The 56,242-nt window shown below is 68.0% G+C and carries 57 protein-coding genes and 2 pseudogenes; 38 read left to right on the top strand and 21 right to left on the bottom strand.

Features of this window, described 5'->3' with window-relative positions; translation table 11 throughout:
• Positions 1 to 294 precede the first annotated feature (294 nt).
• A complete protein-coding gene (locus ACM9NP_RS13860; RefSeq protein WP_415647086.1) occupies positions 295 to 1,215 on the top strand; it encodes a proline dehydrogenase family protein in 921 nt (306 codons plus the stop codon).
• A 163-nt stretch (positions 1,216 to 1,378) separates the two neighbouring features.
• On the opposite strand, the gene ACM9NP_RS13855 is transcribed toward ACM9NP_RS13860, so the two are convergent.
• Positions 1,379 to 1,591, bottom strand: coding sequence for a DUF397 domain-containing protein (locus tag ACM9NP_RS13855; protein ID WP_415647085.1), 213 nt, complete (start codon positions 1,589 to 1,591; stop codon positions 1,379 to 1,381).
• 27 nt (positions 1,592 to 1,618) lie between these two features.
• On the bottom strand, positions 1,619 to 2,491 hold the full coding sequence (locus ACM9NP_RS13850; RefSeq protein WP_415647084.1) for a helix-turn-helix domain-containing protein: 873 nt from the start codon (positions 2,489 to 2,491) through the stop codon (positions 1,619 to 1,621).
• A gap of 468 nt (positions 2,492 to 2,959) precedes the next feature.
• Between ACM9NP_RS13850 and ACM9NP_RS13845 the strand changes: the two genes are divergently transcribed.
• The 13 genes and pseudogenes from ACM9NP_RS13845 (at position 2,960) to ACM9NP_RS13785 (ending at position 13,684) form a co-directional block, all read left to right on the top strand.
• Positions 2,960 to 4,429: a hypothetical protein gene (locus ACM9NP_RS13845; protein ID WP_415647083.1), complete on the top strand. Its 1,470-nt coding sequence runs from the start codon at positions 2,960 to 2,962 to the stop codon at positions 4,427 to 4,429.
• A gap of 442 nt (positions 4,430 to 4,871) precedes the next feature.
• Positions 4,872 to 5,084 carry a helix-turn-helix domain-containing protein gene (locus tag ACM9NP_RS13840; protein ID WP_415647082.1) on the top strand — a complete coding sequence of 71 codons (213 nt, stop codon included), beginning with the start codon at positions 4,872 to 4,874 and terminating at the stop codon, positions 5,082 to 5,084.
• A gap of 461 nt (positions 5,085 to 5,545) precedes the next feature.
• Positions 5,546 to 5,647 (top strand): 30S ribosomal protein bS22, encoded by a 102-nt coding sequence (locus tag ACM9NP_RS13835; protein WP_013020966.1) that lies wholly within the window; start codon positions 5,546 to 5,548, stop codon positions 5,645 to 5,647.
• 32 nt (positions 5,648 to 5,679) lie between these two features.
• Positions 5,680 to 6,675, top strand: coding sequence for an NAD-dependent epimerase/dehydratase family protein (locus tag ACM9NP_RS13830; protein WP_415647081.1), 996 nt, complete (start codon positions 5,680 to 5,682; stop codon positions 6,673 to 6,675).
• On the top strand, positions 6,665 to 7,540 hold the full coding sequence (locus ACM9NP_RS13825) for a lysophospholipid acyltransferase family protein (RefSeq protein WP_415647080.1): 876 nt from the start codon (positions 6,665 to 6,667) through the stop codon (positions 7,538 to 7,540). Before ACM9NP_RS13830 ends, ACM9NP_RS13825 begins: the two co-directional genes overlap by 11 nt.
• An 84-nt stretch (positions 7,541 to 7,624) precedes the next feature.
• A complete protein-coding gene (locus ACM9NP_RS13820) occupies positions 7,625 to 7,948 on the top strand; it encodes a DUF2516 family protein (RefSeq protein WP_415647079.1) in 324 nt (107 codons plus the stop codon).
• Entirely contained in the window at positions 7,945 to 8,706 is a 762-nt protein-coding gene (locus ACM9NP_RS13815) for an alpha/beta fold hydrolase (RefSeq protein WP_415647078.1), read from the top strand. Before ACM9NP_RS13820 ends, ACM9NP_RS13815 begins: the two co-directional genes overlap by 4 nt.
• A gap of 10 nt (positions 8,707 to 8,716) precedes the next feature.
• Positions 8,717 to 9,499, top strand: coding sequence for an EI24 domain-containing protein (locus ACM9NP_RS13810; protein ID WP_415647077.1), 783 nt, complete (start codon positions 8,717 to 8,719; stop codon positions 9,497 to 9,499).
• A gap of 251 nt (positions 9,500 to 9,750) precedes the next feature.
• Positions 9,751 to 10,935, top strand: coding sequence for an allantoate amidohydrolase (locus ACM9NP_RS13805; RefSeq protein WP_415647108.1), 1,185 nt, complete (start codon positions 9,751 to 9,753; stop codon positions 10,933 to 10,935).
• A pseudogene (locus ACM9NP_RS13800) lies at positions 10,932 to 12,012 on the top strand (formimidoylglutamate deiminase); the annotation flags it as partial. The gene ACM9NP_RS13805 and the pseudogene ACM9NP_RS13800, both read left to right, overlap by 4 nt.
• 71 nt (positions 12,013 to 12,083) lie before the next feature.
• Positions 12,084 to 12,281, top strand: a pseudogene (locus tag ACM9NP_RS13795) (formimidoylglutamate deiminase); the annotation flags it as partial.
• A gap of 497 nt (positions 12,282 to 12,778) precedes the next feature.
• Positions 12,779 to 13,153: a hypothetical protein gene (locus ACM9NP_RS13790; RefSeq protein ID WP_415647076.1), complete on the top strand. Its 375-nt coding sequence runs from the start codon at positions 12,779 to 12,781 to the stop codon at positions 13,151 to 13,153.
• Positions 13,154 to 13,528: 375 nt separating this feature from the next.
• Positions 13,529 to 13,684, top strand: a complete 156-nt coding sequence (locus tag ACM9NP_RS13785) for a hypothetical protein (RefSeq protein WP_415647075.1) — start codon at positions 13,529 to 13,531, stop codon at positions 13,682 to 13,684.
• Positions 13,685 to 14,213: 529 nt separating this feature from the next.
• On the opposite strand, the gene ACM9NP_RS13780 is transcribed toward ACM9NP_RS13785, so the two are convergent.
• Positions 14,214 to 14,894, bottom strand: a complete 681-nt coding sequence (locus ACM9NP_RS13780; RefSeq protein WP_415647074.1) for an exonuclease domain-containing protein — start codon at positions 14,892 to 14,894, stop codon at positions 14,214 to 14,216.
• Between the two features lie 517 nt (positions 14,895 to 15,411).
• Here ACM9NP_RS13780 and ACM9NP_RS13775 point away from each other — a divergent pair.
• Both ACM9NP_RS13775 and ACM9NP_RS13770 read left to right on the top strand, forming a co-directional pair.
• Positions 15,412 to 16,449 (top strand): UDP-N-acetylmuramate dehydrogenase, encoded by a 1,038-nt coding sequence (locus ACM9NP_RS13775; RefSeq protein WP_415647073.1) that lies wholly within the window; start codon positions 15,412 to 15,414, stop codon positions 16,447 to 16,449.
• A 64-nt stretch (positions 16,450 to 16,513) separates the two neighbouring features.
• The gene (locus tag ACM9NP_RS13770) at positions 16,514 to 17,374 is read left to right on the top strand and encodes an Fpg/Nei family DNA glycosylase (RefSeq protein WP_415647072.1); all 861 of its coding nucleotides are present in this window, start codon (positions 16,514 to 16,516) and stop codon (positions 17,372 to 17,374) included.
• A 217-nt stretch (positions 17,375 to 17,591) separates the two neighbouring features.
• Here the strand turns inward: ACM9NP_RS13770 and ACM9NP_RS13765 are convergent, their stop codons facing one another.
• The 4 genes from ACM9NP_RS13765 to ACM9NP_RS13750 form a co-directional block, all read right to left on the bottom strand.
• A complete protein-coding gene (locus ACM9NP_RS13765; protein ID WP_415647071.1) occupies positions 17,592 to 18,233 on the bottom strand; it encodes a response regulator in 642 nt (213 codons plus the stop codon).
• A 208-nt stretch (positions 18,234 to 18,441) separates the two neighbouring features.
• Positions 18,442 to 19,722, bottom strand: coding sequence for a sensor histidine kinase (locus tag ACM9NP_RS13760; protein WP_415647070.1), 1,281 nt, complete (start codon positions 19,720 to 19,722; stop codon positions 18,442 to 18,444).
• A 177-nt stretch (positions 19,723 to 19,899) separates the two neighbouring features.
• Positions 19,900 to 20,763, bottom strand: coding sequence for a DUF4097 family beta strand repeat-containing protein (locus ACM9NP_RS13755; protein ID WP_415647069.1), 864 nt, complete (start codon positions 20,761 to 20,763; stop codon positions 19,900 to 19,902).
• Positions 20,764 to 20,943: 180 nt separating this feature from the next.
• Positions 20,944 to 22,563 carry an acyl-CoA dehydrogenase family protein gene (locus tag ACM9NP_RS13750; protein WP_415647068.1) on the bottom strand — a complete coding sequence of 540 codons (1,620 nt, stop codon included), beginning with the start codon at positions 22,561 to 22,563 and terminating at the stop codon, positions 20,944 to 20,946.
• A 478-nt stretch (positions 22,564 to 23,041) separates the two neighbouring features.
• Between ACM9NP_RS13750 and ACM9NP_RS13745 the strand changes: the two genes are divergently transcribed.
• The 7 genes from ACM9NP_RS13745 to ACM9NP_RS13715 all read left to right on the top strand — a co-directional run bounded on the left by ACM9NP_RS13745 (position 23,042) and on the right by ACM9NP_RS13715 (position 29,319).
• Complete coding sequence (locus ACM9NP_RS13745; protein WP_415647067.1) at positions 23,042 to 23,557, top strand: hypothetical protein; 516 nt, start codon at positions 23,042 to 23,044, stop codon at positions 23,555 to 23,557.
• 274 nt (positions 23,558 to 23,831) lie between these two features.
• Entirely contained in the window at positions 23,832 to 24,137 is a 306-nt protein-coding gene (locus ACM9NP_RS13740) for a hypothetical protein (protein WP_415647066.1), read from the top strand.
• A gap of 135 nt (positions 24,138 to 24,272) precedes the next feature.
• The gene (locus tag ACM9NP_RS13735) at positions 24,273 to 25,295 is read left to right on the top strand and encodes an efflux RND transporter periplasmic adaptor subunit (RefSeq protein ID WP_415647065.1); all 1,023 of its coding nucleotides are present in this window, start codon (positions 24,273 to 24,275) and stop codon (positions 25,293 to 25,295) included.
• Positions 25,292 to 25,984 carry an ABC transporter ATP-binding protein gene (locus ACM9NP_RS13730; protein WP_415647064.1) on the top strand — a complete coding sequence of 231 codons (693 nt, stop codon included), beginning with the start codon at positions 25,292 to 25,294 and terminating at the stop codon, positions 25,982 to 25,984. The genes ACM9NP_RS13735 and ACM9NP_RS13730 overlap by 4 nt, the downstream gene beginning before the upstream one ends.
• Entirely contained in the window at positions 25,981 to 27,189 is a 1,209-nt protein-coding gene (locus ACM9NP_RS13725) for an ABC transporter permease (RefSeq protein ID WP_415647063.1), read from the top strand. Before ACM9NP_RS13730 ends, ACM9NP_RS13725 begins: the two co-directional genes overlap by 4 nt.
• Before the next feature lie 200 nt (positions 27,190 to 27,389).
• The gene (locus ACM9NP_RS13720; RefSeq protein ID WP_415647062.1) at positions 27,390 to 27,923 is read left to right on the top strand and encodes a winged helix-turn-helix domain-containing protein; all 534 of its coding nucleotides are present in this window, start codon (positions 27,390 to 27,392) and stop codon (positions 27,921 to 27,923) included.
• Between the two features lie 103 nt (positions 27,924 to 28,026).
• A complete protein-coding gene (locus tag ACM9NP_RS13715) occupies positions 28,027 to 29,319 on the top strand; it encodes an FAD/NAD(P)-binding protein (protein WP_415647061.1) in 1,293 nt (430 codons plus the stop codon).
• 69 nt (positions 29,320 to 29,388) lie between these two features.
• Here ACM9NP_RS13715 and deoD read toward each other — a convergent pair whose 3' ends face one another.
• From deoD to ACM9NP_RS13690, 5 genes are all read right to left on the bottom strand, one after another.
• The gene (deoD, locus tag ACM9NP_RS13710) at positions 29,389 to 30,096 is read right to left on the bottom strand and encodes a purine-nucleoside phosphorylase (RefSeq protein ID WP_415647060.1); all 708 of its coding nucleotides are present in this window, start codon (positions 30,094 to 30,096) and stop codon (positions 29,389 to 29,391) included.
• A 189-nt stretch (positions 30,097 to 30,285) separates the two neighbouring features.
• Positions 30,286 to 30,936 (bottom strand): anthranilate synthase component II, encoded by a 651-nt coding sequence (locus tag ACM9NP_RS13705; RefSeq protein ID WP_415647059.1) that lies wholly within the window; start codon positions 30,934 to 30,936, stop codon positions 30,286 to 30,288.
• Position 30,937: 1 nt separating this feature from the next.
• Positions 30,938 to 31,216 carry a hypothetical protein gene (locus tag ACM9NP_RS13700; protein ID WP_415647058.1) on the bottom strand — a complete coding sequence of 93 codons (279 nt, stop codon included), beginning with the start codon at positions 31,214 to 31,216 and terminating at the stop codon, positions 30,938 to 30,940.
• A complete protein-coding gene (locus ACM9NP_RS13695) occupies positions 31,217 to 32,149 on the bottom strand; it encodes a class E sortase (protein ID WP_415647057.1) in 933 nt (310 codons plus the stop codon). It lies immediately after the preceding gene.
• Positions 32,146 to 32,991 carry a DUF881 domain-containing protein gene (locus ACM9NP_RS13690; RefSeq protein WP_415647056.1) on the bottom strand — a complete coding sequence of 282 codons (846 nt, stop codon included), beginning with the start codon at positions 32,989 to 32,991 and terminating at the stop codon, positions 32,146 to 32,148. The genes ACM9NP_RS13695 and ACM9NP_RS13690 overlap by 4 nt, the downstream gene beginning before the upstream one ends.
• Positions 32,992 to 33,200: 209 nt before the next feature.
• Here ACM9NP_RS13690 and ACM9NP_RS13685 point away from each other — a divergent pair, with 209 nt between their 5' ends.
• Positions 33,201 to 33,464 carry a cell division protein CrgA gene (locus tag ACM9NP_RS13685; protein WP_415647055.1) on the top strand — a complete coding sequence of 88 codons (264 nt, stop codon included), beginning with the start codon at positions 33,201 to 33,203 and terminating at the stop codon, positions 33,462 to 33,464.
• A 70-nt stretch (positions 33,465 to 33,534) separates the two neighbouring features.
• On the opposite strand, the gene ACM9NP_RS13680 is transcribed toward ACM9NP_RS13685, so the two are convergent.
• Positions 33,535 to 34,707: an acetyl-CoA C-acyltransferase gene (locus tag ACM9NP_RS13680; RefSeq protein ID WP_415647054.1), complete on the bottom strand. Its 1,173-nt coding sequence runs from the start codon at positions 34,705 to 34,707 to the stop codon at positions 33,535 to 33,537.
• 182 nt (positions 34,708 to 34,889) lie between these two features.
• On the opposite strand from ACM9NP_RS13680, the gene ACM9NP_RS13675 reads away from it, so the two are divergent.
• Positions 34,890 to 35,321, top strand: coding sequence for a PH domain-containing protein (locus tag ACM9NP_RS13675; protein WP_415647053.1), 432 nt, complete (start codon positions 34,890 to 34,892; stop codon positions 35,319 to 35,321).
• A 138-nt stretch (positions 35,322 to 35,459) separates the two neighbouring features.
• Here the strand turns inward: ACM9NP_RS13675 and ACM9NP_RS13670 are convergent, their stop codons facing one another.
• Positions 35,460 to 35,858, bottom strand: a complete 399-nt coding sequence (locus ACM9NP_RS13670) for a hypothetical protein (RefSeq protein WP_415647052.1) — start codon at positions 35,856 to 35,858, stop codon at positions 35,460 to 35,462.
• 190 nt (positions 35,859 to 36,048) lie between these two features.
• Between ACM9NP_RS13670 and ACM9NP_RS13665 the strand changes: the two genes are divergently transcribed.
• The 8 genes from ACM9NP_RS13665 (at position 36,049) to ACM9NP_RS13630 (ending at position 43,239) form a co-directional block, all read left to right on the top strand.
• Entirely contained in the window at positions 36,049 to 36,399 is a 351-nt protein-coding gene (locus ACM9NP_RS13665; RefSeq protein WP_415647051.1) for a hypothetical protein, read from the top strand.
• Between the two features lie 148 nt (positions 36,400 to 36,547).
• Positions 36,548 to 37,579 (top strand): NAD(P)-dependent alcohol dehydrogenase, encoded by a 1,032-nt coding sequence (locus tag ACM9NP_RS13660; protein WP_415647050.1) that lies wholly within the window; start codon positions 36,548 to 36,550, stop codon positions 37,577 to 37,579.
• A 245-nt stretch (positions 37,580 to 37,824) separates the two neighbouring features.
• A complete protein-coding gene (locus ACM9NP_RS13655) occupies positions 37,825 to 39,165 on the top strand; it encodes an FAD-binding protein (protein WP_415647049.1) in 1,341 nt (446 codons plus the stop codon).
• On the top strand, positions 39,152 to 40,384 hold the full coding sequence (locus ACM9NP_RS13650; RefSeq protein WP_415647048.1) for a class I SAM-dependent methyltransferase: 1,233 nt from the start codon (positions 39,152 to 39,154) through the stop codon (positions 40,382 to 40,384). Before ACM9NP_RS13655 ends, ACM9NP_RS13650 begins: the two co-directional genes overlap by 14 nt.
• 118 nt (positions 40,385 to 40,502) lie before the next feature.
• On the top strand, positions 40,503 to 40,946 hold the full coding sequence (locus ACM9NP_RS13645) for an SRPBCC family protein (protein ID WP_415647047.1): 444 nt from the start codon (positions 40,503 to 40,505) through the stop codon (positions 40,944 to 40,946).
• Positions 40,947 to 41,106: 160 nt separating this feature from the next.
• Positions 41,107 to 41,547: a nitroreductase family deazaflavin-dependent oxidoreductase gene (locus ACM9NP_RS13640; protein ID WP_415647046.1), complete on the top strand. Its 441-nt coding sequence runs from the start codon at positions 41,107 to 41,109 to the stop codon at positions 41,545 to 41,547.
• A gap of 112 nt (positions 41,548 to 41,659) precedes the next feature.
• Entirely contained in the window at positions 41,660 to 42,346 is a 687-nt protein-coding gene (gene trmB / locus ACM9NP_RS13635; protein WP_415647045.1) for a tRNA (guanosine(46)-N7)-methyltransferase TrmB, read from the top strand.
• A gap of 533 nt (positions 42,347 to 42,879) precedes the next feature.
• On the top strand, positions 42,880 to 43,239 hold the full coding sequence (locus tag ACM9NP_RS13630; RefSeq protein WP_415647107.1) for an SHOCT domain-containing protein: 360 nt from the start codon (positions 42,880 to 42,882) through the stop codon (positions 43,237 to 43,239).
• Positions 43,240 to 43,404: 165 nt separating this feature from the next.
• Here the strand turns inward: ACM9NP_RS13630 and ACM9NP_RS13625 are convergent, their stop codons facing one another.
• From ACM9NP_RS13625 to ACM9NP_RS13615, 3 genes are all read right to left on the bottom strand, one after another.
• Positions 43,405 to 44,511, bottom strand: coding sequence for a TolB family protein (locus ACM9NP_RS13625; RefSeq protein ID WP_415647044.1), 1,107 nt, complete (start codon positions 44,509 to 44,511; stop codon positions 43,405 to 43,407).
• Complete coding sequence (locus ACM9NP_RS13620; protein ID WP_415647043.1) at positions 44,508 to 45,029, bottom strand: SigE family RNA polymerase sigma factor; 522 nt, start codon at positions 45,027 to 45,029, stop codon at positions 44,508 to 44,510. The genes ACM9NP_RS13625 and ACM9NP_RS13620 overlap by 4 nt, the downstream gene beginning before the upstream one ends.
• Positions 45,030 to 45,138: 109 nt before the next feature.
• A complete protein-coding gene (locus ACM9NP_RS13615) occupies positions 45,139 to 45,966 on the bottom strand; it encodes a polysaccharide deacetylase family protein (protein WP_415647042.1) in 828 nt (275 codons plus the stop codon).
• A 197-nt stretch (positions 45,967 to 46,163) separates the two neighbouring features.
• Between ACM9NP_RS13615 and ACM9NP_RS13610 the strand changes: the two genes are divergently transcribed.
• Complete coding sequence (locus ACM9NP_RS13610; RefSeq protein ID WP_415647041.1) at positions 46,164 to 46,904, top strand: lysophospholipid acyltransferase family protein; 741 nt, start codon at positions 46,164 to 46,166, stop codon at positions 46,902 to 46,904.
• 12 nt (positions 46,905 to 46,916) lie between these two features.
• On the opposite strand, the gene ACM9NP_RS13605 is transcribed toward ACM9NP_RS13610, so the two are convergent.
• The gene (locus tag ACM9NP_RS13605) at positions 46,917 to 47,423 is read right to left on the bottom strand and encodes a hypothetical protein (protein ID WP_415647040.1); all 507 of its coding nucleotides are present in this window, start codon (positions 47,421 to 47,423) and stop codon (positions 46,917 to 46,919) included.
• A 219-nt stretch (positions 47,424 to 47,642) separates the two neighbouring features.
• Positions 47,643 to 48,260, bottom strand: a complete 618-nt coding sequence (locus ACM9NP_RS13600) for a hypothetical protein (protein ID WP_415647039.1) — start codon at positions 48,258 to 48,260, stop codon at positions 47,643 to 47,645.
• A 290-nt stretch (positions 48,261 to 48,550) separates the two neighbouring features.
• On the opposite strand from ACM9NP_RS13600, the gene disA reads away from it, so the two are divergent.
• Complete coding sequence (gene disA / locus ACM9NP_RS13595) at positions 48,551 to 49,603, top strand: DNA integrity scanning diadenylate cyclase DisA (protein WP_415647106.1); 1,053 nt, start codon at positions 48,551 to 48,553, stop codon at positions 49,601 to 49,603.
• A gap of 95 nt (positions 49,604 to 49,698) precedes the next feature.
• Here the strand turns inward: disA and ACM9NP_RS13590 are convergent, their stop codons facing one another.
• A complete protein-coding gene (locus ACM9NP_RS13590; protein WP_415647038.1) occupies positions 49,699 to 50,496 on the bottom strand; it encodes a L,D-transpeptidase family protein in 798 nt (265 codons plus the stop codon).
• A gap of 371 nt (positions 50,497 to 50,867) precedes the next feature.
• On the opposite strand from ACM9NP_RS13590, the gene ACM9NP_RS13585 reads away from it, so the two are divergent.
• From ACM9NP_RS13585 to ACM9NP_RS13575, 3 genes are all read left to right on the top strand, one after another.
• Positions 50,868 to 52,502, top strand: a complete 1,635-nt coding sequence (locus tag ACM9NP_RS13585; RefSeq protein ID WP_415647037.1) for a DNA repair helicase XPB — start codon at positions 50,868 to 50,870, stop codon at positions 52,500 to 52,502.
• Positions 52,503 to 52,799: 297 nt separating this feature from the next.
• Complete coding sequence (locus tag ACM9NP_RS13580) at positions 52,800 to 53,117, top strand: hypothetical protein (RefSeq protein ID WP_415647036.1); 318 nt, start codon at positions 52,800 to 52,802, stop codon at positions 53,115 to 53,117.
• A 2-nt stretch (positions 53,118 to 53,119) separates the two neighbouring features.
• Complete coding sequence (locus ACM9NP_RS13575; protein WP_415647035.1) at positions 53,120 to 55,015, top strand: hypothetical protein; 1,896 nt, start codon at positions 53,120 to 53,122, stop codon at positions 55,013 to 55,015.
• 182 nt (positions 55,016 to 55,197) lie between these two features.
• On the opposite strand, the gene ACM9NP_RS13570 is transcribed toward ACM9NP_RS13575, so the two are convergent.
• Positions 55,198 to 56,242: DUF1648 domain-containing protein (locus ACM9NP_RS13570; protein ID WP_415647034.1), on the bottom strand; the 1,045-nt coding region annotated here is incomplete at its 5' end.

Genomic DNA, 56,242 nt, shown 5'->3' with positions numbered 1-56,242 from the left:
TACTGAGCTCCTTACGGAGCAGGCGTGCGCTCGGATCGGTGGGCCGAACCGGGGAGACATCGGTATGTGAGGTGGACGCGCGGTCGGCGATTCGGCCGACGTGCTCGATGGGCGAACGTGGCCACGGCGCGCGAAACGGGCCGTTCCGCCGAGGGCCGGTGCCGGACGGCGCGGTCCGGTGGCGACCCTCGGCGGAACGGTGTCGAAGGTCCACCGCTGTGCCGTCGGCATGCTGCGTCACCATTGTGCGGCCTGCTCATGCGCGGAACCCATTGTGGCGATACGCTCGCTGGCATGCTGCGATCCTTGATCCTGGCCGCCGCCGGCTCGTCGAAGATGGAACGGCTGGTGGCGACCGCGCCGGTCAGCCGTGACGTCGTCGCGCGTTATGTCGCCGGTGCCGCCACCGAAGACGCGCTCCGCGCGACCCGTGGGTTGGTCGACGACGGGCTGAAGGTGACCCTCGACTACCTCGGGGAGGACACCTTGACCGCCGATCAGGCGGAGGCGACGCGCGACGAGTATTTGACGTTGTTGCAGGCGCTCAACAAGCAGGGCCTGACTCCGGCCGCGGAGGTCAGCATCAAGTTGTCGGCGCTGGGTCAGCGTTTCGACGAGGAGTTGTCGAACCGGCTCGCCGCCGAGATCTGTGACGCGGCGGCCGACGCGGGCACGACGGTGACCGTCGACATGGAGGACCACACCGTCACCGACATCACGTTGGACACGGTGAACGAGCTGCGTCGGAACCACCCGGGCACGGGAACGGTGTTGCAGTCGTATCTGCGGCGGACCGAGGCGGACTGCAAGGAGTTCGCGACGTCGGGTTCGCGTGTCCGCCTGTGCAAGGGCGCCTATTCGGAGCCGGAGACGGTCGCGTACCAGCGGCGTCTCGACGTCGATCGGTCCTATGTGCGCTGCATCGACGCCCTGATGCGCGGTGACGGGTACCCGATGCTGGCGACCCACGACCCGCGACTCATCGAGATCGGGCTCGACCGGGCCAGTTGGTACGACCGCGAACCGGACTCGTTCGAGTTCCAGATGCTGTACGGGATCCGCCCGGAGGAGCAGAGGCGGCTCTCCGAGGCCGGCTATCAGGTTCGGGTGTACGTGCCGTTCGGCGACCAGTGGTACGGCTACCTGATGCGGCGGCTCGCCGAGAAGCCCGCGAACTTGACAATGTTCCTGCGGTCGCTCGCCGGAAAGCGCTGAACTTTCGCGGGTTACGTCGGGATCCGTAGGGCCGTTTGGCTTTCACCCGCTTGAGTGACGAGGTTTCGCCCGTCCGGGTGACGGCGTCGGCCGGTTCGTTTCGCCGGAAACGACGGTGGTGGGCGCCGAGGAGACCCCGATGCCCACCACTGTGGATGTGCGTTCAGCGGTCGAAGCCGCCCGCCTTGATCGCGTCCACAATGCCCTTCCAGTGCGCTGGTCGCGCGCTCAGGACCTCGACATCCGCCCTGGACGCCAGTGTCGAGTCCCGAACCGCGATCGCGTCGCTGAGGTGCGCGACCTCGACGCATTCGTTGTTGGCAAAGCTCCTTTTCGCTTTGCGCCAACGGATCTGGCGATTTCTGTAGGCATGCACAACGGGACCCTCTTTCGGATTGGATGATCAGAATCGCGCGATCACCCGGTCCAGATGCGCGACGCTCAGCTCAGGGCTGAGGGCATCCGCCGCCAGGCGATCGAAAACGAGGGTCGCTGTCGCGAGATCGTGCGGATCGTCCAACGTGACCTCTCCGGCGAACCCCTCGCTGTATACAACGTCCGGGTCGGGAGGCAGGAAACGCATGATCGCGAAGGACCCGGGCATCGCCTGATGGGCTCCAGCGGCGAACGGAAGCACCTGAATGCGAACGTTCCTCATGTCCGCGGCTTCGCGCAACCACCGCAGTTGGGCGAGCATGATGTCCCGACCGCCGACGGCCCGACACAGCGCCGCCTCGTCGATGACGACGAGGTTCTCGGGGGGTTCCGATCGGGTCAGCAGCTGCTGCCGCTCCACCCTCATCTCCACCTTCCGGTCGATCGCGTCACCGGTCAGGTCGATCGCGGTCGCCTCGATGATGGCCCGCGCGTACTCGCGGGTCTGCAGGATGCCGGGGACGGCGGTGACGGCGACCCGCTTGATGGAGGTCGCGACCGTCTCCAACTCGATGAAACGGCGGAAACTGCCCGCGACCTCGTTGTTGTACTTGACCCACCAGCCGCCGCGTTCTCCACCTTGACGGGCGAGCTGCCGCAGTTCGGCCCGGACGTCGCAGTCCTCGATCCCGTACAGGTCGAGCAGCGAGTACAGGTCGCGTTGGTTGACGCGGACGTCGCCGTTCTCGATTCGAGAGATCTTCGACTCTGAACAATCCAAGGTCTGTCCCGCGACCTCCCGGGACACGAGCGCCTCCTCGCGGTAACGCCGCAGCGTCACGCCGAGACGGCGGCGCCGCAGCGAAGGACTGTTCTGCGCTTGTTGTTCATAATTGGACATTCGTTCTCCTTCGACCGAAACTGCCGGTAATCCCTGTGTGACACAACGAACGATCGCCAGGCGAGGTAACGGCGACAATCGATGTCGCGATGACCATAATGGACCGATTACACTGGGCGATCGTTACTCAATCGAGACTGCGGTGCCTGGGTGCGGGTGGCACGGCCTGCTTAATGTGTTGCAGTGACCTTTGGCGCGTCGTATCCGGGAAACCCCGAACAACCCCAGCGGCCGACAAACCCCAGTGACTGGGCCCGGCCGCAAGACCCCCCTGCCGGGACGGAGGCGAACGGACCCGCACCGGGGACTCCCCCTCCTCCACCGGGAGGCGAACACCAACCGGTACGTCCAGCGATCCCGACCCAACCCCCGGCGCCGTCCGTCGAGGCGATTCCACCGACCTGGCAGCATCCGGCGGCCCCGGCCAACCCGCTCGCGAGCGCCCGTTGGGATTCCTCGACGCACCCGATGGCTCCGCCGTCGTCGCCGCTGTCGCCGAGCCCACAGGTCGCGCCGCGCCCGGCCTACCCGGTCGGTCCGTACCAGGGCGGGATGGCCCCTCCGGGGCAGGTGCCCGGCTACGTTCCGTCGTTCCCCGGTGGTTACCCCTACGCTCCGCCGCCGCCCCCGCCGCCGCGCAAGCGGATGTCACCGGTGGCGATCTTCTGTCTCCTGCTCGCGCTGCTCGTCGGCGGCACGCTCGGCATCACCGCGGTCGTCGTCGGTCAGACCAACACCGCCGCCCTGTCGGAGCCCCAGGAACCGCTGTCGCCCAGTCCGACGGACGGTGACCCGCCGCAGGTGCGCAGCGCCTACTTGAAGCAGCAGATCGGTTTCACCCTCGAGAAGAACGCCAAGGCGCTGCTCGACGGTGACGAGGACGCGTGGTTGAAGACCTTCGACCCGAACCTGCACGAGGACGCGTCCCGCCGGTTCGACTCGCTGCGGGCCCTGTCGGTCTCGGCGTTCGAGTACCGGGTGCTCAGCTCCCCCATCGACACCGAGCCCGGCTACGTCGAGTTCCGGCTCGCCGCGAACTACTGCCTCGACAGCGGCGGCTTCGACACGTGCCAAGCGTCCTCGATCATCTTCGAGACGGAATGGACCGACAAGGCCCCCGACTTCACGATCACCCGGATGGACGAGTCGACCGAGATCGGTCCGCGTCCGTGGGAGGTCGACGACATCGAGGCCCGCGTCGGCGACCGCACCATCGTCGCGGCGCCGGCGAAGTACGCCGACCAGCTCGACGACGCGCTCGAGATCGCCGAGGCCGCCGCCGCGAACGCGGACGAATGGGCAGTGTTCGAGCCGGTCGACAAGTACGTCATCTACCTGGCGGGCTCCAGCGAGTTCGAGACCTGGTACGGCCTCCAGGGCAATATGGACAATGTGGTCGGTTTCGCCGTGCCCGTTCCGGTGATCGACGAGAACAACACGCAACGGCGAGGCGGGTCCGACGTCGTGATGCACGTCGACCGCGTGTACGACACCGAGGACTTCATCTCCACGATGCGCCACGAGCTCGGCCACGTCGCCACGCTGCACCATTCGACGGCGACGTCGTTCCAGGAGGAGGACTGGTGGATCTCCGAGGGCTCCGCCGAGCTGATCGACCACGGCATCGAGCGACCGCTCAGCGAGTACCTGCGTAAGCGGGACGTCGAGGAGTTCCTCTCCAGCGGGGGTTGGACCGACGGTTTCGCTCCGCTGTCCGACAGCGCCGACCGCCTGGAGGGCTCCGGCAAGTACGGGGTCGCGTTCTACGGGGCGTACTACTGCGTCGACACCTACGGCAAGGACGCGTTCCTCGAGTTCCTGGGGTTGGTCGCGCGGGAGGGCAAGGACGCGGACTCGTCGGCGCAGACGGCGTTCGGGAAGCCCTACTCCGAGATCGAGCAGGAGATGACGGACTTCGTCAACTCGGTGGCTGGTTAGAGCGACCTCCGGCCGAGAACGGGCGGGCGTCGCGCGAGCGCGGCGCCGCCGGTTGACCACGCGGCGGGAAACGGGGTTCACGCCCCCACGAGACACTTCCCACGGCCGTGGGTGGGCCCGATTTCGGGTCCGCTCGCGGCCGTTTCGCGTCCCCGGAGCGGCTCGGTTCGACCAAAACGTCCCGGCCGGTCGGTAACTTTCGGTGACAATGGCACCGCCGCCATCGTTAAATAAGGAGGGGCCGCTCGGGCCGAAGGTCACCACTTCGGGAACAAATCCCCAGCTAAATGGCCGCTTTTTACGCCTGACGGCATCCATCGCAACAAGGATTGCGTCACGAACCATAGCCAACTTGCGCATTACCACATTACTCTTGGTATTCGACACATCAGAACCGGTGTGTCGCGAAGTCGGTCGACGACCGGCACGTGAAGGGAAAGGCATGGTGGGAAGCATGAGTACACACAGCCTGCTGGAGGAAGTCAGATTCCTCACCGTCGCCGAAGTGGCCGCGCTGATGCGTGTGTCGAAGATGACCGTCTATCGGCTCGTGCATTCGGGCGACCTGGCCGCGGTCCGAGTGGGGCGCTCGTTCCGGGTTCCGGAGAACGCCGTCTCGGAGTACCTGGCGACCACGTTCAAGGACGGTTCCTGATCGGTCGATCGTCGTCGGCTTCGCGCGCCGAGTGTCATTCGACGCGCGAGGCCGAGGCATCGACCGGGTCGAGGCGCTGATCCGCCACCACGGAGCGAAACGGGCGACCGCCCGGTGACGCGGCGTCGACGGTGGCATCGGTCGCCTTGCGCCCGTAGCGAACCAGGGTGTGTCCTACGACGCGTCGGGAACGTCACGACGTGTTCGACGCAGCACGATACGAGCGGTGATCCGGCCAGAAAATCCCCCACGTTCACCGTGGGGAGGTGCTCAAGCTAGCCTTAGTGGGCTGGCCGCTGTGCGGTCTGAGCCAGCGATCCGGCCGGGGCTGCGGCGAACGAGATCCACCGTTCGTCAGTCACGACCGGACGCGGACCACGGGTCCGCACATCACACACCGGTGGCTGGATCGGACAACTGCCGGTTCAACCACTCATCAACCACATCTGCGAGGAACATCTATGGGCTCGGTCGTCAAGAAGCGGCGTAAGCGCATGGCGAAGAAGAAGCACCGTAAGCTGCTTCGCCGCACCCGCGTTCAGCGTCGCCGTCAAGGCAAGTAGCGCGCGCGGCCGTGCCTTCCGCCACCGTCTTGGTGACCGGCGCAGACCGGTACCTTGGTGGTCGCCTCGCGGCGCGTCTGAAGGCCGACGACCGCGTTGCACGCGTCGTCGAAGTCGACACCGAGTCTCTCGATAACGGCACCATCAGCGAGTTGTTGGCGCGCGCCGAGGTCGACACGGTGGTTCACTCGTCGGTGACCGCTTCGGCGGTCCGGTCGGGCGGACGCACGGCCCAAAAAGAATCCAATGTTCTCGGCACGATGCATCTGCTGGCGTCATGCCAGCGGGCCGAGTCGGTGCGCCGTGTCGTCATCAAGTCGTCCGTCGCCGCCTATGGGGCGTCGGCGCGCGACCCGGCGGTGTTCACTGAGGACACCGAACTCCGGGCGGCGCCGCGCGGAGAGTTCGCGCACGACATCAGCGAGGTCGAGGCGTACGCGCGCAGTTTCGCCCGTCGTCGCGACGACGTGACGGTGACGGTGCTGCGCCTGGCACCACTGCTCGGACCGACCTCGGACACGTCGATGACGCGGTACTTCTCGTTGCCGATCGTGCCGACGATCCTGGGCTTCGACCCGCGCATCCAGTTCCTCCACATCGAGGACGCCCTGGAGGCGCTCTATCGCGTCACCATGAGCGATCACAGCGGAACGCCCGGGAGACCGGAGTTGTTCAACGTGGCCGGCCCGGGCGTGTTGCTGCTCTCCCAGGCGGTTCGCCGCGCCGGGCGGATCGCCGCGCCCACACCCGAGACGATCCTGCGCGGAATGGCGGCCCTGGCCCGCGATCGCGGCGTCATCGACTTCTCGCACGACCAGCTCGACTTCCTCCGGTACGGCCGCGTCGTCGACTGCACCCGCCTCGCCGAGGTCTACGGCGTCACCCCGCGCTCGACCCCGGACGCCTTCGACGACTTCGTCGCCGGACACGAACTCATGTCGGTCCTGTCGAACCCCGCGACGCCGGCACCGTCGTTCCGCGAGATGCTGCGCGGTCTGAGAACCAAGGAGGACAACGATGATCGCTGACTCCGAGGACCACCCCGATGGGGCCGACGACCGCCCCGACCGGTTGACCGCGCTGCTCGACCTGCTGACGAAGCGCCTCACCGGCGACTACGACGTAGACGACTTCGGTTTCGACGCCGACCTCACCACGACCCTCACGTACCCGGCGCTGCGCCCGCTGTACCGCAAATGGTTCCGCGTCGAAGTGCTCGGCATCGAGAACGTTCCCGACTCGGGCGGCGCCCTCATCGTCGGCAACCACTCCGGCACGGTCGCGCTCGACGCGCTCATGCTGCAACTGGCCCTGTACGACGACCACCCGGCACACCGGCACCTGCGACTCCTCGCGGCCGACTTCGTCTTCAAGGCGCCCCTCATCGGCGAGTACGCCCGCAAGACGGGCGCGACCCTCGCCAGCAACCCCGACGCCGAGCGGCTTCTGACCGACGGAGAACTCGTCGGCGTCTTCCCCGAAGGCGTCAAAGGCACCGGCAAGCCCTACTGGGAGCGATACCGCCTGAAGCGTTTCGGTCGCGGCGGTTTCGTGTCCACCGCCTTGGCGACGGGGGCGCCGATCATTCCCGTGTCGATCGTCGGCGCCGAGGAGATCTACCCGATCCTCGGCGACATCCCGGTCCTGGCGCGGCTGTTGAAACTCCCGTACTTCCCGGTGACGCCGACGTTCCCGTGGCTCGGCCCGCTCGGCGCGATCCCGTTGCCCAGCAAGTGGCTCATCCAGTTCGGCGAACCGATCGTGACGAAGGGCAAGGCCGACCTCGCCGACGACCCGCTGGAGGTGTTCAACCTCGCCGACCAGGTGAAGGAGACCATCCAGCAGACCTTGACGACGCTGCTCGATCGAAGAGGCGAGGCCTTCGGGCCTTGATGAGGGACTCACGCCGTCCCACGCCGCCGAACGGATCGCCGCGTCACGTTGCCGCGCACGCCTGAGACGTTCTAGGCTTTGCCCATGTTCGACTGGCTGATCAATCCCGCCCCGTTCCCCCGCAACATCGAGATCTGGGTGACCGGAGCGATCGGGGTGATCGCCGGTTTCCTCGCCATCGCCGCCCTCCTGCACTGCGCGTTGCAGCGTCCGGACGCGTTCCCCGCCGCCGGTCCGCTCACGAAGGGCACCTGGCTCCTCCTGCTCGGCGGCACACTCCTGCTGTCGACCCTCGGAGTCTTCGGCGGTGGAGCGTTCAGCCTCTTCGGCATCATCGGACTCATCGCCTCACTCGTCTACCTGCTCGACATCCGCCCGGCTCTGCGCAGCGGGGGCGACGCCTGGTGACCCGCCCGACGCTCGTGCGCGGCGGTGGAGACCCCGTCACCGTCTTCGCCCACGGCTTCGGCGGCGGCATCGCCGACACCCGCCCCTACGCCAGCGGAGTCGACGGCACGAAGGTCTTCTACACCGCGCGGGCGCACGACGGCATCCCCGTCGACGAGTTCGGCTACGGCCCGCTCGCGGAGGACCTGCGCAACGTCGCCGACGCAGCGAGCGCGACGCGGGCGTTCGGCGTCAGCATGGGAGCGGGCGCCCTCACCCACCTGTTGGAGCACACACCGCAACGGTTCGACCGGCTCGTGTTCTTCCTGCCGGCCGTTCTCGACGTACCGCGCGGGGAGGCCGCGCGCGCGGTGCTGGCGTCCCTTCGGGAGGCGATCGCGGCGGACGACCACGCCGCGTTGACGGACGCGATCCTCGCCGAGATACCGGAGTCCGTGCGGGGCACACCATCCGCGACCGCGTACGCGCGCATCCGGGCCGAGACGCTGCTCATGCCGAGCCTCGCCGGGTTGATCGAGATCCTCGCCGAACAGGTGGCGGTCACGGATCTGTCGAGTCTGTCGCGGGTCAGCGCTCCGGCCCTGGTGATCGCGTGCACGGACGACGCGGCGCACCCCGAAGCGGTGGCCCGTCAGCTCGCGGAGACCCTGCCGGAAGGGCGGTTGGAGATCCTCGGTGGCACTGACGCAGTGTGGACGCGTCGTGACCGCTTGCGCGCCTTGATAAGCGAGTTCCTGAACGAGGACGACACGCTCTAACCTTGTGTGCATGCGTGAAATTGTCAGCGGTGCCGGCTATCTCGGACGCGGCTTCGGATTCTGGGGTCGTCGGCCGAAAGTGATGTGGCTGGGCGCGATCCCCGGCCTCCTCGCGTCCCTGTTGATCGGGGCCGCGCTGCTGCTGCTCGCGTTCAACATCGCCGATCTCGCCGCGTGGCTCACGTCGTTCGCGTCGGATTGGGCCGAGGGCTGGCGGACGTTCATGCGGATCGTCGCCGGCATCGCCGTGTTCACGGTCTCCGTGTGGTTGTCGATCGTCATGTTCACGGCGTTGACGCTGCTCGTCGGTGACCCGTTCTACGAGGCGATCGCGGCGCGGGTGGAGGAGGAGTGCGGCGGCGCCCCGACGGACGACCGCGGGCTCCTGATCTCCATTGGACACTCTGTCGCCGATTCCCTCAGATTGCTCGGCAAGTCCCTGGTGACGGGCCTGATCCTGTTCGCGTTCGGCATGATCCCGGTGGCCGGCCCGATCATCGCGCTCGTCGTCGGCGGGCTCGTCGGCGGCTGGTTCCTGTCCGTGGAACTCGTCGCGTACGCGTTCAACCGGCGGGGCATCCGATACCGCGAGTACCGGGCGATCCTCGCGAAGCGGCGGATTCGCTCGGTCTCCTTCGGGACGGGCGTGTTCCTGCTGTTCCTCATCCCCCTCGGCGCGATCATCGTGATGCCGGCCGCGGTCGCGGGCGCGACGATGATGGCGCGCGACATCCTCGGCGAGCCGACGAGGCCGGGTGTGGCGCCGACGGCCGCCGCGCCGTCCACCGTGTAGCACTGCCGGCCCACCGAACCGGTTCCACCGACCCCGCTCGCCCCCGACCGTCCACTCCGCTTGGTTGGGCAAAAGTTCCGCTTGGTTGGGCAAAAGTTCCGCTTGGTTGGGCAAATTGCGAAATCAGGCGTGTTTCGGAAATTTGACCAACCAAGCGACACCATTTGACCAACCAAGCGGTGATCGACGTCCTCCTCAGGGTTGCCGGGTATCGGGACAGCCTCTAGGCTGGCGGCGTGCTGTTTGAGGAGATGTGGCGGGATCTGACCCCGATCGGCCGTTACGACGCGACCGGCGGATACCGCCGTTTCGCCTACACCGCGCCGGAACTCGAGTGCCGTGCCTGGTTCGCCGAACAGGCGGCGGCTCGCGGCTTGGCGGTGAACACCGACCGCAACGGCAACCTGTGGGCGTGGTGGGGAGATCCGACCGACGGCGACGCGGTCGTCACCGGGTCCCATCTGGACTCAGTTCCCGACGGCGGTCCGTTCGACGGGCCGCTCGGCGTCGCGAGCGCCTTCGCCGCGATCGACCTCCTGCGAGCCGAGGGGGCCACTCCTCGGCGGCCCATCGGGGTCGCGGCCTTCGTCGAAGAGGAGGGCGGCCGGTTCGGCGTCGCGTGCCTCGGATCACGTTTGATGTCCGGCGCGATCACTCCGGACGCGGCCCGGGCGCTGGCGGACGAGAACGGCGTGACCTTCGAGCAAGCGATGGCCGACGCGGGGACCGATCCCATGTCGATCGGCCACGACGTCGCCATGCTCAGCCAAATCGGATCCTATGTAGAGCTTCACATCGAGCAGGGGCGAGCGCAGATCGACCTGGACGCGCCGGTCGCCGTCGGAGGGGCGATCTGGCCGCACGGTCGGTGGCGCATGGACTTCCAGGGTCGCGCCGACCACGCCGGTACGACGCGTCTCGACGACCGCGCCGACCCGATGCTGACGTACGCCAACACCGTTCTCGCCGCCCGAAAGAAGGCGCGACTGGCGGGAGCCGTGGCGACGGTCGGCCGGGTCATGTGCGAACCGAACGGCACCAACGCGATCCCGTCCCGCGTGCGCGGCTGGCTGGACGCCCGCGCCGAGGACGTCGACGCCCTGGAGCAGGTCGTCCGCGAGGTGGAGGAGGCGACGCTCGCTCGCGCGGACCGCGACGGCACGAACGCGACGATCACCCGCGAGTCGTACAGTCCTCGCGTCGACTTCGACGTACCGCTGCGGGATCGGCTGGTGGAGACGCTCGGCGGCGTGCCGGTCCTCTCGACGGGCGCCGGTCACGACGCGGGCGTGCTGTCCGCGGTCCTCCCCACGGCGATGCTGTTCGTCCGTAACCCGACGGGCGTGTCGCACTCCCCCGCGGAGAGCGCCGAGATGGTCGACTGCCTCGCCGGAGTCACCGCCTTGGCCTCGGTCCTGCGGGATCTGGCGTGCTGACCCGATTCCACGCCGCGCGCGCGTGGCTGTCCACTGAGGACGGAGTGAGACGGGACGTCACGATCGACGTGCGCGACGGCGTCATCGACGCGATCGTCACCGACTCGCCCCGCCCCGCCGACGCGGTGACGCTGCCCGGCGCCGTCATCCCCGGGATGACGAACGCTCACTCGCACGCGTTCCATCGCGCGCTGCGCGGGCGCACGCACGCCGCGAGCGGCGACTTCTGGTCGTGGCGGACCCAGATGTACACGGCCGCCGAAGCGCTGACACCGCGGCGGTACGAGGCGCTCGCCCGGGCGACGTACGCCGAGATGACGTTGCGGGGCATCACGACCGTGGTCGAGTTCCACTATGTCCACCATGCGCCGAACGGCGCCCCGTACCCGGATCCGGCGGCGATGGACGTCGCGCTGGAACGGGCGGCGGCCGCCGCCGGGATTCGCCTCGTGCTGCTCGACACCTGCTACCTGCGCGGTGACGTCGACGGTTCCCCGTTGACGGGCACCCAATCCCGCTTCAGTGACGGCGATGTGGACGGTTGGCTGAGGCGCGTCGACGCCCGCGCGTCCGCTCTCGACGGGACGGCACGGCTGGGAGCGGCGATCCACTCGGTCCGCGGCTGCCCGCCGGACGCGATGCGCGCCGTCGCGGACTGGGCCAGGCGAAACACCGCCCCGATCCACATTCATCTGTCCGAACAGGTTAAAGAGAACGAGGCGTGCCTCGCGGCCACCGGCCTCACTCCGACGGCCCTGTGCGCGCGCGAAGGCGTCCTCGGCCCCATGACGACGGCCGTTCACGCGACCCACCTGACCGACGACGACATCGACCTGCTCGGGACGACCGGCACCCTCAGCTGCTTCTGTCCCACAACGGAACGCGACCTCGCCGACGGGATCGGCCCTTCGGCGGCGCTCGTCGCGGCCGGATCGCGGCTGTGCCTCGGCTCGGACTCTCACGCGGTCATCGACCTGTTCGAGGAGGCGCGCGCCGTCGAACTCGACGAACGACTCGCGACCCAACGGCGCGGCACCCACCGCCCCGAAGCGCTGCTGACAGCGGCGACGGCGACCGNGGCGGCGAGCGCCGGGCTCGGGGCGNTCGCGGGCCGGATCGCGGTGGGGGCGCCCGCCGACCTGGTCNNNGCGATCGACGTCGACTCGGTGCGGCTGGCGGGCACGTGCGACGTCGATCTCGCCGCGGGACTGGTGTTCGCGGCGACCGGGGACGACGTCACCCACGTCGTTCGCGATGGCGAGCTGATCGTCGCGGACGGACGGCACCGCCGTGTCGACGTCGCCGGCGAACTGGCCGCGTCGATCCGGGACCTGTTCGCGGCCTGACCGTTGGAACGGCCTCCAGAGGCTGTCTCGTTTCCCGGTAGTTCGGCTCCTGCGGGATCGCGGTGTTCATGGTCGAGGTGCTGACGCGGTTCGACGGCGCCCTGCCGCGTTGTCGAAGCTGCCCCCGGCGCTTCAGCACGCCAGAAGGCATGGCCGACAAGGTATGCGGGCACTTCTCCGCCTTCCCGGATGGCGCCCCGCCACTCGCCTCACACGACTTGCGATAGCGAGAAAACCTCTAGCCCGACCACTCTCGCGGTCGACACGGGAAATCCACGCCCCGACTCTCCGACTCTCCGACTCACGAAACGTGTCGCCGGGCCCGGCCGGTCCCCTTTCGACGTCGGGTCGGCGTCGAATTCGAGGGCGACACGGAACCGCTCCCTGCCCCGCTTCCGGGCGCGTCGCTCCGATGTGCGCACTCCTCCAGGCGTGGGTTGTCAAACTTGTCGACTTGACCGATTGTGCTTGTGGCCCAACGGTTTCACCATTGAGGTATGGAAAACATCGATTCATTGTTCACGGCCGCGAGCCTGTTGAGCCTGCAAGGGGCGGTCGCCGCGGCGGTCCTTGTCCCCAATGTGGTCGGCAACCTCGTCGGGGAACGCTTCAACCCGTTTCGCAAGTGGACGTCGCTCGGTATCGCGCTGGTCCTGGCCTACGTGGCCGCGATCGTCGCCACCGACGCCGATCCGACGAAATGGTTCGTCGCGTTCTTCAACGGGCTGTTGATCTTCGCCTCCGCGATGGGTCTGAACCAGCTGCCCCGTCGCAACCGTTCCGAACCCGCCACCGACACACCCAAGGACGAGACCGACGAGGCCGCCGCCGCGAAACCGAAGGCGCCGAGCTTCTTCAAGTCCTGGGTCTAACCGCCCCAACGGACGGGCTCTTCCGTCCAGTGTGCCCGGCCGGGGTGACCACGCAAGGCTCCGTGCCTGCCGGTACCACGCCTCGGCCTTGGCCGCCGGGGCCACCGCGTCCGTCCACGTCTCGCGCACGCCGCGATCCAAGTCGGCTCGTTCGGCCGTCGAACCGCCCTTCCCGATATGGCGAACCGATCGCGCACAGGCGATCCTTCGAAGGATCAAGCCGCGCATCGACGCCCTTCGCTCAGCATCGATTCGCGCTCCCTCTCATGACACGGCATCCCGTGGTCTGCCAGCCTCACCACCCATGACGCAACGCTTCTGACCTAGCGACACCGGGGTGACGGTACCCCGATCATCTGTCTGCCGAGCGATCCGATGCGAGCGGCCGACCAGCTCGGAGACCTCGGCGGCTCGTCCGACCACCATCGACTGATCATGATGGACCATCGCGGTACCGGCGCCTCGTCCATTCCGAGGCGTACCGCTGCGATCGGCTCGCCGCCGACCCCGAAGCGCTCCGGCTTCACCTGAGGCGGAATCGGATCGACGTTCTCGGTCAGGACGTCGCCGCTTACCTCACGACCCACTCCGATCGGATCGGCTCACTCGCACTGATCACACCCGGACGCAGGGCCGTCGGCATCACCACGACGGACGCCGCGCGGCTCGACGTGGTTCGGCGCAGAGAGGACGCTCCGGCTGGCCGAGGCGCTCGCCGGGCTGACGCCGCTGTACTACGGGCGCTGGGACAACACCTCGTGCCCACCACGCGGAAGAGGACCGGCCGCGCAACTGCGACGCGGCTCGCCCGTTCGGCGCCGACGGCGCGTTCGATCCGTCGGCAACCCGAGCCGCGTTCGCGCAGTTCACCAGACCGGTCCTGGTGCTCGGCGGTGACCGTGACATCAACACCGTGCCTGTGGCGGCCACCGAGTACGCCGGGTCCCGAACGCAAGCGTGGTCGTCCAGCCCGGAGCCGGGCACTATCCGTGGCTCGACGACGCGGAAGCCTTCCGCCGAGCGGTGACGAAGTTCTTCGGCTGATCGGCGGGGAATCGCGTCACAGCTGGAGCGGCCACCGACGGTCGATCGCCTCCTGGCGGCCCTGCCGACGGAAGTACGCCTCCAGCGACGCGGCGTCCTCGGCGTGCCAAGTCACCTGGTTCGCGTGCAGCTCGGCGACGCTCATCGCCGCGACCTTCGGGTACTTCATGCCGATGGCGCGCGCGACACCGACGGCGGCCCGCGCGTCCGCGGCGGCGGTGTGCGCCTCCTCCAGCACGACACCGTAGTGCTCCGTCACCGCCGACAGGGTGCGCTTTCCCCTGCGCCACTTGTCAACCCGCTTGTCCAGGACGTACGGGTCGACGACGCGCAGGTCCGACCACGGCACCTGCGGCAGACCATGGCGGTCCAGTTCGGACGACAACAGCGTGAGGTCGAAGGCGGCCCGGTACGCCACGACGGGGATCGACTCCTGCGCCGCCTTCGTCAGTGCCGCGGCGATCTCCGGCAGCGCCTCCGACGGGGGCAACCCGTTCGCACGCGCGTGCTCCGTCGAGATGCCGTGAACCGCCGAGGCACCGGCGGGGATCTCGACGCCCGGGTCGAGCAACCATCGCGACACGTCAGCTCCATCCACAATGGCGGCGGTCACGATCCGGTCTTTCAACGGGTCGACTCCGGTTGTCTCCGTGTCGAATCCGAGCAGCGGTCCAGTGTGCCAAGCGTTGTCGTTCACGGTCTCATCCACATCGTGTGGTGGCGCGGGGAGCGTCTTGAATGCCCTCCGACTTGCGGTCGCCACGAAGACCACTCTAAGGACGCACACCGACACAGGGAACCCGCGCGCATACGGCCACATTCGAACATCGAACACCTGTCCGTTGCGCCCCAGCGATTTCCCGACCTGCCGCGAACATCACTAATGGACGTATTGAGACGTGGACCTGCCTCGGAACGGACAGGCCCGCCGACAGCGGTGACCCCGATGACCAGCGGACGGACCGTCGAATCCACGGCTGGACGCCCTCGCTCGGGCGACACGGACTCGATCTCCGCGCCCGCGAGAACTCAGGGGTCGACGCGAGATCACGTGCGAGGCCCGCCCGGCCCTGCTCGATCGAAACAACTCACCACGACGCCAGCGACCGCTACGACGCCCCCGGACCAGGCACCGAATCCTCGGCCGTCGAGCACCGCCCTGACACGCGCCTCGCACGACCTGAGGGCACGGGACAACCTCTAAGCTGGGAACCGTGCTTGATGACAACCCCAACCTCGCCGAGTACACGACCCTGCGTCTCGGCGGCCCCGCCCGGTCGACCCGCGTCGCCACGACGACGGACGAACTGATCACCGCGATCACGGACGCCGACTCCGCCAAGGAACCGACCCTGCTCATCGCGGGCGGCAGCAATCTCGTCATCGGCGACAAGGGCTTCGACGGCACCGCGATCCTGCTGCGCTCCCGAGGCGTCACCACGGAACGCGACGGCGACGACGTGCTCGTCACCGCCCAGGCCGGGCACCCGTGGGACGAGTTCGTCGCCGAGACGGTCGCCTCCGGCTGGTCGGGCGTCGAATGCCTCTCCGGCATCCCCGGCTCGACCGGCGCCACCCCTGTCCAGAACGTCGGCGCCTACGGGCAGGAGATCCGCGAGGTGTTCGAACACGCCGACGTCTACGACCGCCGCACGCGGACCATCGTCCGCATGACCGGCGAGGAATGCCGGTTCGCCTACCGGCACAGCGTCTTCAAGCACAACGACCGATACGTGGTCCTCGCCGTGACCTACCGGCTGAGGGAGGAGCGCCGGTCGCGGCCGATCCGATACGCCGAGACGGCGCGTTCGCTCGGTGTCGAGGTCGGCGACACCGTCGACCTGGCCATCGCCCGCGACACCGTACTCGCGCTGCGGCGCGGCAAGGGCATGGTCCTCGATCCGGGCGACCGGGACACCTACAGCGTCGGTTCCTTCTTCATCAACCCGGTGATAACCGTCGACGCCTTCGACGCGCTCGTCGCCCGCTGCGGCGAAACACCGTCTCATCACCCGTTCGACGGTGACGTCAAGGTCTCGGCCGCGTGGCTCATCGGCCGCGCCGGTTTCGAGAAAGGCCACGGCCACGACGGCGTGTCGATCTCCACCAAGCACACGCTCGCGTTGACGAACCGAGGCGGCGGAACCACGGCGGCGTTGATGGCGCTCGCCGCCGAAGTCCGCGACGGGGTCCTGCGGCGGCTCGGCGTGGAGCTCTTTCCCGAGCCGGTCCTCGTCGGCGTCGACTGGTGACCTGAGAGCAGTCGGTTCACCGCAACCAACGGTGTAGGCACCCCGTTTCTGCGAGACTGGCCCCGTGCCGGAACTGCCCGAAGTGGAGGCCCTGGCGGCGATGCTACGTCGTCAGGCGGTCGGTCACGCCGTCGCGCGGGCGGACGCCGTCAGCATCGCCGTCCTCAAGACCTACGACCCGTCGTTGACGGCGCTCGTCGGCGAGAACGTCACCGACGTCGACCGATCCGGGAAGTTCCTCGACCTCACGATCGGCGGGCTGCACCTCGTCATCCATCTCGCGCGGGCCGGCTGGCTGCGTTGGCAGGACGAGATGCCGACCGGCACTCCGAGGCAGGGGCGCGGGCCGACCGCGTTTCGACTCGTGCTGGACGACGGCGCCGGCTTCGACCTGACCGAGGCGGGAACGAAGAAGAGCCTCGCCGTCTATCTCGTCGCCGATCCCACGGAGATTCCGGGGATCGCCGCCCTCGGTGTCGACCCGTTCGACGGCGCGTTCGACGTCTCGGCGCTGCGCCGGATTCTCAACGGGAACACGTCGCGGTTGAAGACGGTGCTGCGGGACCAGAAGCTGATCGCCGGGATCGGCAACGCCTACTCCGACGAGATCCTGCACGCGGCGAAGCTGTCGCCGTACAAGACCGCCGCCGACGTGACAGGCGCGGAGGCGGCGACGCTGCACGACACGATCGTGCGGATCCTCGCCGACGCGGCGACCGCAGAGTCCTCGCTGCCCGCCGCGAAACTGAAGGCGCACAAGCGTTCCACGTTGCGGGTACACGGCCGGGAGGGCGAGCGCTGCGAGGTCTGCGGGGACGCGATCCGTTCGGTCAACTTTGCCGACTCCAGTTTTCAGTACTGCCCGACCTGCCAAACGGACGGCAAAATCCTCGCCGACCGCCGCATGTCCCGCCTCCTGAAGTGACGGTCGGCCGCGTCACCACCCCGACCTCCGCTTGGTTGGGCAAAAGTGTCGCTTGGTTGGGCAAATTTCGAAATTAGGCGTGATTCCCAAATTGCCCAACCAAGCGGAGAATTTGACCAACCAAGCGGGAACCGACAGAACGCCTGATGGATCGGCGGGGTCAGCGGGGTCAGCGTGGTCGGGCTGGGCGGCGAGGCGGCGAGGCGGCGAGGCGAGTTCACTGGCCGTCGAGGTAGGTGAGGACGGCGAGGACGCGGCGGTTGTCGTCGGAGGACTGGGTCAGCCCGAGTTTGCGGAAGACGTTGTTGGTGTGCTTGTCGACCGCCTTGTCCGTGACGTACAGGGCCGCGGCGATCGCGGAGTTCGAACGCCCCTCCGCCATCAGCCCGAGCACCTCCAACTCACGCGGCGTCAGATCGTCGAGCTTCGAACGCTGCCCGCCGAGCAGCTGGGTGACGACCTCCGGGTCCATGACGGTGCCGCCGCCGGCGACCCGTCGCAGCGCCTCCACGAACTCCCCGATGTTCGACACCCTGTCCTTGAGCAGGTATCCGACGCCACCGGCGCGGTCGCGCATCAGCTCGCGGGCGTACAACTGCTCGACGTACTGAGACAGCACGAGCACCGGCAGACCGGGGATGTGTTGGCGCGCTTCGATCGCGGCCCGCAGGCCCTCGTCGGTGAAGGTCGGTGGCAGTCGGACGTCGACGACGGCGATGTCGGGTCGGTGTTCGAGCAGGGCGGGCGCCAGGCGCGGCCCGTTGTCGACGAGTTCGACGACCTCGAAACCGTGCGCGGACAAGAGCCGGGTCAGACCGTCGGCGAGCAGGGCGTGATCCTCGGCCAATACGACGCGCACGACTTACTCCCAGGGTGAGGAGACCCCCGACGACGGCCTCACGAAGACGTTTCCCCGTCACGGTACCGCCGAGTCGTTCGACATCGGTCGGACGGGTGTACGCACCGCTGCGCCGAGGATGCGCGCCCGAAGCGACGGTCGCGGTCGCGGGCTCACCTCGACGGTGCCGTCTCAATCTCGCGCCGGCAACGCCGTGAGGCGGCTGGAGTCAGCCGCGCGGATGCAGCTCGCAGGGGATCTCCAGGGTGACGATCGTGGGGCCGCCGTCGGGGCTGCTGACGGAGATCACCCCGTCGAAGGCGGCGAGCCGCCGCGCGACTCCGGCGAGTCCTCCGCCGGGCGCGATCGTCGCGCCGCCACCGCCGTCGTCGCGGATCGTGACGCCGAGGCGCGACCCGAAGTAGCCGATCATGATTCGGGCGGAGGAGGCGTTCGCGTACTTGACGGCGTTGGTGATGGCCTCCGCGATCGCGAAGTACGCCGCCGACTCGACGGGAGCGGGCGGGCGTCCCGGCAGGTCGGCCACGACCGTCACCGGGAGCCGCTGCGTCAGCGCCAGTGCCTCGACCGCGCCGACGAGGCCACGGTCGGCCAGCACCGGGGGGTGGATGCCGCGCACCAGGTTGCGGATCTCGGCGAGCGCCTCGCGGGAGTTCTGGCGTGCCTCCGCCAGCAGGGACCGCGCGGACTCCGGGTCGGTGCGCATGATCTCCTCGGCCATGCCGAGGCTCATTCCGAGGGCGACGAGCCGGGCTTGGGCGCCGTCGTGCAGGTCGCGTTCGATGCGTCGCAGTTCGGCGGCGGAGGAGTCGACGGTCTCGTTGCGGGATTCGGTGAGTTCTTCGACGCGTTGTTCCAGCGCGGCGGATTTGTTGGGCCGCAACAGGAGTCCGGCGAGTTTCGCGTAGGAGTTGAGGATCAGGTCGCCCAGCCACCACCACAGGATCAGTGCGACGGCGGCGATGGGCAACGACCACAGCGCCCCGCCGATGGAGTCGTAATAGAACAGTCCGAAGTGGTTATTGAAGACGCTCGGCCAGGCCAGCCACAGGATCGGGTACACGAGGTAGAACCACGGCGCGAGGAACAGGATGAGAACGGTGAGGTAGACGCCGAGCCCGAGGGTGACGTTCACCGAGAGCCACGCGAGGTCGCGCCACGTCGCGGGTTCCTTCGCGAGGCGCAGGAGCTTGGCGCCGACGTGGCCGGGCGGCCATGGCAGGTACGGCGATTGAGCGGGGACGCCGAATCCGTTCCGCAGGATCGCCCGCTCGGCGGCGCAGATCCCGCGTGTCGCGGCGACGGCCACCAGGCACAGCACGATGCCGATCGTGATCGGGATGGTGACCATCCCGACGATGCTCAGTACGAAGAACACGGCGCCGGCGATCATCAGGCCGAGCATCGCGAACACGAGCCCCACTTGGGCGAAGCGACGTGTCAGCTGTGCCTTGAACGTCTGCGATCGCAGCGCCGAGGAAAGACTCATACCGTCATTGTCGGGTGAGCGGGGGTCTCACGCAGTGGGGCCAGCCCTTCCGCGTGGTGGGGATAACCCGCGACGCGTCCCGCCACGCGCGAGAACGGCCCCGACGCGGTGGGCGTCGGGGCCGTCGGAGGCGGCGAGTGGTGATCCTGGGAGCCGCGTCGGGGCTCCGTGTTCTCGTCAGCGCGTGTCGATGGTGAGGTCGCCCGAGTCGACGGTGATGGTCATGACGCGCTCGGATCCGGGGTCGTCGACGATGTTGACCGTCCGCGTCCCGGAGTCGGTGTCGCCCTTGATCTTGTAGGTCTCCTCGCCCTCCGGGACCATGATCGTGACGTCGCCGGAGTCGACGGTGGCGGTGACGGACTCCGGAGCGGTCGCGAAGGTGACGTCCAGGTTGCCGGAGTCCACATTGCCCGCGAACTCGGTGCCTTCGACGCCGGTCATCCGGACGTCGCCCGAGTCGGCCTCCACGGTGACGTTGCCGACGACGTTGGTCACGTCTACGACGCCGGAGTCGACGTTGATGTCGAGGTCGGAGCCCGCGTCGTTGACGGTCACGTCGCCGGAGTCGGCGGACAGCTTCTGCGCTCCGAGTACCCCGTCGGTGGTCACGTTGCCCGAGTCGGCCATGGCGATCGCCTCGATGTCGGCCGGGACCTGGATCCGGTAGTAGATGGCGCAGCGGCTGAAGCCCATGCGGAAGCCCTCACAGCCTTCGACGCGAATGCGCAGGATGTCGCCGGTCCACTTCTCGACGGACCGAGGCTTGCGATCGCCACTCCACCGCAGTACCCGGTCGACGACCACCTCATCCCCATCGGTGGCGACGATCTCGATGTCGCCGCTCTTGCCCTCGATGTCCAACCGGGTGATCGGATCGGTGTACGTCTCGCTCTCGCTCTTCTCCTGAACGGGCGCCCACACGTTCCCGAACAAGGCGAAACCGGCCACGATCAAACCAATGACGATCAAGCCGATGAATATCCCCACCGCGATCTTCGCGCCCTTGGGGCTCTTCTTGGTGTCGGGTTCCGTCGACATGGCTGCCGCTCTCCTTCGTCAGTCCGCCGGGCTGGTCCCGACCTCTGAACAATATGGCGACAGGCCGTCCCCGACATCGGGGACAGCCCCGAGCCGTGCCCTGGTTTCGAGTCGGGGACGCCCCGACTCATTCCTCAGGGGAGAGACGGCGTCATAAGAGGAAAGCGCCTCCCACGACGGTCAACGCGGGGTGGCCCGTTCGAGGATCGCGGCCTCGTCCAGACCATCGGGGACGTCACCGAAGTTGAGGCCCCGGTCGGGCGCCAAACGCGTGGCGCAGAACGCTTCTGCGACCGCCGACGGCGAATGACGCAACAGGACGGACGCCTGCAGGGCGAGCGCGAGGTCCTCGGTGAGGCGCCGCGCACCGGACTGTTCGATGGTGCCGCTGAGCCGCTTCTTGACGGCCTCGACGTGCGCGTCGAGTCGTCGGTCGACGCCGGACGCGAGCTCCACCTCGTCGAGGAAGGCCTGCGCTGTCTCGGGTCGAGTCGCCATGGCGCGCAGGACATCGAGACAGATGACGTTCCCCGAGCCCTCCCAGATCGACAGCAGGGGCTGCTCGCGGTATCGGCGGGCCAACGGCGCCTCTTCGACGTAGCCGTTGCCGCCCAGGCATTCCAGGGCTTCGGCAGCGTGCACGGGGCCGCGCTTGCACACCCAGTACTTGACGACGGCGGTCGCGATCCGGCGGAACGAGGCGTCTTCGGGGTTGTCGTACGCGGACGCGAGCCGCATCATCGTCGCGGTCGCGGCCTCCGATTCGATGGCCAGGTCCACGAGGACGCGCCGCATGAGCGGCTGGTCGGCCAACCGACGGCCGAACGCGGACCGGTGCGCGGCGTGCCAAGTCGCCTCCGCGACGGACTGCCGCATGCCCGCCGTCGAACCGATCACGCAGTCGAGCCGGGTGTGGTTGACCATCTCGATGATGGTCGCGACGCCGCGTCCCTCCTCACCGACGAGGTGGGCGACCGCGTCGACGAACTCCGGTTCCGAGGACGCGTTGGACTTGTTCCCCAGTTTGTCCTTCAGTCGCTGAATCCGGAAACCGTTGCGGCTGCCGTCGGGCAGTACTCGCGGCATGAGGAAACAGGACAGTCCACCGGGGGCGTTCGCGAGGACCAGGAACGCGTCGTTCATGGGCGCCGAACAGAACCACTTATGTCCACGAAGGAGGTATGTGCCGTCGGCGGTCGGGGTGGCGGTGGTGGAGTTGGCGCGGACGTCGGAGCCGCCCTGCTTCTCCGTCATCGCCATGCCGATCAGGACACCGCGCTTGTCCGCGAGCGGACGCAGCCCCGGGTCGTACTCACGGGTCGTGACGACGGGTTCCCAAACGGCCGACAGTTCCGGTTGAGCGCGCAACGCGGGCACCGACGCGTATGTCATCGAGATGGGACAGCCGTGACCCGCTTCGACTTGAGCGAGCAGGGAGAACAGAAGGGCGCGAGCGGCGTGCGCGCCGGGTTTCGGCTCCGCCCACGGGGACGCGTGGGTCCCGTAGCGGACGGCCAGGTTCATGAACTCGTGCCAGGCGGGGTGGAAGTCCACCTCGTCGATCCGGTTGCCGTAACGGTCGTGCGTGCGCAGCACGGGCGGGTACTGGTTGGCCTGGTAGGCCCACTGCGCGGCCTCGGCGCTTCCCAGGATCGTTCCCAGCTCGCTGGCCTCGGACGCGACCCAGCCGGATCGCGTCCACTCCGTGGCCCCGGCGAGCGCCACGTCGTCGGCGTACAGATCGCGACCAATCAAGGGCGGGGGCTGATTGGTGACGGCGTGCGTCTTGAAATCGGGCATCTACGGCACCTCCTACTCGACAGTAACATTTGCACCGCCTCCATCACCCGAGATGTGCGCCACGCTTCGAACGGTTCGCCCCACTGCCCAGTGAAGCGAATTCACCACAAACAGTTACGCCGAAGGTCTTGTCTACTTGACGGTAGGGGCGTACAAAGGAACTACGAGCTCGACGACGTTCCTCGGAACGACGAAGAACTCGCGATATGGCCGTCGGGTACCCACGTAACGACAAGCCGCGGGAGGCTCGCCGGGCCGGGAAACGTTAGCAACGACCCGTCCCGGCGGAAGTGAAACGCTTGATAACCCGATAGGACGTATCGATCGGAGCCCGACCCTCAATGAGGGCCGGGCTCCGGTCTTTTGTGGACACCTTCCGGCACTCACGGCGCCACCCAGGAACTTCAACGAATATAGACGTCCATTTTGTCCGTCTATCCATAAGCGAGCACCCCCGCGTAATCGTCCCCTTGCGGCAGTGAGCTACTCTGACAACAACACGACGGGCTACCCAGTACGGCAATACCAGGTAGCCCGCCCGAAAAGAACCGATCCATTGAAAGGCAACTTCATGGAAAAGATCGGCCCATCAACCATGCTACGCCGTGTCACCCGCACAGCGATCGTCATGCTCGCCACGTTCGGCGTCTTCGCGACCATGTCAGGGGCGGCCCAAGCGGCGGGCTGGCATGGAATCAGCGGAGAAACATACAGCCACCAGGGTACCTATTGGGGAGCCACAGTGTTCACCAAGTCGGGCAGCGGGTCTGTCAAGGGACGCTTCAGCGAGGTGGCCGGCGATGAGATGTTCGTTATCTTGAGAAACAATTCCACGGGAATCACTCAGGACAGTGTGAAGAACTATGCCGACGAATCGTCCCGAACGCTCGGCAGCTTCAACGGCGGTGTCCGATTCAAGGTCGGCTACGCACGGAACACCACTTGCCAATGGCCTTGGTGTGACCATGATTTCGTCGGGGAACTGTACTACTAACCAATTGAAACGTTCAGATTGATCGTTAGGCCCGGGAGTATGGTCCATATTCCCGGGCTCCCCCGAAGGAGTTCCTCCGTGAAAAAACTTCTCAAGATCGCGACAATGTCCGCCCTGGTATGCGTTGGATCAGCGGGCTGCGGAAGCGGTGAGTCGGACGGCCCCGTCGGCCTCACACCTGATGAGGTCTTGCAGGAGTATCGGGATGAGGCGACGAACTACGATCTTCCTCCAGGATGGACATGGCCTACGGACGTCCGGTACGAGGCAACGGATGACCGTGGAAACTCGATACGGTACGGCCCGGGAACCGGCAAGTCCGATGTCGGATCCGATTGGTATTGCGCGTTGGGGCATCTACACCCTTGCTGCGAAGTCCGATGAAGACAGAGCTGCGGCTCTTGGCACGCTTGACGGGATAACCGAAACCTACTTCTATACGGATGCGTTGCAAGACGATGGTCGCACCGTCATCGACGAGTTGTTGACGCAGGCGCATGCTGGGGATTACACCGCGTTGAACCGAGATGTTGAGCTCAACTGCGGCACGGCAGCCGACTACGGCGTCGACGAGGACTGACCATCACGGTGCCGCAAGCCGCCGATCAGGAATCACTCGACACGTCCATCGATACGAATACGGCTAAACGGAAGCACCCACTGCCCCATGCCGCTCGTTTGGCAGCCCGAACGGTTTGCCTCTGAAGGAATCCAAATGAAGTACACGATGAAGCTAGGGCTTAGCCTCACCATCGTCCTAGCGGCCGGCGCCGCAGGTATGGCGACGGTGTGGCTCAATGTTGATGCCGAGGTAGGTCCGACGCCGCCCGCCATCACGACGAGCGAGACCGTCACGGTGTCCCGTCAGGACATCACGTCCGTCGTCTCCCTGGACGCGTCGGTCGTCGCGAACGCCGAGTATCTGGTCACGGCACCGAAAGCCGGGATCGTCTCCCACGTCTTCGATCCCGCGTCCGCCGGTCCCGCACCGAGGCTTCCCACGGTTCATCCCCATTGGACAAGTCTGAGTCCCGACGAGCCGACGCCGACGCCCTCCGGAGACCCCACGGCTCCGCCTGATGATCCGGAAGATCCCGGCGAGACCGAGGAACCGGAAAAGCCGGACAAGACTGAGAAAGCCGATATCGGCCCGGTGCCAGTCACCGCGAAGCTGGTACTCGCCCGGGTCGCGGACAAGAACGTGCCCGTCCCCGTCGACGGGGTCTTCACGGAATGGCTTGTCCCGCATGGCACGAAGGTCGCCAAGGGTGTTCCGATCGCGCGGCTGACGTACACCGGTTTCGCGCTGGTCGGACAGCTGCCCGCCGCCGATACGTATCGGCTGCTCAGCGGGAAGCTCTCCGCGACCGCCGCGGTCACCGACGGTCCGGCGGGCTTCGACTGTCGCCTGCTGCAGGCACCGTCCACCGCTCCTGCGGATTCCGAGAAGCCCACCCCGCAGGTCGTCTGCGCCGTTGACGACGAGGTGCGGCTGTTCCCCGACCTGGCCGGAATCATCGCGATCCATAGTGGTCAGGTCGAGGACGTGCTCGCCCTACCCGTCACCGCCATATCCGGGACCGCCGATGTCGGCGAGGTGACCGTCGTCAACGATGACGGCTCGACCGAGGTCCGCGAGGTGAAACTCGGAGCGACGGACGGGACCGTCGTCGAGATCGTCGACGGCCTCACCGAGGGCGATGTCGTGTCCGCGTCTCCCCCGCCCCTGGTGCGATGACGAGCGCGCTGCGCGCCGACGGACTGCGCAAGTCGGTTCGGCTTCCCGATGGTTCGACGCTGCCGATTCTGCGCGGAGTCGATCTGAGCGTCGATACGAACGAATGCGTCGCGGTCATCGGTCGTTCCGGCAGCGGAAAATCGACGCTGCTGACGATGCTCGGCTTGCTGGCACGGCCCGACGAAGGTTCGCTGGCGATCTCGGACACCGACACCACGGCTCTCTCCGACGCCGAGCGTTCTCGACTCCGCAATGTCCATCTCGGATTCATCTTCCAGAACTATTCACTGCTGCCGCATCTGACGGCCGCCGAGAACGTGGAACTCCCCCTGATGCAGGGCAGTCGCGTCGGCAAGCGGGCCGCGCGGGCCGCTGTCGCGACATCCCTTGCAGCAGTGGGCCTGGGTGATCGACAGGACGCCCGTCCGCGCCAGCTGTCCGGCGGGGAACAACAGCGCGTCGCGATCGCGCGGGCGCTCGTTCGATCGCCTCGCCTCATCCTCGCGGACGAGCCGACTGGCGCGCTCGACGAGGAGACCGCCGAAACAGTCCTAGATATCCTACAAAGGACTGTGCGCGATCGCGGCACGACACTCCTGCTCGTCACGCACGACTCACGCATCGCCGCCCGCGCCGATCGCGTCCTGACACTCGAACATGGACGAATACGTGACGGGAGTTCCGAATGAGACTGCTGCGTGAGGCGTTTCGCGACCTGCGGGCCAACCGTGGGCGGTCGCTCCTGGCCGCAGGGAGCCTGTTCGTGGCGTTGATCGCGCTCGTCGCCGTCGCGACCGTGGGCACCGTCATCAAGGACGTGTTCATGGTCCAGCAGGAGCAACTGTTCGGACGCCTGCCCGTCCGGCAGGCGAACTTCGAGTGGGGACAGTTGTCGGCGGATCGATTGGAGACGATGCTGACGGAGTTCGAGTCGTCCATCTCGGACACCGGTGGCCGGTGGATGTTCGTCGGGTCCATCGACGCGACGGTGGCGCCGGTCAACGCGGAGGGAACGATCGGCGAGCGCTCCGCTGTCGGTTTCTCCCTGGCCGCCGGCGACCTGGACCGGATTCGCCGCCTGCCGGTCCTCGACGGGGAGTGGATCGAGCTGAACAACGTTCGATACCCCGGCGGGCTCGTCGTGAACCAGGCCGCGTCGGAAATGCTCGGCGGCGTCGGCTCCAGGGTGTCGGTGACCTTCACGGTGCCCGACATGGATCCACGGCGGCGACCCTTCGACCAGCGGGTCGCGACCGTCATCAGCGACGGTTCGCCTGAGCCGCATGTGTACCAGTCATTGTCGTTCGCCGCCCACCTGGATCCCACGATCCTGGCCGACGTCTCCCCAACGTTGTCCGTCCACTATCCCGGCGGGGCCTCCGGCGACATCGACGCGACGATCAACGCGATCGCGGATCGCCTCGGCGTACCGACCGACAACCGCAGCATCTCCACACCGGGCGGTATCGAGTCGATGCTGTCCTTCTTGGACGTCATGCGGTTGGCGTTCGGCGGTGTTTCCGCGGTGACGCTGTTCGTGTCCGTCATCGGCCTGTTGAACATCGGATTGGCGACGCTCCGGGAGCGCATCCGGGAGCTGAGCCTGCGTCGGGCGGTCGGGGCCACTCGGCTGCGAGTGTTCGGGCTCGTGCTGAGCAGCACCGTGATCCTCAGCCTGGGAACGGCGGTTGTGGCGATCACGGCGGCCTGGCTCGGTGTCGAGTGGTATGTCCCGACCCTCATCGATCCGGCGTCCACAGTGGAGGCTCCCGGCTTTCCGCTGCCCGCGGCGCTTCTCGGCGGCGGGTGCGCCCTGTTGGCGGGCGTCGCGGGCGGGTTGATCCCGGCGATCGCGGCGGCTCGTGTGGACATGGTTCAGGTGTTGCGCGAATGAATCGGCCGGCGACCATTGTTTCCTACTGAATCAGTAGGATATAGTCGCGACGTGACCGCGAGACAACGCACCGATAAGCCGACGCGCGCCGCGCCGCGTCCGGTGCGGCGCAGGCACATCGACTACCAACGCACCTCCTCGGCCATCTGTCGGGCGACGCCGCCCCACCGAGCCCACCCCGACTCCACCGAGGACACCTCATGCTTCCGCACAGACCCACCCTCCACAACGAACCATCGGTCGCGCAGCTCAGCCTCACGTTGACACTGCCCGAATCCGGCGACGCGCTCGCCGAGCGCATCAACCACGTCCTACGGGAACTCGGCCGCGCCGTCGGCGACGCCGGAACCGTCACGATGATCCCCACGCCGATAGAGTCCATCGTGGATGACGCTCGTCAGGTACCGCCCGCGAGGCTGCGCCTGCACACCCGTTCCCGATTGGCCACACTAGACGGCGACCCGCTTCCACTCTCCCGCGTCGAGTACAACCTCCTGAACTTCCTCGCCAAACATCCCGGCGAGGTCTTCGGCCGGAACCGTCTACTGCGTTCGGTGTGGGGGTCGACCTACGACGGCGGCGTCCGCACGGTCGACGTGCACATACGACGCCTGCGGGTCAAGCTCGCCAAGTGCGGACCGCTCGTGACGACCGTGCGCGGCGTCGGATACCGCTATGACGGGAACGACCGCACCGAGCTGCTCGACCGCGTCTATCAGCCGGGAATCGCCTGATCCGGAGCATGGGCGCGCTCACTGTCGGCGACGGTGGGCGCGTCCTCGCCGACCGCTCCCATACGATCGGCCTTCGACCCATCCCGACCGAAGCGAGGCAGCCGTGACGCGAAGAGACCCGATCGCCATCGTCGGCGGTGGCTTCGCCGGGACGAGCCTCCTCCGGCACCTCATCGACCACACCGACCACGAGGTCGTCCTCATCGACCCCCTGGAACGGCCCGGCGCCGGCCCCGCCTACCGGACCACCGACGAGCGGCACCTGCTCAACTCGCGGGCGTCCGCAATGAGCGTCGACGCGTGCGACCCGGGTCATTTCGTGTCCTGGCTCGGCGCTCGTGGCGGCTACAGCGGCGACTTCGCGCCGCGCAAGTGGTACGGCGAATACCTGTGCGAGGCCCTGGAGCAGACGCTGGACCGCGCCGACGGACGCGTCCGGGTCCGCACGGCCTCAGTCACGGACGTGGTGCCGGGCGCCGAGGCCGTCCGCGTGTCGCTCGACGACGGGTCCTCCGTGATCGCCTCGCACGCGGTGCTCACCCTGGGCAACTCGGCCTCCGCCGGGCCCACGGGACCGGACCACGATCGGTACGTCCGCGACCCTTGGCGAAGCGGCGTGCTCGACGGGCTCACGACGCCGGGCCGGGTGCTGCTGATCGGCACCGGACTGACCGCCGTCGACGTCGCGATCAGCCTCGCCGATCGCGCCGAGACCGTCACGGCCGTCTCCGGGCACGGCCTGCTTCCCCTACGGCACAGCGCTACGGTCGGTGTTCCGACCACGAAGTTGCCGCCGGTTCCGACGACGTTGCGGGCGGCCGTTCGCGCCGTGCGGGAATGGACCGCCGCCCCGCACGACTGGCGGGAGGTCATGGACGTCCTGCGCCACCACGCCAACGACGCGTGGGTCTCCTGGTCCGACCAGGATAGACAGTCCTTTATCGAGCATTACGCGCGCTGGTGGGAGGTCCACCGGCATCGCATGGCGCCGCGCGTGGCGGCCACGATCGCCGCGCTGCGGGCCGACGGGCGGCTGTCCGTGCGGGCCGATCGCGTGCGAGCGGTGACCGAGAACGGCCCCGCTCTCACCGTCGACTTCGCCTCCGGCGCGAGCGTGGACGCCGACACGGTCGTCAACTGCACCGGCCCGTCCCGACTGCCTCGTGGCGCCAACCCGCTCGTGCGTCGGCTGCTCGCCGACGGACGGGTCCGGGTCGACTCCCACGGGCTCGGCCTGGACGTCGCGCCGTGCGCGGGCGCCGTCGACGCCACCGGACGCCGACACGAGCGCCTGAGCGTGCTTGGCGCGCTCCGACGCGGCGCGCTGTGGGAGACCACGGCGGTCCCCGAGATCCGCGCCCAGGCGTACGACCTCGCGTCGCGGTTCGCGACCTGAGAACGGCGGCGAGGCGGCCCCGCACCGGTCCGCCGTCAGCCGACTGCGAACCGGTGCCCCCCGGGTTCGTTAACGGATCGCGATTTCCAGGGCGATCTCGACCATGTCGGCGAACGAGCTCTGTCGCTCCTCCGCGGACACGTGCTCATCGGTCACGAGATTGTCGCTGATGGTGACGAGCGCGAGCGCCCGTGCGCCGAACTTGGCGGCGACGGTGTAGAGCTCGGCCGCCTCCATCTCGACGGCGAGGACGCCGTACTCGGCGAGTTTCTTGTACAGGCCGGGCGGGTCGCCGTAGAACACGTCGCCGGACAGGACCGGTCCGACGTGGATCTTCTTGTTCTGTTCGTTGGCGATGTCCACGGCGTTGCGGAGCAGGTCGAAGTTCGCGACGGGCGCGTATTCGACGAGGTTGTTGAACCGCATGCGGTTCAGGTTGGATTCGCTCGTCGCGCCGCTGGCGGCGACGACCTCGCGAAGGTTCAGCTTGTCGGTCAGTGCCCCCGCGCTGCCGACCCGGATAAGCGTCTTGACGCCGTAGCTTTCGAGCAACTCGTGGCTGTAGATCGACAGGGAGGGCATGCCCATGCCGGAGCCTTGCACCGAGAGCCGTTGGCCGCGGAACATTCCGGTGAACCCGTACATGTTCCGCACCGAGGAGTAGCAGACCGGGTCGGTCAGGTACGTCTCGGCAATCCACTTAGCACGGAGTGGGTCTCCGGGCATCAAAACGGTCTCGGCGATGTCGCCATTCTCGGCGGAGATGTGAGCAGTCACGCCGCTGATCATCGCATGCGTTGTCACGCATCCAAGCACCTCACCCGAGCGGCCGATATCGGACCGTCACCAACACTCCCATGACACGGATACGGACCGTACCGGCGAATCGCGTGCCTGGAGGCGACGAGAACGCACGTCAGGGCACGTATGTCCACAGTAAAACGCGAGGCCTTGGGACGCGCGCCGCTACGCCCGAGACGAGGCGCGATCAACCGTCACGACCGACCGTGATATTGCCGACAAGGTTTCTTGCCGATGACCCTCGGTCCCCGCGACGACGCCCGCGAGCCAGTTTCCGAACAGTCCGTGTCCGGATTCCGACAGGACGGCCTCCGGATGGAACTGGACGCCCTCGATCGGCAGCCGCCGGTGGCGCAGCCCCATGACGAGACCGGTCTCCTCCCGCGCGGTGACCGCGAGCGGCCCGAAGTCGCCCTCGTCGACGACGAGCGAGTGGTACCGGGTCACCGTCAACGGCTGCGGCAGGCCACTGAAGACGCCACGGCCGTCGTGCCGGACCCGAGCGGTCTCGCCGTGACAGGGTTGCGGCGCGCGGACCACGGGGACGCCGTAGTGCTGCGCGATGACCTGATGACCAAGGCACACACCGAGAATCGGGACGCGGCCCGCGAAGCGGTCGATGAGCCGGTGGCAGGCCTCGGCCTCGTCGGGAGCCCCCGGCCCGGGGGACAACAGCACCGCGTCCGGGGCGGCCACACCGTCGACGTCGATCGTCTCGGCGCGACGCACGTCGACGTCGGCACCCAGCGAGGCGAGATAATCCACAATGGTGTAGACGAAGGAGTCGCGACAGTCCGCGACGAGTACGCGCGGCACGTCAGTCGCCTTGTTCCCCGTCACCGGGGTCGACCGCGCCCTCGCTCGGCGATTCCTCCAGCTCGTAGTCGTCCGGGTCGTAGGACGGCACGCGACCGGGGTCCTCCCCGGGCTCGTCCTCCGTCTCGCCGACGGTGCCGTTGTTGAACGGCATCAACGGGTCCAGGGCCGGGAACGCGAAGTACCACAGCAACGCGACGACGCCGCCGAGCAGCACGAGCGAGCCGACGATCTTGCCGGGCACCCCGAACGGCAGCTTCCGCCAGATCCACGAGTACATCTAGCCCACCGCCTCGGGCGGCAGGGAGTCGCCGCGTTCGCGCGTATCGGACAGTTCTCCGTACACAATGTACCGTTCGTAGTTGTCCCACCAGGGGTAACAGGTGGTGAGGGTCAGATGGCGGTCGTCCTCGCCCGGTTCGACGCCCGGCTGATTCGGAACGGGCGCGACCACCCCGATGTTCGTCGGCTTGACGATCTCGTTGCCGGTGATCTCGTAGATGTAGAAGGTCGTCTTCGTCTCGACGACGATGAGATCGCCCGGCTGGAGAACGTCGATGTGCCGGAAGATCGCCGGGACGTTGTGCCCGGCGACGGCGAAGTTGCCCTGACCGCCGGGCATCACCGAGTCCTCGTAGTGACCGGGGGCCGTCTCGATGTCGGCCAGCTCGGTGCCCTCGACGATCGTCCACGGCTCCGGGCGGATCTGCGGCATGTACAACCGGGCCACGGCGTCGCCGGGCACCGCCGACAACGTCGGATCGTCCTCGTCCTCCGCCCAGGAGTCCTCGAGCTCCTGATCGAGTTCGTCCTGGGCGTTGGTGATCTCGGCGGTCTTGCCCCAGATCTGGTAGGCGGCGAACAGCAACACGACCATGCCGAAGGTGACGAAGAGTTCCGCGAACACGCGGACCGTCGTGCGGGTCTTACCCGTCACGGGGGGCGAGTCGTCACGGTGGCGGCGGATCGCGCGCTTGCGCCGCCGCTGCGGGATGTCCTCGGACGGCGCGTCGTCGAAGTGCTGGGGAATGCGCGGCAGCAGAGTCGTCTCGTCGGGGCCGGGGATGAGTGACATCGGGTCGGAGTTCGACGCCGGGGGTTCCTGCACCGGTTCCGGTTGCGGCCTCGGACGGCCATGCCCCCCGCCCGGAACGGACGCGCGCCCGCGCGGTGGCGGATCCTCGTCGTCCCATCGACGATAACGGTCACTCATCTGGGCACCTTCGCATCGTTCATCTCCACTTGCCCGTCGAAGGCGGGCATCGAGATATCACTGTCGCCGGTCATCGAATATCCCAATCCGAACGCCTCCGCCGCCGAACGGAAAGCGCGAACACCGCGTGAGGCGTCCAATGCGTTCGACATCGCTTCATTGTTCCCTATCGCCGCTATCACGAACGGCGGCGAATACACCCTGCCGTGCAGCAGCAGCGTGTTCCCGACGCAGCGGACGGCGGTGGTGCTGACGACACGAACTCCCATGATCGTCATGGCCTCCGCGCCGCCGGCCCACAGCGCGTTGACGACGGCCTGGACGTCCTGCTGGTGCACGACCACGTCATCGACCGTCGCCCCGGCGGGAAGTTGGTCGCCCTGCCGGGGAGCGTCGTCGAGACTGACGACCACACCGGGTCCCCGCACCGGCACCAGGCCCGCCGCGTACATGTACAACTGCGCGCGATCGAGCTCGGCGGCCACCTCGTCGTCACCGGCTGCGGCCTCGGCGAGCGCGTCGACCTCGTCGCGCAGCCGCGCCGCGCGGTCCTCCAGCCGAACGACCTCGTCGTCACGCTGGGGAATGAGCTCCCGCAACCGGACGTCCTCGTCGGTGCGCAGGGTCGTCCCGTCGGCGGCGGTCGCGGTGACCGTGAACAGGACGCCCGCGGCCGCGATCATCGCCAGAGCGGCCGCCGACCAGCGCCGATCTCGGTCCGGTCGAGTGCCGGGACGGAGCGCGCGAAGCGTCGTCCGCGCCGCGTACACAAGGTCACGATGCCGCGACGACGGCGGCCGATCCCCTGCTGGCGAAGCGGAAGGACGGCGGTCAGCACTCACCGATCACCCTCCTTACCGGCACACTCACCAACCGAGTGTGAGCCTTCGCGACGTGAGCGGGTAATCTGCGTCATGCTGCATACCCCGCCCCGCACAAGATTAGCCGTCGGACTGGGCCTTTCCGGGTGGCGAACGTCGGCGAGCCGCACTCTCGCGGTCGCCGCCGGTTACGCTGTCGGTCCGGCCAGTCCCTCATCAGGAGTTCATCGATGCCCAAGTCGCGCGTTCGGAAGAAGAAGGTCTACACGGCTCCCGCCGAGCTGCGCCCGAAGACCCCGCAGTCCAGCTCACATCCCAGTCCCACCTGGGTGCCCGTGCTGGCCGTGGTGCTCATCGTGCTCGGCATCGGATGGCTCGTCACGTACTACCTCACCAGCGGCGAGTACCCCGTGCTGGCGTGGGGTTACTGGAACCTCGGCATCGGCTTCGCCGGTCTCGTCGCGAGCCTGCTCGTCCTGTCGCGCTGGCGATAGGGCACTAGACCACGAACAGGCCGTCACCGTCGCGGGGTGCCCGCGCGAGGTGACGGCCGTCATCGTGCGGTCAGGAGAACGAGAGGGCCTCGAAGATCGTCGCGTTGGCCATGCCCCCGCCTTCGCACATCGTCTGTAGCCCGAAACGAATACCGTTGGCGCGCATGTGATGCAGCAAGGTCGTCGTCAGTCGGGCCCCGGTCGCGCCGAGGGGATGGCCGAGGGCGATCGCTCCGCCGAGCGGGTTGAGCAGGTTCGGGTTCGCTCCGGTCTCCGCGAGCCATGAGAGCGGGACGGGTGCGAAGGCCTCGTTGACCTCGAACGCGCCGATGTCGTCGATCGTCAACCCCGCCCGATCGAGCGCCCGCTGCGTGGCGGGGATCGGTCCGGTCAGCATCATCACGGGATCACTGCCGACCACGACGGCGGTGTGGATCCGGGCCCACGGGGTCAGGCCGAGCGCGGCGGCCTTCTGCGCGGACATGACGAGGACGGCGGCGGCGCCGTCGGAGATCTGCGAGGCCGACCCGGCGGTGACGACGCCCTCCGCGTCGAACGGGGCGCGAAGCTGACCGAGCTTCTCGAGGCTGGTGTCGCGCCGGACGCCCTCATCGGTCGCGAAGTCGCCGACGGGCGCGATCTCGGCGGTGAAGGCGCCCGCGTCCTGAGCGGCGGCGGCCTTCGCGTGCGACTCGAACGCGTAGGCGTCCAGGGTCGCGCGATCGAAGCCCCACTTCTTCGCCATCAGCTCCGCGCCGACGCCCTGGTTGAACGGAATCGGCAGGCTCGCGTCGAAGCCCGGGGCGTCCGCGTAGCGACGACGCACCAGGTCGCCGTACGGGTGGCCGAGGCCTTGGCCGACCGAGGATCCCATGGGGGTGCGGCTCATGACCTCGACGCCGCCCGCCACAACGATCTCGGCGTGCTCGGCGATGACGGCGGCGGCCGCGTTGTGCAGCGCCTGCTGGCTGGAACCGCACTGCCGGTCGATCGTGCTGCCCGGCACGTGTTCGGGCCAACCGGCCGCCAACACCGCGTTGCGGGCGATGTTCCACGACTGCTCCCCCACCTGGGAGACGCAACCGAACTGGACGTCCTCGATCAGAGCCGGGTCGACACCGGTCCGCTCGGTGAGGGCCGTCAGCGCCAAGGCGGCGAGATCGACGGGATGGGTTTCGGCCAGGGCGCCGTTTCGGCGGCCCACGGGGGTGCGCACGGCACCTACGATCACAGCATCACGCATGTACTCCACAGTAACTTTTCTCCGCCGGCCGCGATCACGTTGCCCGGGTCCGGTCGACGATCACCCCGCCTCGACCCCTGACGACGTCCGTGAGCCGACGCGGGCCGTCGATCACGGGACGGTGAGCGGACAGACGAAGCTGCTGCGTGACGACCCGACGCGGACGGTGGCACACTGGCATCGTGGAACCCCGAGCGCTGCAATGGCGCGTACCCCGGCACATCATCACCGCGAAGATCGCCGCGACGGCGATCTTCGCGCTCGTCGCGCTGTGGTACGCCGACGACAGCGCGCGCTTCCTCGTCGCGGCGTTCGCGGCGATCATCCTCGCGTCCTACGCCCTGCGCGACCTGATCAACCCGGTCCGGCTCACCGCAGACGCCGACGGCGTGCGCGTCTCCCGAGGTTTCTTCGGCGAGCGGCGACTCGCGTGGGGCGAGATCAGCCGCATCCGGGTCGACGAGCGGCGGCGGCTCGCCGGAACGTCGGTTCTCCTGGAGATCGACATCGACACGACGTTGTTCCTGTTCAGCAAGAGCGAGATCGGCGAGGACCCCGCCGAGGCCGCGGCCACCCTCAACGAGCTTCGGCAGGAGACCACCAGCGCTCCGTGATCCGCCCGCGCCTCAAACGGGCGTGCCGTCATTCCGCTTGGTTGGGCAAATGTCGGAATCAGGCGTGTTTTCGCAATTTGCCCAACCAAGCGGAACTTTTGCCCAACCAAGCGGAGGGTATGGCTTGGCCGGCGGCGCTCAGAACCGCAGGAACGTGCCCAGGATGCGGCCCAGTGGTTCCGGTTCCGTCGTCGATCCTCCGTAGGCGTGGCGGTCTGGGGAACTGTCCGCCGCGTGGCGAAGTCTGTCGAGGAGCAGCGAGGCGCGCTCGGCGTCGATGATCGGCGCGGACGCTTCGACGTCGAGGGGCGAAAGACGAAAGCCGCTCTCCTCGACGTCGAGGGGCGAGAGACCAAAGCCGCTCTCGTCGACGTCGACCGATGGACGGCGGAAGCCGCGCTCGTCGACATCCGTCGAAGGGAAGCGGAAGCGGCTCTCGACGATGCAAACGGCTGCCCGGTCGCGCGAGTACGGGGCGCGGTCGTCGGTGAGGGGTGCGGCCGGGGAGCGACGGTGTGGTCGCGTACTGACTGTCATGGTGCGACTGTGTCATCCGCCTCTGACACGACATCCGTATCGAACAGCCCACCCTATGGAAGTCCATAATGGGATCGGCGGACGTTGTGGGCGCCGCTTTCGCCGCGCGGGGAACGATTCCGACAAATTGATACAGATTCACGATCATTTGGGTTGGCCGGAACGGTTTTCTTGGGCCACAATGGTTCGCGTGTGGAAGCCGGATACGCCCGATGACCGACTGACCGCCTCAGCACCCCGCGAGGAATACCAGGCAGAGACGGAGCGGCATCTCACCGCCGCCGCCACCGTACTCAATGGAATGAGTGACGCCAGTTTGGACGATTATCGGCACCACCTCGCCGCGGCCGAACTGTCCGCCGCCTTCGCCGCCCTCGTCGAGGCCGGACACGAGCGAGAACTGCCGATGGTGTTCTGGAAGCATCTCGACGCCGCGGCCCAGCGTCTCGGCCTTTACGCCGCCGCGCTTCACGAGCCGCGACTGACGGCCGCCGACGTCTGCCGTCGACACCTCGCGCCCAGCGGCGCTTCCCACGCGTAGCACCGGAGCCGCCCGCTCCCAGGCTCCGGGCTCGACGGCGCATCAAGCGCCACACGCGACGCCGACTACACCAGACACAATGGATTGTCGCGGGGCGAATCCGACGAATCGGATGCGATAGCGACACTCGGCGTCGAAGATGCACTTCATGAAGGCATATCGACTCACCGCTCCGAAGACCGCCGAGATCGTCGACATCGAGATGCCTCGGCCCGGCCCCGGGGAGGTCCTGCTCAAGGTCACCGGTGCGGGCGTCTGCCACTCCGACCTGCACATCCTGCACGACGAGACCTGGCCGCTCGTCCCCATGACGATCGGACACGAGGTCAGCGGAGAGGTGGCCGAACTCGGCGACGGGGTGAGCGGTTGGAGCTCCGGGGACCAGGTCCTCGTCTACCTCTGCTGGGGCTGCGGAATGTGCCGGACCTGCGCGTCGGGGCTTGAGAACGCCTGCGAGAAGTACGGCCGGTCGATCGTCCCCGGTCCCGGCCTGGGCTTCCAGGGCTGCATGGCCGAGTACGTCGTCGCGCCAGCCCGGTTCCTCGTCCCGCTCGGCAGTCTCGACCCGGTCGACGCCGCCCCCCTCACCGACGCCGGACTGACGCCGTACCACGCGATCCGGATCGCGTCCGACCTCCTCGTCCCGACCGCGACCGCCGTCGTCATCGGTGTCGGCGGGCTCGGCCACATGGCGGTGCAGATCCTCACGGCGATGTACGGCTCGCGTCTCATCGCCGTCGACCTGGACACGAGCAAGCTCGAACACGCAGCGAGCCTCGGCGCGGACGAGACGATCGTCTCCGACTCCCACGCCGCCGACGCGATCCTCGACCTCACCCACGGCCGAGGCGCCCAGGTCGTCCTCGACTTCGTCGGCGCGGAGCCGACGGTGAAACTCGCCGCCGACGTCATCTCCCCGTACGGACGCATCGTGACCGTCGGCCTCGCGGGCGGCACCCTGCCGTTCGCCGCGACCGCGCCGCCGATCGGGCTCCCGTGGGGGGCGGGAGTCGTGAAACCGTACGGCGGAACCCGCGCCGACCTGCACGACGTGATCGCGCTCGCCCAGCGGGGTGCGATCTCCGTGACCGTCGAGCGGCACCCGCTCGACGACGCGGCGTCCGTGTTCGCCCGGTTGGAGGCCGGCCAGGTCACCGGCCGCGCCGTACTCGTTCCCTGACGACCGTGGACCGACCATCGACGTCATCCGAGCCCGCGGCCCCCGACACCGGACCGACGGGCCACCTCGTCGACGGCCTCGGCCCGGCTCCGGTCGCGAACGGTCCGGGGCCACAGCACGTCCACGGAAATTTCGAGTCGGAGCCGGTGCGCCGCAGTCGTTCCCGTAGTCGGAGCGCCTCGGTGTCGTCGGCCCGTGAACCGAAAGCCCCGACGCGACCGACCTCTCGGGATTACCGTTTGACCATGTATCGCACGCGTCACGACGCCGCCGTCCGGCGCTTGGCGGCGAGCCTGCGCGGCATGCCCGCCGACATTCCGGTTCGCCTGGCCAAGCCGGGCTCCAACCTGTTCCGTTTCGGCGGTCGTGACCGGCGGCCGGGGCTGCCCGTCGACGGCCTCGACACGGTCCTGTCGATCGACGTCGACGCCCGCACCGCCGAGGTCGGCGGCCTGATCACGTACGAGCGCCTGGTCGCGGCGACACTGCCGCACGAACTCATGCCGACCGTCGTCCCACAGCTGAAGACGATCACGCTCGGTGGGGCGGTCGCCGGTCTCGGCATCGAGTCGACGTCGTTCCGCGCCGGCATGCCGCACGAGGCGGTGCGGGAGATGGACGTCCTGACCGGGTCCGGCGACGTCGTCACCGTGTGCCCCGGCGACGACCTGTTCGAGTGCTTCCCGAACTCGTACGGCACCCTCGGCTACGCCGTCCGCCTGGTCATCGAGCTCGCTCCGACCATGCCGACGGTCGCGCTCCGCCACGTCCGCTACGTGACCGGGCGGGAGCTCTTCGACGGTCTCGCCGAACACGTCGACGACCCCGAGGTCGACTTCTGCGACGGCGTGTCCTTCACCCCGTGCGAGTCCTATGTGACACTCGGGCGGTTCACGATCGAGCCGGGCCCCACCAGCGACTACACCGGACAGTCCATCTACTACCGCTCGATTCGGCGTCGAGACACCGACCGCCTCACCGTCGCCGACTACCTGTGGCGGTGGGACACCGACTGGTTCTGGTGCTCCGCCGCGTTCGGCGTCCAGAACCGCCACCTGCGTCGTTTCTGGCCGGTGCCGCTACGCCGCTCCGATGTATACAGAAGACTCGTCGCACTCGATCGACGGATCGGGCTGAGCCGCCGGATCGCGCGGGCTCGGGGCCAACGCCGCGAGGCCGTCATCCAGGACGTCGAGATCCCGCTCGCCGAATCGGCGTCCTTCCTCGACGCCTTCAGCCGGCACATTCCCATCCGTCCGGTGTGGATCTGCCCGCTCCGGTCGACGACGGCGACGACGCCGCCGTTGTACCCGCTCACCTCCGGGACCTACGTCAACTTCGGATTCTGGGCGACCGTCGGTCTCGCCGACGGTCAGGCCGACGACCATCACAACCGACTCGTCGAGCAGCTCGTCATCGATCACGGTGGCCACAAGTCCCTCTACTCGACAGTCCACTACGACCGTTCACAGTTCTGGCGCGACTACGACGAATCCGCGTACCGACAGGTGAAGAAGCGCTACGACCCAACCGGGCGGCTGCCCGATCTCTTCGACAAAGTGGTGGGAGACAATGCGACTCGCTGATGTGTTCACAACCGTGCTGGGCGATGAGCCTCCGGTCGGTTTCAAGGCCTACGACGGATCGAGTGTGGAGGCGGCCGGGGCGCCGGTCCTCGAGATACGCTCGCCCGACGCGCTGAACTACCTCGCCACGACCCGCAGAACCGAACTCGGGCTGGCGAGGGCCTACGTGACGGGCGCCGTCGACGTCATCGGCGACCTGTACTCGGCGATGCGTTCACTGTGGAACATTCGCGTGAACGTCTCCGGCGCCGACTCGCTGCGCATCTTCTCCGCGCTCGGCGGGCTACGGCTGCTTCGTCGTCCACCGCTGCCGCAACGCGAGGCGCGGCTGGCGGGGCGCAAGCACTCCAAGGCCCGCGACGCCGCCGCGATCTCGCACCACTACGACGTCGGCAACGACTTCTACGAGCTCGTCCTCGGCGACGCCATGACGTACACGTGCGCCCTCTACGCCGAACCGACGACCTCGCTCGAGGACGCCCAGTACGCCAAGCACGACCTCGTCGCCCGCAAACTCGACCTGCGGCAGGGATCCCGACTGCTCGACGTCGGCTGCGGATGGGGCGGAATGGTCATCCACGCCGCCAAGCACTACGGCACCCGCGCGGTCGGCGTCACCCTTTCTCGAGAGCAGGCCGAGTGGGGCGCGCAGCGCATCAAGGAGGAGAACCTGTCGGAACTCGCCGAGATCCGGCACGTCGACTACCGAGACGTGCGCGAGTGCGACTTCGACGCGGTGTCGTCGATCGGCCTGACCGAACACGTCGGCGTCGAGAATCTCGCGGGCTACTTCCGCTTCCTCTACGGCAAGCTGAAGTCCGGCGGGCGGCTGCTGAACCACTGCATCACCAAGCCCAACGGTTTCGGCCCGCCGATCACACGCGGCGGATTCATCTCGCGGTACGTCTTCCCGGACGGGTCCCTGGCGGCACCGGGCGTCCTCATGTCAGGGATGCACGACGCCGGGTTCGAGGTGTCCCACGAGGAGAACCTGCGGGAGCACTACGCCCTGACTCTCGCGGCCTGGGTGTCCAACTTGGAGAAGAACTGGGATCGGGCGGTGGAACGCGTCGGCATCGAGACCGCGCGCGCGTGGCGGCTGTACCTCGTCGGTTCCCGGCTCGGGTTCGAACACAACGGGATCCAACTGCACCAGATGCTCGGCGTGAAACCCGGCGCGCGAGGCCTGCCCGCGATGCCGTTGCGTCCGACCTGGTGACGAGGGCCGAACCGCTGCCGGAATGGCCGTCGCCACCGCGTCGTAGTGTGGGCGCCGAGTACTTCGCTACGTTGTAGCGAGATACTTATAGTGATATTTCTCGATGACGGAGACGGCCATGACTTCTCAGGTGATCACCTCGCTCCAGGGCGACATGGTCCACGCGCTGGTGACGCTCGACGGCGTATCGGCGACGACCGCCATGAACGCGTGGACCGACCCGGAGCTGCTGAAGCGTTGGTGGGCCGCCGGCCGACTGACGATCGACCCCCGCCCCGGCGGTGTCTACCAGGTCTACTTCGGCATGGGCGACCAGACGATGAACGGAACGATTCGACACTTCGACCCGTCCGGGACGCTCGTGTTCGACTGGGCGTGGGCGCACGAGCCCGACGCCGCTCCGACCGTAGTCACCGTCGACATCACCGACACCGAGACCGGGTGCGTACTGCGGTTGACGCACGGCCCGTACACGGAGCACGACGAGCCCGAGCGCGGCGACATGCTCGAAGGCTGGGCGGCGTTCCTGAAGCGGCTCGCGGCGCTCCTGACAGGAGCCTGACCGTCCCGCCCGACCGACGAGCGACCGGTCCGGGAATCGTTGCGACGCACGCGAATCGGTGGTCACGTCGTGGGCCCGTCGGGCGCAATCGGGACCGTTCGGCCTCCCACCGGCGTACGCTGACGGCGTTCGCGTCCACCGCATTCCGGGAGGCAACCACATGCGTGGCACCGAAACCGACCCGCTGCCGAGTCCGAGCGCCTGGGTCGCCGATCAGGCTCGCCTCTACGAGGAGTCCGACGGCGCCAAGGGAACGACGATGCACGGGGCACCGTGCCTGCTCCTCGATCATCAGGGCCGCACCAGCGGCGACTGGCATCGCACCGTCCTCATCTACGGCCGCGACGGCGACGACTTCCTGATCGTCGCGTCGAACGGAGGGGCCGCCGCCGACCCTGCGTGGTACCGCAACCTCGTGGCGAATCCGCGGGTGCGGCTTCGCGTCGGGGCCCGCCGGTTCACGGCCGTCGCCGAGACACTGTCGCCCGACGAGAAACGCCGCGTGTGGCCGCACCTCGTCGAAGTCTTCGCGCCGTACGCGGAATACGAGCGCAAGACCGAACGCGACATCCCCGTCATTCGGTTGCGCGAGTCCGAGTGAGCCCACGGGCCCGGCCGCAGAGGGCCTCCGGCCGTCGGAAGCCGGAAGTCCCCGAGAATCCGGTCACCATGCCGGGGGTGACGGTGGTCGCGGCCGGTAGGGTCGAGCCGCTATGAGCACCGTCGATACCGGCTCCACCATCCGCACGTTCTACCCGCGACGCGGACGCGTCAGTCAGCGCCACGAAACCGCCGTCGAGCGGCTGTACCCGAGACTCGGCGTGACACTGCGTCCCGGTGAGTCGCTCGACCACGCCGCCGTGTTCGGACGGGTCGCGCCGCTGGTCGTCGAGATCGGCACCGGCATGGGCGACACGACCGTCGACATGGCCGCGGCCGACCCGGACCGCGACTATCTCGGGATCGAGGTCCATCTGGCGGGCATCGGGAACCTGCTCGATCGCGCCGACCGCGAAGGCGTGTCGAACCTGCGGATCTTCGACGGCGACGCGTTGACCCTGTTCGCCGATCACCTGGCCGACGTCGAGGTCGACACGATCCACCTGTTCTTCCCCGACCCGTGGCCGAAGGTCCGCCACCGCAAGCGACGGATGATCCGGCCCGACCGGCTCGCGGTCCTGCGTTCCCGGCTCCGAGTGGGTGGGACACTGTGGTGCGCCACGGACTGGGCGGACTACGCCGAGGTCATGCTGGCGACCTTGACGGCCGACCCGGGCCTGGAGAACCGGTACGACGGGTACGCGCCGCGCCCGGACGAACGGCCCGTCACCAAGTTCGAACAACGCGGCGTCGACGCTGGTCGCGTCATCCGGGATCTCATCTTCACCCGCGTCGCCTGAATCGATCCGCCCCTCGATCGACCTTGTGAGGCCCGATGCTCCGTCCACCCGACCTCGCCCAAGTGCTCCGCGTCCTGCTCGCGCTGCCGTTCGGCTGCGCCGCATGGTTCCTGTCCTACGTGTACGCGCGGGACGAGAGCCAGATCGTCTGGGAGTGCGACGTGTCGGCGTGCGGCACCGACGACTGGCGCGCGATGGCCCTCATCGGCGGTATCGCCGCCGCCGTGGCGTCCGGTGTCCTCGCCTTCGTCCTGACGCAACACGCCACGGTCGGGCTGGCGATGGCGCTGGTCGCGAGTGCGCTGGCCGCCGGTTGGAACGCCTCGGTCCTCGATCACGGTGTCGATCGCGGCGACGTCGACGCCTGGATCATCGCCGCGACGGCGATCGCGGCGATCGGAGCCGTCGCGNCGCTGCTCGGGGCACTGCACACCGCCAAACGGACCGCGCTCGTCCCTCGACTGTTCCTCGGGCACGTCGCCGTCCCCGCCCGCGCCTACCCCGCCCCGGCCGGATCCGACGCGCGGACGTCGATGCTCGCCTTCGTCGACCACAATGGCCGACGGCGGGACGTTGCCGTCGAACTGCCGCCGGAGCATCGGAATCGGCCGCTGCTTGCGGTCTACGACAAACGCACCCCGTCCGCGGCCGAACGACCCCGCGTCGCCGTGCCGCGGCTGATGGCGACGGAGAGCGCGCGCACGGCGAGTCTGGCGAAACTCCGGTCCGCGATGCGGATCGAGACCGATCGACGGGCGTCGACCGCTTCTCCCCGCCAGGGCAGGGACGGAACGGTCGTCGGCGAACTGGAACGCCTGGCGGCCTTGCATTCCGACGGCTCCCTCACGGACGAGGAGTTCGCGGCGGCGAAACATCGACTGCTCGGCCTGTGACCGGTGCGCCGAAGCACCTTTGCCGAACCTCGTCCCGCCGTTTACTCTGGATGGTCTCCCGGTTCGTGTGATCCGCGTCGGCATCCGGCCGATCGCGGGCTCGCCTGAACGGCAGGCGGCCCCGCACCCCTTCTTCTCCCAGGGCGCGGGGCCGTTCCACGGGTGCTACGCGGAAACGAATCGAAGCAGGTTCGAGCCGCTCGGTTCGCCCGGGTGGGTCGCGACGGTGATGGAGTCGACCGTCGTACCGTCCATTTCGACAAGTTCGAGGGCACTGCCGCCGTTCGCCGTCAGCAGGAGCATCCCGTCGACGTCGAAGGTCAACGCGGTTCCCGCCCGCTCGTCCGTTTCCTCGAAGGTCAGGACGAACTTCCCGGTGGTGAGGTCGATGATCCCCAGGCAGACGTTCATGCGGTCCAGGCCGGGGCCGACCGGGTCCACTCCGCCGTAATGGATGCACGCCAGGGAACCGTCGCGGGAGACCGCGGTCAACTCGCCGAGGACGGCACCCTGATCTCGCATGAAGTCGCCGACGGGGGTCGTCGTCGTTCCCGTCGAGTCGTGGCGCATGACCTCCAGGTCCGTTGCGCCACCGGTGATCCAGTACAGGATGTCGCCACCGTCGGGATCGGCCGCGACCTGCGTGTCGCAGCCGCCCTCGTCCAGTGGGGTCTCCTCGTTCGTCGCGATGTCGATGACGCCGTAGCGGGCGCCGGTCGCGTCGGGTCCGTGATCGACGTAGACGCGTTGCCCGTCGACGCTCCACACTGGTGTGGAGCAGATGCCCGCGCCGGCGTACTCGCCCAGCTCGGTGACGTCCCCGGTCTCCGTGTCGCGGAGCTTGATCGCGCCGCCGTCCTGCTCCCCGTCGAGGTAGGTGACCTTCGATCCGTCGGGCGACACCGCCGCCGTGTGGTAGTAGAGGCCGTCCTTTGTGAAGACCACGGTGCTGGTCTCGTCTCCGGCGGTGAATCGGTACAGGCTCTCGCCCTCCGGGCCCTGACGGAAACCGGAGTCGTACAGGGTGCCGTTCAGCGCGTCGGTCGACGGCCCGGCGGGCGATGTCGACAGTGGCGTGTCCTCGGCACCGGCGAGCCCGGCGGCACCGGCGACGCCGCCGACGGCGACGATGACGGCCGCCGAGCCGGCGATCGCCGCGCGGCGGAACCGCAGTCGTCGAGATTCGGTGAGGACGCCGTCGTACAGGTCCGGCGCGGTCGCTTCGGAGGCGAGCGCGGCGAGGTCGTCGTGAATATGGTCTTCGTTCGTCATGCGAAACTCCTTGCGTAGAGCTCGGTGAGGTTCGGCTCGTGACGGCGGAGGACGCCGAGCGCCTTGGCGGTCTGGCTCTTGACCGTCCCTTCGCTACAGCCGAGCGTCTCGGCCGTGTCCTTGACGCTGCGATCCTCGTAGAAGCGCAGCACCAGGACGGTGCGTTGTTTGACGGTGAGCCGCGCCAGGGCGCGGCGGAGGACGTCCCGCCGTTCCAGTTCGTGCGCGTGGTCGTCGCCGGGTGTCCGCGGTTCGGGTAGCTGCTCGGGGTAGTACTCGGTGACGCGCGGCTTGCGCCACCAGGACACCTGGAGGTGGTACATGGCGCGGCGGGTGTACGCCTCGGCGTTTCCCAGCCTCTCCACTCGACGCCACGCGCGGTGGGTCCGCGCGAGCGCCGACTGGACGAGGTCCTCGGCCAGGTGCTGGTCTCCAGTGAGCAGATACGCCGACCGAATCAACGCCGGACTCCGCGCGCGCACGAACGCCGCGAACTCTCGTGTCGAGTCTGTCGTCATTGGGTGGTTCCTTCCGACCGGTCTGCCCTCGTAAACGCGGCTTTCGCGCGTGGGGTTGCCGTTCGGGCCGATCGGTTCCGCCGTCGGTGGGCGCGGGCGGCTCCAGGCGCTACGGCAGTCCGATGAGGATGAATCGGGACGACAGGTCGGACAGGATCGGCGACAGGGCCTTCAGCGTCCGGGCGCGGTCGCCGCCGCCGTCGTGCATGAGCACGATGTCGCCGGCCTCGACGTCACCGACGACCTGTTTGTTGATCTGGGTGGCCTTGCGTTCGGAGTTCCAGTCGCTCGGATCGACGGACCAGTGCACGGGCGCCATGCCGAGCTTCTCCGAGACGGAGATGACGCGTTTCGTCCACTCTCCTCCCGGCTGCCGGAAGTATCCGATGCGCGCGTCGGGAACGGCGGCACGGATCGCCGCGTTGGTGCGCTTCAGGTTCTTCGCGATCGCGGCGCGGCTCTGCTTTCCGAGATCGAACTCGTGATTCCAACTGTGGTTGCACAGGGTGTGTCCATCCGCGACGATCTCGCGGATCAGCTCGGGGTACTGCCGGGCTTGGCGCCCGATGACGCAGAACGTCGCCGTGACACCAGATTCGCGCAGTTTCGCGAGCACCTTCGGGGTCCAGACGGGGTGTGGGCCGTCGTCGAAGGTCAGGGCCACCGCCTCGGAGCCGGTGACGTCGACGCTGCCGTAGGGGCCGCCCCTGGTCGCGTCGTCGATGACGGGCGGATCGACGGTCGGGCTCGGTGACGGGGATGGGGACGGGCCGGGGCTCCGCGAGGGTTCGTCGGGGGTTTCGGAGACGCCCGGTCGGACGACCGCGCCCTGCTGCGGTGAACCGAGCAGACCGGGCGTCGCGCCGATCGCGTAGCCGCCCCCGGCCAGGAAGACCAGGCTCAGAAGGACACCGACCACGACAACCGTTCGACGCATGGTGTCAAATCTAGACGGTCACCATCACCGTGTGTTCTTCTAGTAACGCGCTATGGGACTTCGACCACGAAAGCACCCGTGTCGACGGCGGTCCAGCGATGATGGTGACGGTCGGCCGATCCTAGTGACTGTGCCGATCACCTCAGCTCGCGATTCCGGCTCACCGGCTGTGACCAGGTGCCATTATCGTTGGCCAGTTGACCGGCCTTGAGGGGTCGAAGCCGAGCGGACCAATGGGAGAGTCCTTCGTGCTCTATAAGGCATTGCAGTTGACCGTGGTACCCGCGATGCGGGCCGCCTGGCGCCCGACTATCGAAGGTACCCAGCACATTCCGGAGTCCGGTCCGGTGATCTTGGCATGCAATCACCTGTCCGTGGCCGACCACTACTTTCTCGCGTTGACGACGAAGCGACACATCGCGACGATGGCGAAGATCGAGTACTTCCAGCGTTCGGGCGTCAAGGGCCGACTGATCGGCGCGACCGTCCGGGCTCTCGACCAGGTCGCGGTCGACCGTTCCGGTGGACGCAAGAGCGCGATGGCCCTCGGGCCGAGCGAGCAGGTGCTCCGGGACGGCCGCGTCTTCGCGATCTTCCCGGAGGGCACCCGCAGCCCCGATGGCCTGCTGCACCGGGGGAAGACGGGCGTCGCCCGGCTCGCGCTGGCGACCGGCGCTCCGGTCGTCCCGATCGGTATGACCGGGACGGAAAAGGTACTCCCTTTCGGAGCGACGGTCCCCCGCCTGGCGAAGGTGGAGGTGCGTGTCGGTGAGCCGCTCGAGTTCAGTCGTTATGAGGGCATGGAGAACAACCGGGTGACGTTGCGCGCCGTCACCGACCAGATCATGTACGCGATCGGCGAGCTGTCCGGTCAGGAGTACGTCGACACCTACGCGCGGCGCCGCCCCGTGAAGAAGGACGAGAAGAAAGACGACTGACCCGCGGGACGTTCACCGCCGCGCGATCCAGTCGTCAGCGGAGCGCCGTGCGAGCAGGACCACCGCGATGACCGCTGCGACGGCGGCGAGTATCGGCACGTACACGTACAGGGCGGTCTGGATCGACGAGAACGTGCCCACGATGTGGATCGGATGCACGACCGTCTGGTAGAGGAAGTCGACGAGAGCCAGCGCCCCTCCCCAGGCGACCGTTCCGGCGGTCGCGAAGCCGAGCACCTGTCCTACTCGGCTGCCTCCCAGCACCAGGACGCCCGCGACGATCGCGCCCGCGGCGACGGCCAAGTCCTTCAGCATGTAGACCGCGACGGACCTGACGAGCTGCGGCCCATTGGACACCGCCGTGCCGAAGACCACCAACTCCAGGCCGGCCACGACGAACAACGCGGCGACGGCCGCCGTGATGTCGGACGGGCGAGTCGAACGGGTGATGATCGCCGACGGCGGGCCCACGTGGGTGAGGCGGGGCGGTTCGGACGGTGACGAATGCGGGGTACTCATGGGAAGACACGGTAACGGCACCGGACACCCTCCCCGGGCCGCATCGGGTCGAGTGACCGCCGCGAACGTGGATATCAAGGGACACAAGGATTCCACGCGCCGAACNTTCGGCTNGGTGGGGCGACGAACGCGACCGCGAGGCGATGCACCGGCAGGANGAANGACCCACCAAGCCGAAATCCCCAGCTCACGGCGATTCAACAATGTCCTACCAACGATCTAGTCGTCGAGCCTGTCGACGACCTGGACGTGGTCGGGCGCGTACCGGGCCACCTCCGACAGGATCGTCCGCGGGTCGTGATGGAAGTCGGTGAGTCGCACGGCGACGTCGAAGCCCGAAGCCCGCCCCTCCGTCGACCTGTTCGCCTCCCGGAGGACGGCCTGATCGGCGAAGCGGGGTCGGTCGCCGCTGTGTCGACCCATGTAGTCGTCACACGCGATGAGGAGGTATCCGTCACCGGCTCCGCGATCGGGCACCGTCACCGCCGCGACCTCCTCGACGTGAACCCACGGCAGCAGCAACGTTCGGTAGGACGCCGGTCGCACCATCACTCCGTAGTGGTTGACGGCCAACTGCGGCGGTCGCACGACCGTCACCATCGCGGACGCGACGCCGAGCGAGGCGATGAGCGCGACGAAGCCGGTCGCGCCGGCGGCGGGGTTCGCGGCGCCCGAGTCGAGCGTCGAGGGTTCGCCGGTGAACAGGATCGCGGTCATTCCCGTCACGACCGACCACAACGCCGCGAATGCCGCCAACCGCACGACGGCGCGGCGGGGCAGTCGCCGTCGCAACACCACCCATTCGGCGGCGCCCTCGCGGCGCGTTCGTTTCGTCATGTCTCACCCTCGATGTCCAACGGACGGGCCCCGGCGACGGCGACATCGGTCACCCCCGTCGGCCCCGCGCCCGACGGTCGCCGTGTTCCCGCCTCACCGGTGAGCCGGTGCGCGGCACGGATCCGAGCACGCCATCCGACGATCTCCACCCGGTCGGGTACCACCCTCGCGCGCGCCTCGCACGACTGGAGGTGACGAGGCAACCCCTAGACTAAGCAGGCACGAGCCTGATACGCAAGGAGCCCGATAGGAGCCCACCCGTGGTATTGCCAGCCGATCACGACGACCCGATGCGGGCGACCCTGGCGCTCATGGCACCCGGCACCGCGCTCCGGGACGGCCTGGAACGGATCCTGCGCGGGAACACCGGGGCGCTGATCGTGCTCGGGTACGACAAGGTCGTCGAGTCGATCTGCACGGGCGGTTTCACCCTGGACGTCGAGTTCTCGGCGACCCGCCTCCGCGAACTGTGCAAGATGGACGGAGCGGTGGTGCTGGCGAACGACGGGGCGCGTATCGTCCGCGCGGCCGTCCACATGATGCCCGACCCCACGATCCCCAGCGAGGAGTCCGGAACCCGGCACCGCACCGCCGAGCGCGTCGCGAAGCAGACCGGCTGCCCCGTCATCTCCGTGAGCCAGTCCATGCACATCATCGGCCTGTACGTCAACGGTCATCGCCACGTCCTCGACGAGTCCGCCGCGATCCTGTCGCGCGCCAATCAGGCCCTGGCGACGTTGGAGCGGTACAAGTCCCGGCTCGACGAGGTCGCCGGAACCCTGTCGGCGCTGGAGATCGAGGACCTCGTGACGATGCGCGACGCGATGGTCGTGGTGCAGCGCATGGAGATGGTGCGCCGCATCGCCGACGAGGTCGAGGGCTACGTCATCGAGCTCGGTACGGACGGTCGATTGCTGGCCCTGCAACTGGACGAACTCATGGCCGGGGTCGACGCCGACCGCACCCTGATCGTCCGCGACTACCTCCCGGCCGACGCCGACCGCGAGAAACTGCAAGCGGCGCTGCGATCCCTCGACGCCCTGACGTCGGGCGAGATGCTCGACCTCGCGGCCGTCGCCCGCGCCCTCGGTCACAGTGGAGGATCGGAGACCCTGGATCTGTCGATCAGCCCCCGCGGTTTCCGGTTGCTCGGCCGCGTTCCCCGGCTGCCCGGCGCCGTCGTCGATCGGATCGTCGAGCACTTCGGCTCCCTGCAACGGCTTCTCGGCGCGACGGTGGACGACCTCCAGGCCGTCGACGGCGTCGGTGACACCCGCGCCCGCGGCGTCAGAGAGGGCCTGTCCCGACTCGCCGAAGTGTCGATACTGGAGCGTTACGTCTAGCGCCCGTCCCGCCGTGTCAGATCGCGCCTCCGACGAGGCCGCATGCGCGAACGGCGCCGCCCGAGTTCGGGCGGCGCCGTTCAACCTGTGTGGGATCAGGTCCCGGGACGATGCCCGAAGATGTGCAGAACCGTTCCGACGTCGAGCAGCTCGTACAACTTGACCGCGTCGTCGTGCAGCAGGTTGACGCAGCCGTGCGATCCGAACGAGTCGTGCAGGTACGTCGTCGTCTCGTGCAGGCCCTGCCCCATGTAGAAGTGCTGCCAGTACGGCAACCACACCTTGTAGGGCACGGACCATTCCCGCTCGGCGCGATTGGCGATGGGGAGCTTGCCGGTCTGCGTGGCGTAGCCGGCCATGCCCGTGCGGACGACCGTCGGCCCGAAGACGCGCTCGCCGTCGGCGTCGACGACCCACAGGGTCTGATGCGTGAGGTCGACACAGACGACGAGGTCGTCGCCGGGGTCGCAGGACAGGAAGTCGGTGTCGCGGATGCGCTCGGCGACGGACCGCGTCAGATCACCCGCGTATCCGTTGGCGGGCTGGATGCCCATGTCCTTCTGGAACTTCTTGATCGCCTTGCAGTCTTCTTTGGACTGATCGCCGTCGACGAAGATCTCGCCGTAGCCGCCGATGATCGACAGCATCCGCTCGACCTCGAGCTGTTCCTCCCCGGTGTCGCCGCACTTGTGCTTGGTGGTCGGGACTCGGCCGGGGTCCGGGTCCGCCTCGGGTTCGGGCTCGGTCTTCTCGGGTTCGGCCGTCTTCTCCACCGGCGGCGGGGACGCGGTGTCGGCGTCGGGCGCGGACGCGTACGCGTACACACCGGCGCTGGCGGCGAGAACCGCCGCGACGGCGGCGACGGATACGGCAAGTGAACGCCGGATACGCATCGGCGGGGGGGCCTTCCACTCGGCGGGAAAAGGATGTGTAGACACAGACGCGTCGAATGACACCGCAGGTTGTCATCGATGCGTAATCGTTACGCTGTTTCACTGGCGAAACTATGGACACTTACGCCGCTTCCATTGTCTCCCATCACTTCACATGTTTAATCCCCCATCCGTGCCACCTTCCGCAGCGTGCGGGCCATCTTCAGTGGACCCCTGGCGCCGGACTGGCGCGGCACATGGACGCACCCGCGAACTCGGGTCATAATCGAGGTTTGATCACACCGCCCGCAGGCTCCCCGCGTGCCGAGCGGTCGCCCGTCCACCAACTCCCTGGCAAGGGACGGGACCACCACGGCAGCTCGGAGGTACGCGTGTCCTGTTTGATCGTTCAAAGCGACAAGACGCTGCTGCTCGAGACGGGCCATCCGCAGGCCGACGAGTGCCGTCTGGCGATCGCCCCGTTCGCCGAACTCGAGCGCGCCCCCGAACACATTCACACCTATCGACTCACACCGCTTGGCCTCTGGAACGCCCGCGCGGCCGGGCACGACGCCGAGTCCGTCGTCAACGCCCTCCTCACGTACGCCCGTTTCCCGGTGCCGCACGCGCTGCTGCTCGACATCACCGAGACGATGGACCGCTACGGTCGGCTTCGCCTCATCAAGCACCCCGCTCACGGCCTCGTCCTGGAGTCGAGCGACCCGGCCGTCCTGGCGGAGGTCGCTCGTAGTCGAAAGCTCGCCGGAATGCTCGGAGCCGCGATCGGCGACGACACCGTCGTCGTCCACGCGAGTGAACGAGGACGTCTCAAACAGGCGCTGTTGAAGCTCGGCTGGCCGGCCGAGGATCTCGCCGGGTACGTCGACGGCGAATCACACCCGATCACCCTGGCCGAGGACGGCTGGACGTTGCGGCCCTATCAGCGGCAGGCGGTCGACGGCTTCTGGTCGGGCGGTTCGGGTGTCGTCGTGTTGCCGTGCGGCGCGGGGAAGACGTTGGTCGCCGCGGGAGCGATGGCGCGGGCGTCGTCTACGACGCTGATCCTCGTCACCAACACCGTCTCGGTGCACCAATGGCGCCGGGAACTGTTGGCGCGCACGAGTCTCACCGAGGACGAGATCGGCGAGTACTCCGGTGAGCGCAAGGAGATCCGGCCCGTCACGATCGCCACGTACCAGGTGTTGACGTCTCGCAGCGGCGGCGAGTTCCGACACCTGGACCTGTTCTCCGCGCGCGACTGGGGGCTCGTCGTCTACGACGAGGTGCATCTGCTGCCCGCCCCGATCTTCCGTTTCAGCGCCGATCTACAGGCGCGGCGGCGTCTCGGTTTGACGGCGACGCTCGTGCGGGAGGACGGCCGGGAGGCGGACGTGTTCTCCTTGATCGGCCCGAAGCGCTTCGACGCCCCCTGGCGGGACATCGAGGCTCAGGGCTGGATCGCCCCCGCGCGCTGTACCGAGGTGCGGGTGAGCCTCAGCGATGACGAGCGGATGAAGTACGCCGTGTCGGAGGAGACCGAGCGTTATCGGATCGCCGCCACCATGGATAGCAAGATCCCGGTGGTGCGGGATCTGGTGGCGCGGCACGCGGGCGAGCGAACGCTCGTCATCGGCGCGTATCTGGAGCAGCTGGAAGCCCTGTCGACGGCGTTGGACGCGCCCCTCGTGCAGGGATCGACGCGGACGAAGCGCCGCGAGGAGCTGTTCGAGGCGTTCCGTCAGGGTGAACTGACGACCCTCATCGTATCGAGGGTTGGAAACTTCTCTATCGATCTGCCGGAGGCGAGTGTCGCGGTCCAGGTGTCGGGCACCTTCAGCTCGCGCCAGGAGGAGGCACAGCGGCTGGGGCGGATTCTCCGACCGAAGGCGGACGGACGCACGGCGCATTTCTACACGGTCGTCTCGCGGGACACCGTCGACACCGACTACGCGGCGCATCGGCAACGCTTCCTCGCCGAGCAGGGCTACAGTTACACCATTATGGACGCCGACGACGTGGCGGCCTGAGGTCCGACTCCGAGCTCATCACGGCACATTGGACTTACCCGTCGGTACAATCGTCGACGTCGTCCGCTCGCGCCCGTCCGGATCGCCGGGTGGACATGGGAAAACGTTCGCCAGTACGGGAACCCGTACAAACCCGTAGCCGCCCTGAATACTTTTCGCGTTTTTCCGCCTCCGCTACGGATATGTATCGAACTGTGTCTTTATTTGATGTCGTTGTGGCTCTAAGGTGTTCACATGCTGTAAATCCCCGCGACGGGGTGCGAACGGTCGCCCCCGTTCGGACCGAAAGGACGATACGTGGAAATTGACGAATACCGCGTGAGAGGCGCGGGCGGCAAGGTGCGCCGCGTCGGTGACGACGCGCAGCAGTACCTGGAGCAGGCCGTGCCCAAGCTCAGCAGTGGCTTGCAGTGCAACAACTGCCTGTCATCGGTCTCGACGCTGCGCCAAGTGGTGCAGCACTTGGAGACCCGGGCTCGTGGCCTCGCGGCGACGTCGCAGACCCTCGGCGACAACCTGGTGCAGGCCGCGGCCAACCACGGCACCAACGACGTCCAGCAGGGTCGCAACATCACGGCGTTCAGCCCCGAGATCAGCCGAGTCGGAGGTAACTGACCGTGGTGGACTTCAAGGAACTGCGTGAAGTCGTCATCGATCCGCTGATCGAATTCGCCGACCACGCCCGCAAGGTCGCCACCGAACTCGAGCAGTTCGGTACCGAGACCGACATTCAGAAGAAAATCCTGTCCGCAGTGTGGGCCGGTATGGACGCGATCGCCGCGATCAACGCGCTCACCGGACACACCAGCGAGTACACCCGCACCTCCCACCACTTCAAAGAAGTCGACACGATCGTCACCAACCTGGCGAACCGTCTGAAGTGGGCCAAGGAGATGCTGGAATCCGTCATCAGCATGGCGCCGTCCATCCCCGGCGTCATCAACCAGGACGGCTCCATCAAGGTCAACTACGCCGCACTCGGTCCCAACCCGGCACAGGCCGAGATCACCGCGGCTGAGAATCGGGCAAAGCAGGTCCAGGCCTACATTCGCCAGGCCCTGCAGGTCGCGACCGAAGCGGACCAGACCGCCCAATCCCAGCTCGCGCAGATCATGGGCGGCACCGACACGGCCAACCGCACCATGTCGACCACCAGCGGCGAAGACGGAACACCCGGTGAAGGTAAGCCCGGCGAGGGTGAGCCCGGAACCGGCGAGCCCGGCGAGGGTAAGCCCGGCGAGGGCGACCCCGGAACCGGTCAGCCCGGCGACGGGAAGCCCGGCTCGGGTGAGCCCGGAACCGGTCAGCCTGGCGACGGTAAGCCCGGCGAGGGTGAGCCCGGAGGCAAGCCCGGCGACGGTAAGCCCGGCGAGGGTGACCCGGAGCGTTCGAAGACCCAGAAGATCGGCGACGCCCTCAACTCCATCGGCGAGCTCCTCTCCGGCGGTGACGGCAACGCCTCTGGCGACCGTTCGCTGCTCGAGAAGATCGGTGACGTCATGGAGGGCGCCGGTGAGGCGCTCGGTGGCGACGGTGACCGCAACGTCTTCCAGCTCATCGGTGACGTACTGACCGGCGTTGGCGACGCGCTCGAGGGTGACTCCGGAGCGGGTGACCCCGGAACCGGTGACCCGGGAACGGGTGACCCGGGAACCGGTGACCCCGGAACCGGTGACCCGGGAACCGGTGACCCCGGCACTGGCGACCCCGGAACCGGTGACCCGGGAACGGGTGACCCCGGAACGGGTGACCCCGGAACGGGTGACCCCGGAACGGGTGACCCCGGAACGGGTGACCCCGGCACTGGAGACCCGGGAACCGGTGACCCCGGAACGGGCAACCCCGGCGAGGGTGACCCGGGCAACGGAAGCCCTGGTGGCAACCCCGGTGAGGGTGACCCGGGAACGGGCAACCCCGGTGAGGGTGACCCCGGAACCGGCGACCCCGGAACCGGTGACCCGGGAACGGGTAACCCCGGCGAGGGCGACCCCGGCGCGGGTGACGGTGACGGTGATGGCGATGGCGACGGTGAAGACGACGGCGACGGCGACGGGGGCCCGGTCGGGATCCCCGAGCCCATCCCCGGATTCAACGCCGCTCAGATGGCCAACGCGGTGTCGATCATCGAAGCCGGTGAGGCTCTCGGTATCAGCGAGCGCGGCCAGGCGATCGCGATCGCGACCGCGCTGCAGGAGAGCACCCTGCGGAACCTCGCCAACGACTCGGTGCCGGCCTCGCTCGACATCCCGAACGAGGGTGTCGGCAGCGACCACGACTCCGTCGGTCTGTTCCAGCAGCGTTCGCGCTGGTGGGGCCCGATCGAGGAGCTCATGGACCCGACGACCTCCGCGACGAAGTTCTACGAGGCGCTTGAGCGAGTTCCGAACTGGGAGAACATGGAGCTGACGGACGCGGCGGCGACCGTCCAGCGCCCGGCCGAGGAATACCGCGGCGAGTACGCCAAGTGGGAAGACGAGGCGTACGCGATTCTTCGCGCTCGCAACGGCAACTGACCTGGAGATCCTGTTACACGGCGCGGNTGTGGTGTCCGGACACCACAGCCGCGCCGTCCGAAGCTCCCGCACACGGCTCACGTGTGCGGGAGCTTCTTTTGACACCTGTGCCCCGCACGCTTGAGGACGCTCGAACGGTGCCGTCCCGGCATCGCCGATTAGATTCACCCCAGTGGACTGTCCTACAGCGTCAGTCGATAGTGAACGTTTGGAATGATCCCGAACGCCGCCAACGCGATCAGGGCGATCACGACCGCGAGGATCACCCAGCTTCCGGGGTGCGCCATGTTGGTCGTCCAACCGGCGCCCACTCGTCGGTGAACGAGGAACGCCGGGTCGTCACGGTTGAAGTAGACGTTGCCCGCGAGGTGCCAGTACCGATCGTCATCGTGCTGGGTGCGTTGGGGCGCGGCGTCGGCCGGTTCATCGCCGTCCACCGCGGGCAGGCGATGCCCGGCGTCGCCGACGGTGAAGACGAGGACGAGCCATCCCGCGGCGACGACGACCATCGGGACGATCGCCACGATCGTCCACAGGGGCGTATCGGGGATCACGGCCCAGAGGTTCAGCGCCACGAGCATCAGACTGAGGCTTCCGCCGATCGCCGTGGTGAACAGGGTCGTGTAGACGGCGCGAAGGTAGAGCCGGTAGCGACGGGCGGAGGCGATCGGCCTCGCGGCGTCGAGGTCGGGCCGCGACCGCCGAACTCCCAGGACGACCAGGAGGATGACGGCGGCGAGGACCAGCTGCACGATGACCGGGCCGAACGCGGTCCACGGCGTGGTCGGCACCGATTCGCCGCCGGGGTAGACGAGCGGCCTCGGCAGTTCGCCGTAGCGCAGCCCGCCGAGCACCACCGTCAGCGCGATGACGGCGAGAGCGCCGATGAGGCCCCATCGCGGAACCGGCACCGGGTCGGTGCGAAGCGTCGTGTCCGTGACGACGGCCTGGCGCGTGTCGGCGTACCACCGTTGACTCTGTTTCGCCGTGCTGATCGCCCGGTGTGCGAGGCCCATGAGCACGAGGTCCGCGAGGACGCACGCGGTCGTCACCACCGCGCCGACGACCATCGCGTCCGCCAGCGGGCTTCCGGCGACGAGCGCGATCGAGCCGATCGCGCCGACGGCGAGGACACTGCCGCCGTACCGACGGCGTTGCCTCGCCACGACGGGGTCCCGCTCCCGATCGTGGGGGACGCGCACTCCGAACGGCGTGCCGGGGCGGGAC

It is taken from the genome of Stackebrandtia soli, from assembly GCF_965137155.1.
Lineage (GTDB): Bacteria > Actinomycetota > Actinomycetes > Mycobacteriales > Micromonosporaceae > Stackebrandtia > Stackebrandtia soli.
The sequence above is the reverse complement of the archived record's forward strand: the minus strand, read 5'-3'. Positions and strand labels throughout refer to the sequence as shown.

Coding starts and splice junctions, on each gene's coding strand:
- ACM9NP_RS13860 (WP_415647086.1), top strand. CDS start 295: ATGCTGCGATCCTTGATCCTGGCCGCCGCCGGCTCGTCGAAGATGGAA.
- ACM9NP_RS13850 (WP_415647084.1), bottom strand. CDS start 2,491: ATGTCCAATTATGAACAACAAGCGCAGAACAGTCCTTCGCTGCGGCGC.
- ACM9NP_RS13845 (WP_415647083.1), top strand. CDS start 2,960: ATGGCTCCGCCGTCGTCGCCGCTGTCGCCGAGCCCACAGGTCGCGCCG.
- ACM9NP_RS13840 (WP_415647082.1), top strand. CDS start 4,872: ATGGTGGGAAGCATGAGTACACACAGCCTGCTGGAGGAAGTCAGATTC.
- ACM9NP_RS13835 (WP_013020966.1), top strand. CDS start 5,546: ATGGGCTCGGTCGTCAAGAAGCGGCGTAAGCGCATGGCGAAGAAGAAG.
- ACM9NP_RS13825 (WP_415647080.1), top strand. CDS start 6,665: ATGATCGCTGACTCCGAGGACCACCCCGATGGGGCCGACGACCGCCCC.
- ACM9NP_RS13820 (WP_415647079.1), top strand. CDS start 7,625: ATGTTCGACTGGCTGATCAATCCCGCCCCGTTCCCCCGCAACATCGAG.
- ACM9NP_RS13810 (WP_415647077.1), top strand. CDS start 8,717: ATGCGTGAAATTGTCAGCGGTGCCGGCTATCTCGGACGCGGCTTCGGA.
- ACM9NP_RS13805 (WP_415647108.1), top strand. CDS start 9,751: ATGTGGCGGGATCTGACCCCGATCGGCCGTTACGACGCGACCGGCGGA.
- ACM9NP_RS13790 (WP_415647076.1), top strand. CDS start 12,779: ATGGAAAACATCGATTCATTGTTCACGGCCGCGAGCCTGTTGAGCCTG.
- ACM9NP_RS13785 (WP_415647075.1), top strand. CDS start 13,529: ATGCGAGCGGCCGACCAGCTCGGAGACCTCGGCGGCTCGTCCGACCAC.
- ACM9NP_RS13760 (WP_415647070.1), bottom strand. CDS start 19,722: ATGAGTCTTTCCTCGGCGCTGCGATCGCAGACGTTCAAGGCACAGCTG.
- ACM9NP_RS13755 (WP_415647069.1), bottom strand. CDS start 20,763: ATGTCGACGGAACCCGACACCAAGAAGAGCCCCAAGGGCGCGAAGATC.
- ACM9NP_RS13750 (WP_415647068.1), bottom strand. CDS start 22,563: ATGCCCGATTTCAAGACGCACGCCGTCACCAATCAGCCCCCGCCCTTG.
- ACM9NP_RS13740 (WP_415647066.1), top strand. CDS start 23,832: ATGACCGTGGAAACTCGATACGGTACGGCCCGGGAACCGGCAAGTCCG.
- ACM9NP_RS13735 (WP_415647065.1), top strand. CDS start 24,273: ATGAAGTACACGATGAAGCTAGGGCTTAGCCTCACCATCGTCCTAGCG.
- ACM9NP_RS13730 (WP_415647064.1), top strand. CDS start 25,292: ATGACGAGCGCGCTGCGCGCCGACGGACTGCGCAAGTCGGTTCGGCTT.
- ACM9NP_RS13725 (WP_415647063.1), top strand. CDS start 25,981: ATGAGACTGCTGCGTGAGGCGTTTCGCGACCTGCGGGCCAACCGTGGG.
- ACM9NP_RS13720 (WP_415647062.1), top strand. CDS start 27,390: ATGCTTCCGCACAGACCCACCCTCCACAACGAACCATCGGTCGCGCAG.
- ACM9NP_RS13700 (WP_415647058.1), bottom strand. CDS start 31,216: ATGTACTCGTGGATCTGGCGGAAGCTGCCGTTCGGGGTGCCCGGCAAG.
- ACM9NP_RS13695 (WP_415647057.1), bottom strand. CDS start 32,149: ATGAGTGACCGTTATCGTCGATGGGACGACGAGGATCCGCCACCGCGC.
- ACM9NP_RS13685 (WP_415647055.1), top strand. CDS start 33,201: ATGCCCAAGTCGCGCGTTCGGAAGAAGAAGGTCTACACGGCTCCCGCC.
- ACM9NP_RS13680 (WP_415647054.1), bottom strand. CDS start 34,707: ATGCGTGATGCTGTGATCGTAGGTGCCGTGCGCACCCCCGTGGGCCGC.
- ACM9NP_RS13670 (WP_415647052.1), bottom strand. CDS start 35,858: ATGACAGTCAGTACGCGACCACACCGTCGCTCCCCGGCCGCACCCCTC.
- ACM9NP_RS13660 (WP_415647050.1), top strand. CDS start 36,548: ATGAAGGCATATCGACTCACCGCTCCGAAGACCGCCGAGATCGTCGAC.
- ACM9NP_RS13655 (WP_415647049.1), top strand. CDS start 37,825: ATGTATCGCACGCGTCACGACGCCGCCGTCCGGCGCTTGGCGGCGAGC.
- ACM9NP_RS13650 (WP_415647048.1), top strand. CDS start 39,152: ATGCGACTCGCTGATGTGTTCACAACCGTGCTGGGCGATGAGCCTCCG.
- ACM9NP_RS13645 (WP_415647047.1), top strand. CDS start 40,503: ATGACTTCTCAGGTGATCACCTCGCTCCAGGGCGACATGGTCCACGCG.
- ACM9NP_RS13640 (WP_415647046.1), top strand. CDS start 41,107: ATGCGTGGCACCGAAACCGACCCGCTGCCGAGTCCGAGCGCCTGGGTC.
- trmB (WP_415647045.1), top strand. CDS start 41,660: ATGAGCACCGTCGATACCGGCTCCACCATCCGCACGTTCTACCCGCGA.
- ACM9NP_RS13630 (WP_415647107.1), top strand. CDS start 42,880: ATGCTCGCCTTCGTCGACCACAATGGCCGACGGCGGGACGTTGCCGTC.
- ACM9NP_RS13625 (WP_415647044.1), bottom strand. CDS start 44,511: ATGACGAACGAAGACCATATTCACGACGACCTCGCCGCGCTCGCCTCC.
- ACM9NP_RS13620 (WP_415647043.1), bottom strand. CDS start 45,029: ATGACGACAGACTCGACACGAGAGTTCGCGGCGTTCGTGCGCGCGCGG.
- ACM9NP_RS13615 (WP_415647042.1), bottom strand. CDS start 45,966: ATGCGTCGAACGGTTGTCGTGGTCGGTGTCCTTCTGAGCCTGGTCTTC.
- ACM9NP_RS13605 (WP_415647040.1), bottom strand. CDS start 47,423: ATGAGTACCCCGCATTCGTCACCGTCCGAACCGCCCCGCCTCACCCAC.
- ACM9NP_RS13600 (WP_415647039.1), bottom strand. CDS start 48,260: ATGACGAAACGAACGCGCCGCGAGGGCGCCGCCGAATGGGTGGTGTTG.
- disA (WP_415647106.1), top strand. CDS start 48,551: ATGCGGGCGACCCTGGCGCTCATGGCACCCGGCACCGCGCTCCGGGAC.
- ACM9NP_RS13590 (WP_415647038.1), bottom strand. CDS start 50,496: ATGCGTATCCGGCGTTCACTTGCCGTATCCGTCGCCGCCGTCGCGGCG.